The 47,729-nt window shown below is 40.7% G+C and carries 36 protein-coding genes, 7 pseudogenes and 1 other annotated feature; of the genes and pseudogenes, 21 read left to right on the top strand and 22 right to left on the bottom strand.

From position 1 onward, the window contains the following. Positions 1–64: 64 nt before the first annotated feature. From dnaB to dnaA, 13 genes and pseudogenes are all read right to left on the bottom strand, one after another. Entirely contained in the window at positions 65–1,447 is a 1,383-nt protein-coding gene (gene dnaB, locus JCM14108_RS07675; RefSeq protein ID WP_035179890.1) for a replicative DNA helicase, read from the bottom strand. A 161-nt stretch (positions 1,448–1,608) separates the two neighbouring features. Continuing rightward, positions 1,609–2,060: pseudogene (gene rplI, locus JCM14108_RS07670) on the bottom strand (50S ribosomal protein L9). Positions 2,061–2,097: 37 nt separating this feature from the next. Then, positions 2,098–4,110, bottom strand: a complete 2,013-nt coding sequence (locus JCM14108_RS07665; protein ID WP_191978543.1) for a DHH family phosphoesterase — start codon at positions 4,108–4,110, stop codon at positions 2,098–2,100. A gap of 197 nt (positions 4,111–4,307) precedes the next feature. Further along, positions 4,308–4,543, bottom strand: a pseudogene (gene rpsR / locus JCM14108_RS07660) (30S ribosomal protein S18). A gap of 35 nt (positions 4,544–4,578) precedes the next feature. Beyond that, the gene (gene ssb, locus JCM14108_RS07655) at positions 4,579–5,103 is read right to left on the bottom strand and encodes a single-stranded DNA-binding protein (RefSeq protein WP_035179886.1); all 525 of its coding nucleotides are present in this window, start codon (positions 5,101–5,103) and stop codon (positions 4,579–4,581) included. Positions 5,104–5,138: 35 nt separating this feature from the next. Beyond that, positions 5,139–5,435, bottom strand: a complete 297-nt coding sequence (gene rpsF / locus JCM14108_RS07650; protein WP_035179882.1) for a 30S ribosomal protein S6 — start codon at positions 5,433–5,435, stop codon at positions 5,139–5,141. 247 nt (positions 5,436–5,682) lie between these two features. Continuing rightward, complete coding sequence (locus tag JCM14108_RS07645) at positions 5,683–6,792, bottom strand: lactate oxidase (protein WP_035179879.1); 1,110 nt, start codon at positions 6,790–6,792, stop codon at positions 5,683–5,685. A gap of 182 nt (positions 6,793–6,974) precedes the next feature. Beyond that, positions 6,975–9,439, bottom strand: a pseudogene (gene gyrA, locus JCM14108_RS07640) (DNA gyrase subunit A). A gap of 58 nt (positions 9,440–9,497) precedes the next feature. Next, positions 9,498–11,440 (bottom strand): annotated as a pseudogene (gene gyrB, locus JCM14108_RS07635) (DNA topoisomerase (ATP-hydrolyzing) subunit B). A 12-nt stretch (positions 11,441–11,452) separates the two neighbouring features. Further along, positions 11,453–12,574 (bottom strand): DNA replication/repair protein RecF, encoded by a 1,122-nt coding sequence (gene recF, locus JCM14108_RS07630; RefSeq protein ID WP_035179875.1) that lies wholly within the window; start codon positions 12,572–12,574, stop codon positions 11,453–11,455. Beyond that, positions 12,571–12,801, bottom strand: coding sequence for a S4 domain-containing protein YaaA (gene yaaA / locus JCM14108_RS07625; RefSeq protein WP_035179873.1), 231 nt, complete (start codon positions 12,799–12,801; stop codon positions 12,571–12,573). Before yaaA ends, recF begins: the two co-directional genes overlap by 4 nt. Positions 12,802–13,171: 370 nt before the next feature. Further along, on the bottom strand, positions 13,172–14,311 hold the full coding sequence (gene dnaN / locus JCM14108_RS07620; protein WP_035179870.1) for a DNA polymerase III subunit beta: 1,140 nt from the start codon (positions 14,309–14,311) through the stop codon (positions 13,172–13,174). Between the two features lie 195 nt (positions 14,312–14,506). After that, positions 14,507–15,867, bottom strand: a pseudogene (dnaA, locus tag JCM14108_RS07615) (chromosomal replication initiator protein DnaA). Positions 15,868–16,368: 501 nt separating this feature from the next. Here dnaA and rpmH point away from each other — a divergent pair. The 3 genes from rpmH to yidC are packed head-to-tail and all read left to right on the top strand — an operon-like array spanning position 16,369 to position 17,760. After that, entirely contained in the window at positions 16,369–16,503 is a 135-nt protein-coding gene (rpmH, locus tag JCM14108_RS14325) for a 50S ribosomal protein L34 (RefSeq protein WP_003550985.1), read from the top strand. Between the two features lie 55 nt (positions 16,504–16,558). Further along, positions 16,559–16,924 carry a ribonuclease P protein component gene (rnpA, locus tag JCM14108_RS07610; RefSeq protein ID WP_035179868.1) on the top strand — a complete coding sequence of 122 codons (366 nt, stop codon included), beginning with the start codon at positions 16,559–16,561 and terminating at the stop codon, positions 16,922–16,924. Then, on the top strand, positions 16,921–17,760 hold the full coding sequence (yidC, locus tag JCM14108_RS07605; RefSeq protein WP_035179867.1) for a membrane protein insertase YidC: 840 nt from the start codon (positions 16,921–16,923) through the stop codon (positions 17,758–17,760). The genes rnpA and yidC overlap by 4 nt, the downstream gene beginning before the upstream one ends. A gap of 65 nt (positions 17,761–17,825) precedes the next feature. Here the strand turns inward: yidC and JCM14108_RS07600 are convergent, their stop codons facing one another. Both JCM14108_RS07600 and JCM14108_RS07595 read right to left on the bottom strand, forming a co-directional pair. Next, positions 17,826–18,752, bottom strand: coding sequence for an L-lactate dehydrogenase (locus JCM14108_RS07600; protein WP_035179865.1), 927 nt, complete (start codon positions 18,750–18,752; stop codon positions 17,826–17,828). A 302-nt stretch (positions 18,753–19,054) separates the two neighbouring features. Further along, positions 19,055–20,008: a cation diffusion facilitator family transporter gene (locus tag JCM14108_RS07595; RefSeq protein WP_035179863.1), complete on the bottom strand. Its 954-nt coding sequence runs from the start codon at positions 20,006–20,008 to the stop codon at positions 19,055–19,057. Positions 20,009–20,254: 246 nt separating this feature from the next. Between JCM14108_RS07595 and jag the strand changes: the two genes are divergently transcribed. From jag to mnmG, 3 genes are all read left to right on the top strand, one after another. Next, positions 20,255–20,977 (top strand): RNA-binding cell elongation regulator Jag/EloR, encoded by a 723-nt coding sequence (gene jag, locus JCM14108_RS07590; protein ID WP_035179860.1) that lies wholly within the window; start codon positions 20,255–20,257, stop codon positions 20,975–20,977. Between the two features lie 212 nt (positions 20,978–21,189). Then, positions 21,190–22,584: a tRNA uridine-5-carboxymethylaminomethyl(34) synthesis GTPase MnmE gene (gene mnmE, locus JCM14108_RS07585; RefSeq protein WP_035179858.1), complete on the top strand. Its 1,395-nt coding sequence runs from the start codon at positions 21,190–21,192 to the stop codon at positions 22,582–22,584. Positions 22,585–22,618: 34 nt separating this feature from the next. Further along, on the top strand, positions 22,619–24,556 hold the full coding sequence (gene mnmG / locus JCM14108_RS07580; RefSeq protein ID WP_035179855.1) for a tRNA uridine-5-carboxymethylaminomethyl(34) synthesis enzyme MnmG: 1,938 nt from the start codon (positions 22,619–22,621) through the stop codon (positions 24,554–24,556). Positions 24,557–24,625: 69 nt separating this feature from the next. On the opposite strand, the gene JCM14108_RS16270 is transcribed toward mnmG, so the two are convergent. Both JCM14108_RS16270 and JCM14108_RS16265 read right to left on the bottom strand, forming a co-directional pair. Continuing rightward, the gene (locus tag JCM14108_RS16270) at positions 24,626–25,210 is read right to left on the bottom strand and encodes an MFS transporter (protein ID WP_500778294.1); all 585 of its coding nucleotides are present in this window, start codon (positions 25,208–25,210) and stop codon (positions 24,626–24,628) included. Further along, positions 25,195–25,830 carry a Bcr/CflA family efflux MFS transporter gene (locus JCM14108_RS16265; RefSeq protein WP_500778293.1) on the bottom strand — a complete coding sequence of 212 codons (636 nt, stop codon included), beginning with the start codon at positions 25,828–25,830 and terminating at the stop codon, positions 25,195–25,197. Before JCM14108_RS16265 ends, JCM14108_RS16270 begins: the two co-directional genes overlap by 16 nt. Before the next feature lie 224 nt (positions 25,831–26,054). Here JCM14108_RS16265 and lepB point away from each other — a divergent pair, with 224 nt between their 5' ends. Next, a complete protein-coding gene (gene lepB, locus JCM14108_RS07570; protein WP_035179853.1) occupies positions 26,055–26,642 on the top strand; it encodes a signal peptidase I in 588 nt (195 codons plus the stop codon). Between the two features lie 63 nt (positions 26,643–26,705). Here the strand turns inward: lepB and JCM14108_RS07565 are convergent, their stop codons facing one another. Continuing rightward, the gene (locus tag JCM14108_RS07565; protein ID WP_035179851.1) at positions 26,706–27,278 is read right to left on the bottom strand and encodes a histidine phosphatase family protein; all 573 of its coding nucleotides are present in this window, start codon (positions 27,276–27,278) and stop codon (positions 26,706–26,708) included. Positions 27,279–27,785: 507 nt separating this feature from the next. Between JCM14108_RS07565 and JCM14108_RS07560 the strand changes: the two genes are divergently transcribed. Both JCM14108_RS07560 and JCM14108_RS07555 read left to right on the top strand, forming a co-directional pair. After that, on the top strand, positions 27,786–28,268 hold the full coding sequence (locus tag JCM14108_RS07560) for a hypothetical protein (RefSeq protein WP_035179849.1): 483 nt from the start codon (positions 27,786–27,788) through the stop codon (positions 28,266–28,268). A 214-nt stretch (positions 28,269–28,482) separates the two neighbouring features. Beyond that, positions 28,483–29,031: an RNA 2'-phosphotransferase gene (locus tag JCM14108_RS07555; protein WP_035179847.1), complete on the top strand. Its 549-nt coding sequence runs from the start codon at positions 28,483–28,485 to the stop codon at positions 29,029–29,031. 183 nt (positions 29,032–29,214) lie between these two features. On the opposite strand, the gene JCM14108_RS07545 is transcribed toward JCM14108_RS07555, so the two are convergent. Continuing rightward, positions 29,215–29,829 (bottom strand): anthranilate synthase component II, encoded by a 615-nt coding sequence (locus JCM14108_RS07545; RefSeq protein ID WP_035179842.1) that lies wholly within the window; start codon positions 29,827–29,829, stop codon positions 29,215–29,217. Then, entirely contained in the window at positions 29,813–31,291 is a 1,479-nt protein-coding gene (locus JCM14108_RS07540; protein ID WP_035179840.1) for an anthranilate synthase component I family protein, read from the bottom strand. The genes JCM14108_RS07545 and JCM14108_RS07540 overlap by 17 nt, the downstream gene beginning before the upstream one ends. A 1,036-nt stretch (positions 31,292–32,327) precedes the next feature. On the opposite strand from JCM14108_RS07540, the gene aroF reads away from it, so the two are divergent. The 4 genes from aroF (at position 32,328) to JCM14108_RS07520 (ending at position 35,732) form a co-directional block, all read left to right on the top strand. After that, complete coding sequence (gene aroF, locus JCM14108_RS07535; RefSeq protein WP_035179837.1) at positions 32,328–33,344, top strand: 3-deoxy-7-phosphoheptulonate synthase; 1,017 nt, start codon at positions 32,328–32,330, stop codon at positions 33,342–33,344. After that, positions 33,341–34,420, top strand: a complete 1,080-nt coding sequence (aroB, locus tag JCM14108_RS07530; protein WP_035179833.1) for a 3-dehydroquinate synthase — start codon at positions 33,341–33,343, stop codon at positions 34,418–34,420. Before aroF ends, aroB begins: the two co-directional genes overlap by 4 nt. A gap of 126 nt (positions 34,421–34,546) precedes the next feature. After that, positions 34,547–35,341: a hypothetical protein gene (locus JCM14108_RS07525; RefSeq protein WP_035179830.1), complete on the top strand. Its 795-nt coding sequence runs from the start codon at positions 34,547–34,549 to the stop codon at positions 35,339–35,341. Between the two features lie 193 nt (positions 35,342–35,534). After that, the gene (locus JCM14108_RS07520; protein WP_035179827.1) at positions 35,535–35,732 is read left to right on the top strand and encodes a hypothetical protein; all 198 of its coding nucleotides are present in this window, start codon (positions 35,535–35,537) and stop codon (positions 35,730–35,732) included. A gap of 99 nt (positions 35,733–35,831) precedes the next feature. Here the strand turns inward: JCM14108_RS07520 and JCM14108_RS07515 are convergent. Beyond that, positions 35,832–37,282, bottom strand: a pseudogene (locus tag JCM14108_RS07515) (NADP-dependent glyceraldehyde-3-phosphate dehydrogenase). Positions 37,283–37,685: 403 nt separating this feature from the next. Then, complete coding sequence (locus tag JCM14108_RS07510; protein WP_035179823.1) at positions 37,686–38,420, bottom strand: response regulator transcription factor; 735 nt, start codon at positions 38,418–38,420, stop codon at positions 37,686–37,688. Positions 38,421–38,651: 231 nt separating this feature from the next. Between JCM14108_RS07510 and JCM14108_RS07505 the strand changes: the two genes are divergently transcribed. The 8 genes and pseudogenes from JCM14108_RS07505 (at position 38,652) to JCM14108_RS07470 (ending at position 47,342) form a co-directional block, all read left to right on the top strand. Beyond that, the gene (locus JCM14108_RS07505; protein WP_051996079.1) at positions 38,652–39,500 is read left to right on the top strand and encodes a phosphate ABC transporter substrate-binding protein PstS family protein; all 849 of its coding nucleotides are present in this window, start codon (positions 38,652–38,654) and stop codon (positions 39,498–39,500) included. A 174-nt stretch (positions 39,501–39,674) separates the two neighbouring features. Further along, a complete protein-coding gene (gene pstC, locus JCM14108_RS07500) occupies positions 39,675–40,616 on the top strand; it encodes a phosphate ABC transporter permease subunit PstC (RefSeq protein WP_035179894.1) in 942 nt (313 codons plus the stop codon). Then, complete coding sequence (gene pstA, locus JCM14108_RS07495) at positions 40,594–41,481, top strand: phosphate ABC transporter permease PstA (protein WP_035179817.1); 888 nt, start codon at positions 40,594–40,596, stop codon at positions 41,479–41,481. Before pstC ends, pstA begins: the two co-directional genes overlap by 23 nt. A gap of 9 nt (positions 41,482–41,490) precedes the next feature. Next, the gene (gene pstB / locus JCM14108_RS07490; RefSeq protein WP_035179813.1) at positions 41,491–42,285 is read left to right on the top strand and encodes a phosphate ABC transporter ATP-binding protein PstB; all 795 of its coding nucleotides are present in this window, start codon (positions 41,491–41,493) and stop codon (positions 42,283–42,285) included. 16 nt (positions 42,286–42,301) lie between these two features. After that, positions 42,302–43,081 carry a phosphate ABC transporter ATP-binding protein PstB gene (gene pstB, locus JCM14108_RS07485; RefSeq protein ID WP_035179811.1) on the top strand — a complete coding sequence of 260 codons (780 nt, stop codon included), beginning with the start codon at positions 42,302–42,304 and terminating at the stop codon, positions 43,079–43,081. Positions 43,082–43,094: 13 nt separating this feature from the next. Then, on the top strand, positions 43,095–43,820 hold the full coding sequence (phoU, locus tag JCM14108_RS07480) for a phosphate signaling complex protein PhoU (RefSeq protein WP_035179810.1): 726 nt from the start codon (positions 43,095–43,097) through the stop codon (positions 43,818–43,820). A 310-nt stretch (positions 43,821–44,130) separates the two neighbouring features. Continuing rightward, on the top strand, positions 44,131–45,900 hold the full coding sequence (locus tag JCM14108_RS07475; protein WP_035179808.1) for a phosphatase PAP2 family protein: 1,770 nt from the start codon (positions 44,131–44,133) through the stop codon (positions 45,898–45,900). Between the two features lie 255 nt (positions 45,901–46,155). Further along, positions 46,156–47,342: pseudogene (locus JCM14108_RS07470) on the top strand (cation:proton antiporter). 109 nt (positions 47,343–47,451) lie between these two features. Continuing rightward, positions 47,452–47,714, top strand: a binding site (T-box leader). The last annotated feature ends 15 nt before the right edge of the window (positions 47,715–47,729 follow it).

Below are 47,729 nucleotides of genomic sequence, written 5' to 3'. Positions count from 1 at the left end.
GTTGTTATTTTTTACACTTTTATACAAAGAAAGACTGAGATATCAAGTCCCAGTCTTTTTCTTTTTAACCACCATCCTGCGCATAGGAAATCGACGAAAACTTATTGTAAGATTTCACAAAAAGCAGTTTAACTGTCCCACGAGGACCTGATCGATTTTTTTCAATTATGACTTCTACTTCACCAACATCATTCTCATCATCGGCACCTTGGGAATCATCATTGTTGTCATCATCATCACGTTCGTAATAATCATCACGATACAGAAATGCGACAATATCGGCATCCTGCTCAATAGAACCGGATTCACGAATATCCGACAGAACGGGTCGCTTATCCTGTCGCTGTTCAACGCCCCGTGATAATTGTGATAACGAAATAACCGGCACGTGTAATTCTTTCGCCAATTTCTTTAATTGTCGTGAAATATAGGAAACTTCCTGCTGGCGATTCTCCTGTTGGCCACCTTCAATTAATTGAAGGTAATCAATCACAATTAAGCCCAGGTTACCATTTTCCTTTGCCAGCCGACGACATTTTGCCCGAATCTCGGACATTTTAATACCAGCCGTGTCATCAATGAAAATATTGGCTCGGGATAAACTTCCCATCGCAACAACCAAGTTTTGCCATTCGTCTTCAGTCAATTGCCCAGTTCTTAAATGATTGGCATTAATACTGCCTTCGGAACACAGCATTCGATCTACCAGTGATTCCGCGCTCATTTCCAAACTAAAAATTGCAACCGTTTTATCGGTTTTTGTTCCAACATTCTGAGCAACATTCAAGGCAAAGGCGGTTTTTCCAACTGCCGGCCGGGCTGCCAAAATAACCAGTTCATCATTGTGAAGACCGGTTGTGATTTTGTCCAGTTCCGGATAACCGGTTGAAAGGCCGGTTACAGTCTCACCCTCTTGAGATAATTCATCAATCTTGTTAAAGGCTGAATTCAAAACATCCTTAATCGGCTTAAATCCCGACTGATTACGATCTTCCGCAACGTTCATAATGTCGCGTTCGGCATTGTCTAAAACTGTTGTTACGTCCTCATCAGTATTATAACCGTCCGTAACAATGTTAGTCGCGGTTTGAATTAATCGCCTTAAAATCGCTTTATCTTTAACAATTTTGGCATAATAAGTCACATTGGCAGCAGTTGGTACTGCATTGGCCAATTCCGTAATATATTGATATCCGCCAACATCATCCAAATTATCCTGATCTTTAAGCGTATCCGTTACCGTAATTCCGTCGACGGCCTGATCATCATCATTTAACTTAACCATTGCCTTAAAAATAATCTGATGGGAATGCTTATAAAAATCAGATGGATCTAAATATTCCATCGCGTCTATTAAAGCATCCGTACTAAGAAAAATTGACCCCAGCACGGCTTTTTCAGCTTCAATATTTTGAGGTGGGATTTGATTCATCACATCGTTATTCATTAATAGTCACCAATTTTAATCTAAAATCCAAATCCTTATATCATTACTTCAATAATATCAGTGTTACCGTTTTATCATAAAAATAACCACTATCCAAACAAAAGAGACTGGAGACAAATGCTCTTAATCGCTTCGTTTCCAGTCCGTCGTTGTACTACCGACTATTTTTCTGATACGTGTACTCGGATTCGCGCTGTTACTTCAGCGTGTAACTTTACCGGTACGTTTGTGTAACCGGCAACCTTAATGGGTTCAGCCAGCTCGATTTTTCGCTTATCAAGCTTAATCCCGTATTGTTTATCCAAAGCCGAAGCAATCTGCTTACTTGGAATCGAACCAAATAAGCGGCCATCAGTCCCTGACTTGGCTTTCAACTCAACAACTGTCTTATCGTCTTCCAATTTTGTTTTAACAGCCTTGGCTTCCTCAAGTTCTTCTTCTTCACGCTTCTTTTCAGCCGTTGTTGGCCTTTTAACTGACTCATTGCTTGGCGGGAAGCTGCTTTTGCTTTGCCGTTTTTAATTAGAAAGTTTTGAGCATAGCCGTCTGGAACTTCTTTAACCTCACCGCGTTTACCTTTACCACGGACGTCTTCTAGAAAAATAACTTTCACAACAGATCACTCCTACTATCCTCAAAATTTATTTTCTTTATTCATTATCATCGATATAGTCAATCGTTTCAAGCAGTAATTGTTTAACCTCTGCAATCGACTTATCTTCCAGTTGCGTGGCCCCACTTGATAAATGACCGCCACCGCCCATTCGTTCCATAATAATCTGAACGTTTATTGCGCCCGTACTACGAGCTGAAACACCGATTTTATTATCTGAGCGTTTTGTAATAATGAACGAGGCATCAACACCAGACATTGTTAAAAGTGAATCACAAGCCTGGGCGGCCGTAACCGGATCATAAACCCGGTCTTCTTCACCAACAATCATTGCCATGTCTTTATGGAAAAATTCAACCATTGAAATCAAATGGTTTCGCTGCAGATAATTATCAATATTTTCTTTCATCAGCTGCTGCATTTCCGCAGAATCGGCACCGGCCGACCGAAGATAACTGGCAGCATCAAACGTTCTGGTTCCGGTTCGCATCGAAAATGATTGGGTATCAATAAAGATTCCTGTCAGCATTGCCGTTGCCTCAATCCGATTAATCGGTTCCTCTTCATGCGGTTGATATTCAAACATTTCAGTAATCAGCTCACAAGTTGATGAAGCATAAGGTTCAATATAAACCAGCATTGGATTTTCCGGAAATTCTTCGCCACGTCGGTGATGGTCAATAATCACCACTTTCTGTGTCATCCTTTGATACAGCTCAGGGGAAATGCTGATTGACGGCTTGGAGTGATCAACCATAATTAGCAAACTACTGTCAGTTACCTTTGAAAGAGCTTCTGACGGTGTAATAATTGCATCGTTAATTTCCGGGTACTTTTTAGTTGCCTCTAAAAGCCGCTGGATATCGGAATGGACCTTTTCTTTATCCAATACGATCCAGCATTTTTTATTGTTCATCTGAGCAATTCGCCGAATTCCCATACATGCACCCAGAGAGTCCATATCCGGGCGTGTATGGCCTTGAACGAAGATTTGATCCGCGTCACCCATCAATTCATTTAAAGCTTGAGAAATCATTCTGGCACGAACTCGAGTCCGCTTCTCCATCGGGTTGGTTTTACCACCGTAAAATCGAGCTGTACCATCCAAAGACTTAACCACAACCTGATCACCGCCACGACCCAACGCCAGGTCTAAATTGCTCTGGGCTTGATCTGCCAAGCTATTAAGATCATCTTCACCATAGGAAATCCCAATACTCAAGGTTAACGGGAAATTCTGCTTAGAAGTACTTTCACGAACAATATCAAGAATATTGAATTTATCATTTTCAATTTCAGTCAGCGATTTTGCGTAAGCAAGCAGGAAGAAATGATCGTCATCAATTTGTTTCAAGTACATGCCGTACTTTTTAGACCAGGTCGCAAGCTCATTGGTGACATAATTACTCAGATTAGAAATTTCCTGATCCGTCATTGACTGAGTAATTTCATCGTAATTATCCAAAAAAATCTGACCAACTGAAATCTGTTCTTCTTCGTAACGTTCTTCCAAGTTTGCATAGCGAGTAATATCAAACATGTAAACTGAATGATACTCATTTTGAATCAACATGGTAAATTTATGATCCCGCCAAGTAACGGTATGAAATTCATCCGATTCTTCGTATTTCATGATCAGCTGCTGCAGATCGTGGTCAATATCTTCAATTCGCTTTCCAAGAACGTTTTCATTATTAAAATAACGCATCAGGTAAGGATTGACCCACTCAATTGAACCCGCATCATTTAAAATCATGACACCAATCGGCATTTCTAACAGACTTTCCTGTTCACCACGATGAATCCGGTAAGAGAGGTCCGAGATGTATCGATTGGTATCAGTGCTCATTTCGTTCATCATAACAATTGTGTAGATGAGCCCCATCACACTAATGACAATCAAAATGATCGAAGCAGCAATATTATATAAAAATGAAATTACAACACCGTAGATCACAATTAATGCGATAAACAGCATTATTCGTCGCAATCGACGATTATGAACAAATGGTGGTAATTCACCACTATTACGAGAAAACCAATTTTTCATTTCTTATCCTCTTGAATTACTATGCTTAATGTTTTTATTTTACCATAAAATAAAAATTAAATTTTCCTGAAGAATTTAAAGATACATTATCAGTATAAATCTTTTATCCTCAAAATAGTTGCATAGTATTTCTTTTCGAATATAAAATAGAGGCCCGGATAAAATCGAAGTTTCATCCAGACCTCCTATAAACACTATTAGTCTTCAGCAACGAAAGGCATTAAGCCATAATCCGTGCTCGTTTAATAGCAATTGTAAGTTTACGTTGATTTTTAGCACTTGTTCCAGTTACTCGACGAGGAAGAATTTTTCCCCGTTCTGAAACAAAACGCTTCAACAAATCAACATCTTTGTAGTCGATATATTCAATGTGGTTAGCAGCGATAAAATCGACTTTACGGCGACGACGGCCGCCACGTCTTTGTTGAGCCATGTTAGTTCCTCCTCATGAAAGTTTCTCTACCATCTCTAGAATGGTAAATCATCATCGGAAATATCAATCGAGTCCCCAGAATTGGCAAATGGGTCATTCGGATTACTCTTATTGCCCCCATTATTGTTGTTGGCATTACCATTGTTGGGTTTCGAACTATTATCGAATGGATTGCTATTTCCGTTATTTTGTTGAGGAGCATTACCGTTTTGCTGATTGTTTGCATTGTTGTTCCGCGCAGAACGAGGTTCAAGTAATGCAAAGTTCTCGACAACAACTTCAGTCACATAGACCCGTTGTCCCTGTTGATTTTCGTAATTCCGAGTTTGGATACGACCATCAATTCCAACAAGGGATCCCTTATGAACAAAGTTGGCAAAATTCTCAGCGGATTTACGCCAGATTACACAGTTGATAAAATCAGCTTCCCGTTCACCTTGTTGGTTAGTAAAGCGCCGATCTACTGCTAACGAGAAAGTACCAACAGCCGTTCCGCTCTGTGTGTATCGTAAATCAACGTCACGGGTTAGGCGTCCCGTTAAAACTGCACGATTAAGCATGCTGAATCTGCTCCCCTCATAGTTAGAATGATTTATTAGTCATCGCGAACAACGATCATATGACGTAAAATATCATCATTGATCTTTGAAAGCCGGTCAAATTCATTCAAGGCAGTATCAGTATCACTTGTCAACGTAATAACATGATAAGTTCCTTCGTTATAGCCACCAATTTCATATGCGAAACGGCGCTTTGACCAGTCTTTTGAATCAAGAATCTTAGCACCATTGTCGGTAACGATTTTGTCAAATCGTTCGATAAGTGAAGACTTAGCTGCTTCTTCAATATCAGGACGGATGATGTATGTGATTTCGTATTTCTTTTCTTCCATGATTGCACCTCCTTATGGACTTATGGCTCCCTTCCCGAGAGCAAGGAGAGTTTCTGTTTTTACTCAGATACTCACAAATAAGAATAGTAACATGTTTCCAATAAAATATCAATACGCCTAAGTTAATTGATTTACGGTACATTAATTATATACGATACTGAGCCGGTAGTTTCTCTTGACATTAAAATAAATAAAAAGTTCAGGAAACAGATTCAAGCCTGAACTTTCTGAAAATAACTTTATTTTTTTAATAATGAATATTAAGCAGCTTTGCTTTTTTTACATCCGCAATTGTTTTTGTTCCTGCCAGCTGCATAATGATTTCCAATTCATGGTCAAGGTGTTCAAATACTGATTGAACACCTTGGGCACCACCAAGTGCCAAGCCATAAATAACAGGTCGGCCAATGCCAACCAAATCAGCGCCGGAAGCCAAAGCTTTAAAAACATCCGATCCACGCCGAACACCGGAATCGAAAATTATCGGTACTTTCCCGTTAACCGCTCTGGCAACGTCTGCCAAAACATCAAAGGAAGCCGGACCGCCGTTTAATTGCCGTCCACCGTGATTAGATACATAAATTCCCGCGGCGCCGGCCCCAATTGCGTAAAGTGCATCTTCAGGCGATTCAATTCCTTTAACAATAACCGGTAAATCAGTATAATCTGCAATTCGGGCAACATCGTCAGGACCAATCTTTTGAGCAGCTGAAGCGTATATCTCAGCAATTCCTTTACCCTGACCATCGCCTTCGCTATATTTGGTCAAGTTGGCCATTGGAATTGGAAATTGAAAATTATTAACAATGTCTGCTTCACGATAACCGTCAACAGTGGCATCAACAGTTAAAATAATCCCTTTAACCCCTGCTTTTTTAGCTTCATCAAGCAAAGATTTATTAAATTCCCAATCTTTACTCATATATAACTGAAAGAACTGTGGTGCGCCGGCCCCTGCCGAGGCTGTATCAGCAATCGATGTAGAAGAATAAGTGCTTTGTGCCATTAGCCCACCAACAGCTGCCAATCCTTTGGCTGTATCCACTTCTCCTTTTGCATGAGCGAGCCCTTGAGCTGCTGCCGGTACCATAAAAATCGGCGTTTTAAGTGGTAAACCGAAAACGTTTGTATCCAGTTCCGGTTTTTCAATATTGGTCAAAGCTCGGGGAACAATTTGCTTATGAGTAAATGCCCGCCTATTCGCCTGTAAAGTCCATTCATCCTCAGAACCACCGGCTATGTAACCAAAACCACCGGTAGGGATTATTTCTTTTGCCTGGGCCTCAAGTTGATCCAGATTTAAAATATCTAACGCCTTTTCATTCTCATTTTGCTTATAGCCATTTACAATTGCCATTTTAAGTCCCTCCATACTGACTTCGATTTATTTTAAAATCAGCATATCACTTACAAAAAGTAAGTCAAACATTTACATCTTTAAATAAAGAAAAAGGCCAGCCGGCATTTAATACCGTTGACCTTTTAAACTATGTTTTGGCTGTCTATTCGTTATTTGAATTATCAGAATCCGATTCAGTACTATTCTTCATCCGACTGTTTTTCAACTTTGGCCATTGTTGATACCTTGGAGTCTTCATCAATTCTGATCAAATGAACCCCTAAAGTAGCACGGCGGGTTTGTGAAACGTCTTCGACCCCAAATCGAATCATAACACCTTTATCGGTAATCAGCATAATATCCTCATTACCACTAACAGTTGTTAAGCCTGCAAGCGGCCCATTCTTTTCAGTGATATTTGCTGTTAGAACACCTTTTCCGCCACGTCCCTTAATCGGGTATTCTGCAGCCGGTGTTCGTTTTCCAAACCCTTTTTCTGAAATCACAAAAACTTCACTATCAGGGTTCAAAATATCAGCACCAACTACATAATCGTTATCCCGCAGTCGGATACCACGAACGCCCGTCGCAGAACGTCCCATTGAGCGAACCTTGGCAGCATTAAAGCTTACCGCATAACCCAAGTGTGTCCCAATAATCACATTTTGATCCGGATCAATAATCAAGGCATTGATTAATTGATCACCATCTTTTAAATGAATTGCAATCAGACCATTACTTCGAATATTGGCGAATTCAGAGACTGGTGTTCGTTTTACCGTCCCGTATAAAGTTACGAACAGTAAATCTTTTTGAACATCATTTTTCCGATCGGAAACATTAATAACTGCTTCGATTTTTTCACCAGAGTTGATATTTAATAAATTAACAATCGGAATGCCTTTGGCCGATCGTCCATACTCAGGAATTTCATAGCCTTTCATCCGGTAAACTTTACCGGCATCTGTAAAGAATAATAAAACATCATGAGTGGAAGTCGAAACCAATTGTTCTACGAAGTCATCATCATGAACGCCCATGCCCTGAACACCGCGGCCACCGCGATTTTGAGCTTTAAACTCAGTTACCGGCAAGCGTTTGATGTAGCCATTATGGGTTAGTGAAACAATGACGTCTTCTTCTTCAATTAAGTCTTCATCTTCTAAGCTGAGAACTTCGCCAACCAAAAGTTCAGTTCGCCGCTTATCACCAAATTTTTTCTGAATTTCCAATAATTCTTCGTAAATAATTTGGTTGATTCGATCACGACTACCCAAGATTGCCTTGTAATCTTCGATATCCTTCATTAATTGATTATATTCTTTATCAATCTTCTCACGTTCCAAGCCGGTTAATCGAACCAATCGCATATCCAGGATTGCCTGAGCCTGCTTATCACTTAATCCAAACCCCTCAATCAGCTGGTTTTTAGCCAGTTCACCGGTTTGTGAGCCACGAATAATCTTAATAATTTCATCGATATGGTCAAGTGCAATCCGCAACCCTTCAAGAATATGAGCCCTGGCTTGGGCCTTCTTTAATTCATACTTTGTTCGCCGAGTAATTACTTCTACTTGATGTTCCAAGTAATACTGAAGAATTTCCTTTAGGCTTAAAATTCTCGGAGTTCCCTTAACGATGGCCAGCATGTTAAAACTAAACGACGTTTGCATTAAAGTAAGCTTGTATAAATTATTTAGGATAACTTCGGCACTGGCATCCCTTCGGACATCGATTACTACCCGTAAGCCTTCCCGATCGGACTCATCATTAATATCGGTGATTCCTTCAATTCGCTTATCTCTTGCCAATTCAGCAATGCGTTCAATTAGCTTGGCTTTATTAACCATGTAGGGAAGTTCAGTCGCGATGATCCGCTGCTTGCCGGTTGCTTCGCCTTCAATCTCAACTTTGGCACGTAAAATAATGGAACCACGGCCAGTTTCATATGCTTTTCGAATACCTGATTTTCCCATTACAACGCCACCGGTTGGGAAATCGGGTCCTGGTAGCACCTCCATCAAATCAGCCGTTGTCGCGTCAGGATTATCCATTAATACGTGAATGGCACTAATGACTTCAGAAAGGTTATGTGGCGGAATATTGGTTGCCATTCCAACCGCAATTCCAGAAGCCCCATTAACTAAAAGGTTGGGGAATCGTGAGGGCAGTACGCTGGGCTCTCTTTCAGTACCGTCATAGTTGGGTTCAAAATCAATAGTATCTTTATTGATGTCACGCAGCATTTCCATCGCAATTTTACTTAACCGAGCCTCAGTGTAACGCATGGCAGCCGCTCCGTCACCATCGACAGACCCAAAGTTTCCGTGTCCGTCAACCAGCATATATCTGTAACTAAATGGTTGCGCCATTCGAACCATCGATTCGTAAACAGCTGTATCGCCGTGGGGATGATACTTTCCTAAAACATCCCCAACGATTCTGGCTGATTTCTTATATGGTTTATCAGGTGTAACGCCTAATTCATTCATATCATAGAGAATCCGACGATGAACCGGTTTTAAACCGTCACGAACATCCGGAAGTGCCCGGGCTACAATAACGCTCATCGCGTAATCCAGGAAAGATGTTCTCATTTTTTGGATAAATCAACATTGGTGATTCGTCCTGGGAAATCGCCGTCCTGGTTAGTTTTGTTAGCCAATCTTTTTTACCTCCATTCAAAATAGGAAAAGCAATGTTTCATATGAAACATTGGATTACTAAACGTCCAAGTTTTCAACAAATGTAGCATTCTTCTCAATAAATTCTCGTCGTGGCTCAACTTTATCGCCCATTAACATCGAAAATACATGATTAGCTTCAGCTGCATCCGAAGATTCAACTCTCAAAAGATGACGATTTTCTGGATTCATAGTTGTATCCCAGAGTTGTTCCGCATCCATTTCACCCAGTCCTTTGTACCGTTGAATAGTCGGTTTTGGAGATGGTTGCAATGTTCCCAGAAATTGGTTTAAATCTTCATCCGAATCAATGTATCGTTGCATTTTTCCTTGACGGACCTGATATAACGGCGGCTGGGCCACATATACGTAACCAGCATCAATTAGTGGTCGCATATAACGATAAATTAAGGTAAGCAATAATGTCTGGATATGCGCGCCATCAACATCGGCATCCGTCATAATAATTAACTTGTGATAGTTTACCTTTGATAAATCAAAATCTTCACCAAATCCGGTGCCCATTGCTGTAAATAAGGAGCGAATTTCTTCATTGGCCAGGATACGATCCATACTTGCTTTTTCAACGTTTAAAATTTTCCCCCGAATTGGCAAAATTGCCTGGGTTAAACGCGAACGGCCCTGCTTGGCTGAACCGCCGGCCGAATCCCCCTCGACAATAAACAACTCAGAAATTTTAGGATCTTTGCTGGTATTATCAGCCAATTTTCCGGGAAGGTTACTAATTTCAAGGCCACTTTTTTTTCGAGTAACTTCACGAGCCCGTTTAGCAGCAGACCTTGCTTTAGAGCTAAAAGGCCACGATCAATAATTTTACGAGCAAGCTTTGGATTTTCCATCAGAAATTTGGAAAAATGATCACTGAAGATTCGATCAGTTGCGGTCCGAGCATCCGAATTCCCTAATTTGGTTTTTGTTTGCCCTTCGAATTGAGGATCGGGGTGTTTAATGCTGACAACAGCTGTTGTTCCTTCACGGACATCTTCTCCGGAAAGGTTTGGCTCATTGTCTTTAAGTAGGTTGTTTTTTCGGGCATAGTCGTTAACAACCCTGGTTAATGCCCGTTTGAAACCTTCCTCGTGGGTACCGCCTTCATAAGTGTGAATATTGTTGGTGAAGGTCATCAAGGTACTATGATAATCTTCAGAATAATCAATCGCTACCTCAACAGTAATCCCGTTTTCTACTCCTTCAACGTAGATCGGTTCCGTTAATAACGTTTCTTTATCTTTATCAAGATATTCGACGTAGTGTCGAATACCTCCTTCGTACAGGAAATCTTTTTCAGTTGGCTTTTCCGGTCGATTATCGCGAATAACAATTCGCAGTCCCTTGTTTAAAAAAGCCAGTTCCCGTAATCGGGCTGTTAAAACTTTAATATCAAAAGTGGTTGTTTCTTTAAAAATATCCGGATCCGGCAGAAAATGAACCTTGGTTCCGTGAAGATCCTCCGAAACGTGATCAATCACTTTCATTTTGGTTGTAACGTGTCCACGTGAAAAGTCCATGTAGTATACTTTTCCGTTTCGAGTGACGGCAACATCCAGTTCTTTGGAAAGCGCGTTTACAACTGAAGCGCCGACACCATGCAGGCCTCCAGAAACTTTATAACCACCACCGCCAAATTTCCCACCAGCATGCAAAATTGTATAAACAGTTTCCAGTGCCGGCTTACCGGTTTTTTTCTGAATATCTACCGGAATACCACGGCCGTCATCTGTTACGGTAACACTGTTGTCCTTTTCGACGGTAACCGTAATTTTGGTAGCAAACCCTGCTAAAGCTTCATCAATTCCGTTATCAACAATTTCCCAAACAAGGTGATGAAGACCTTGGGAAGAAGTTGTACCAATATACATTCCCGGTCGTTTTCGAACAGCCTCTAGTCCTTCCAAGACTTGTATTTGACTGGCATCGTATTCACGGGCAAGCTCTTTTTTTGTTTCTTTTTGATCAGCCATGGGTTATCTCCTTTACGATTCTTCTAAACTGATTTTACCGTTTGTAATTCTGAATATCTTAGGATTACTGAGTAGTTCCTGCTGCACACCGCTTAAGCTGGTTGTGGTCAGGAATGTTTGAACCTTGTTTTGAATTGCTGTGAGTAAATGGGTTTGGCGATAATTATCAAGTTCCGATAAAACATCATCCAACAGTAAAACCGGATATTCATCAGTTTGTTCTTTCATTAAATCAATTTCTGCTAATTTAACCGAGAGCGCGGTTGTGCGTTGTTGTCCTTGTGAACCAAAGGATTGAACTTCTTTTTTGTTAATAGCAAATTTTAAGTCATCTCGGTGGGGGCCTATTAAAGTTGTTCCTCGTTGAATTTCTTTATTTTTAATATCCGCAAACTTTTTTAATAAGTCTTGGTAAATTGTTTCGACGGAATTTAATTGCTCGTCTGCTATCGTGGTTTGGTAAAGAAATGTTAAGTCTTCTTTTCCCTGCGAAATTTCCGTGTGAATTATTTTAGCGAAATGCTCAAGTTTATCCAAAAGCTGAATTCGTTGATAAATAATTTCCGCACCATACGCGGAAAGCTGATCTGACAAGACATCCAGATAAACGGTATCTGATTGAATTCGGTGCTGCAGATCCTTTAAATAGCGATTTCGTTGCTTTAAGACCTTTTTATACTGGGTGGAATTGTATAAATAACGATTATTCATTTGACCAAATTCCATGTCCATAAATTTACGTCGAACTTGTGGCGCGCCCTTCACGATTGAAAGGTCTTCCGGTGCAAACAAAATAACGTTCAGCTGACCAACATAACTTGATAACTTGGCCTGTTCCAAGTGGTTAATCTTGGCTCGTTTGCCTTTTGTTCCCAAATCCAATTCAATTGGCATGCTTCCCAAGCGTTTTTGAATAGTTCCTTTCAACTGAGCAGTTTGGCTTTGCCAATTAATTAGTTCTTTTTCATTCGCTGTTCGATGACTTCTGGTGAGTGCCAGTACGTAGATGGCTTCAAGCAGGTTTGTTTTTCCCTGTGCGTTTTCACCAAGAAAAACATTAATGCCATCCGAGAATTCAATGGATTGTTTAACATAATTTCGAAAATTATGAAGTGAAATGGTCTTTAACTTCATTCAGAACCCTGCTTTGAGCGAATAAAAAATAAGCCAACATTTGGAATATCCACGTTATCACCGTCATAAAGCTTGCGGCCACGGCGGTTGTCAGGCTCATCGTTGATATTTACGGTATGTTCCCTTAAATACCATTTTGCTTGACCGCCACTGCTGATAACTGATTCCTCTTTAAGTAATTGGCCTAAAGTAATATAAGGTCTATCAATGAAAACTTCTTTTTTCACAATTTCACCCACCTTTTACATATATCTATTATACGCTATTTTTGGGTAAAAGTATACGTCTAAGGCGTTTCATACGCATTCTGAGCTACTTTTTGATTTTTAGGGACTTTTATCGAAAAAGGATGAAATCATCTGAGAAACACGTATATGGACAAATATGTCCAAGATATCAAAAAATCTATTTTAAACTGGCAATTTAACGGGCTATTTTTGAAATGGTTTTTTATAGATGAATTGGTTATTTTCAGTATGAGAGCGAATTTATTGAGAATTTTTTTATTTTGATGTTTAAAAACACCGTATCGCCAAACTAAGTTCATTGGCAGTACGGTGTTTTTATGTGTATTGTGATAATTTTTGAGCTGTTTTTTTAGAATGTACGAATAGGCGTAATGAGTTGAACAAAACTTTCACTGTCTTCAGTTGGCGTTAATGTAAAGGGCCGCAGTGAAGAGGTAAAGTCAAGATTAATAGTTGCTTGGCTAAAAGAACGCAAGGCATCCTTCATGTAATCCGGATTAAAAGAAATTTCTAGTTCGTTTCCTTCAACTGTCTTGGGCTCCAAATCTTCTTCAACATTGCCGACATCAGGCGAATTGCCGTAAATTGTAACAGTTTTTGTTTCAGGTTTAACAGTAATTTTAACGACGTTGTTTCGGGATTCGTGAGACAGTAGCGAAGCTCTTTCAATTGATGCTAATAATTCTGGTGCATCAAAAGCAATTCGAGTGTCGTGAGAATTGGGAATCAACCGTGAAGTGTCAGGGTAATTTCCTTCAAGCAAGCGTGAATAGAAAAGTGTTTCGCCAATTGTAAACAGCGCTTGATTTTCAGTCACTGATAAGACAATATCTTCTTTATTATCATCGATCATTCTGGACAACTCGGTTAAGCTTTTTCCGGGAATAACAAAGTCGAAAGTTCCGTCGATTGGCTTTTCAAGCGTCACTTTTCGTTGGCTTAATCGATGGCTGTCTGTGGCAACGGCCAGAAAGTTGTTTTCAGAAAGAATAAAATGGACACCGGTTAAAATTGGTCTGCTTTCCTGGTTCGAAACAGCAATAACTGTTTGGCTGATAATTTGTTTTAGAAGGTCACCAGCCAATGGAATTGAATTGGTCGTTTCAATTTCAGGTAGGTGAGGATAATTATTGGCATCTAATCCGTTAATCGTGAATGATGATTGTCCGGAAGTAATCATGGTTTGGAAATTTTCACCGACTTCAATGGTTAAAGTTTCTTCAGGCAGCTTTTTAACAATGTCGGTAAAAAATCTTGCGGGTAACACAATGGCGCCTTCAGATTGAACTGCCAATAAGTTGTCGGGATCATCACTTTTCAAAGTTGTTTCGATAGAAATGTCAGCATCACTACCTGTAAGGATTAATCCTGATTGAGCAGCTTGTAATTTTAGTCCAGTTAAAATTGGAATTGTCGTTTTTGTGGAAATAGCACGACTAACAATGTTTAAAGCTTTTGTAAATGCGGTCCGACTAATTGTAAATTTCATACTGAGAATTGACCTCCCGGAAAGTTATTATATAAATTAAATTAAAAAGAAAAAAAGAGAAAAGCAGTAATAGTAGTTCCTGTGGATTTGTGGATAAGTGGAAAAAGGCAAGGTAAAACTAACCGATTTCCTGTGGATAACTTTGTGGATAACTCCTGGAACTTGTTTATAATTATCCACAACCCATTATACCATTCAGCTTAAAGCTGTCTTTATATCGGAAATTTCTTTTCGAATGTCTGCATCGATTTTGATGACTTCAGCGATTTTATCGCAGGCATGAATAACGGTTGTATGATCCTTGCCGCCAAATTCCTTCCCAATTTTTGGCAGAGAGTTGTTTGTCATTTCCCTGGAAAGGTACATGGCAATTTGTCTGGGGATGACAATGGATTTCATACGTTTCTTTCCCTTTAAGTCACTGATTGTAACGTGAAAATAGCTGGCAACCTTATTTTGAATATCCATGATAGATAGTTCATTATTTGCCTTTGCCAACTTTAATCCTTTAAGTGCCTCGTAAACCAAGTCAGTGGTAATCGGTTCGTTTTTTAGTTTGGAATAAGCCTGAACTCGTGAAAGGGCTCCTTCCAGCTCCCGAACATTGGAGTTAATTTGGCCTGCGATATAAGAGAGGGTTTCATTTGGGATTGCCAGATCGTCGAGCTTGGCTTTGCTTTTTAAAATAGCAATTCTGGTTTCTAAATCCGGTGGTGTAATATCAACTGGCAGCCCCCATGCAAACCGGGATACCAACCGTTCCTGAAGTTTTGGTATTTCCTGGGGGACCCGATCTGATGTTAGGACAATTTGTTTGTCGTTATTATACAGGTCGTTAAATGTGTGAAAGAATTCTTCTTGAGTTCCTTCCTTTTGGGCAAAAAATTGAATATCATCTACCATCAGCAAATCAACATTGCGGTACTCGCGCCGAAATTCTTCTGTTCGATTGGTTTGAATGGCATTGATAAAATCATTCGTGAAAGCTTCGCTGGTAACGTATTTAACGTTGGTTTCAGGATGGTCTTCCAGTCGTTTATTACCAATAGCCTGCATTAAATGTGTTTTTCCAAGACCGACGCACCATAGAAGAAAAGCGGATTATACAATTTTCCAGGTTCTTCCGAAACAATTAGTGCCGCCGCGTGGGCCATCTGATTTCCCTTGCCAATGATAAAATTATCGAAAGTATAATTAGGATTAAGATGGTTTTCTTTGCTGAATGAGAAAGTTTCATCTTGGTCATCATTATTTGAATCTGGAGAGTCGGATTTATCCGACTCTTTTTTTAGTGCTTCCTTTTCGATGTCCGAATCCAAGATGAATTTTGGTTCAATGTTTCCTTTGGTAATAACAAATGCGTATTCAATTAGATTTGGCGCTAATTGTTCTTTCCAGTAATCTCGGTGCAGTTCGGAAGGAAGGGATAAAGTCAAGGTTGATCCATCAAAATCAACTGGTGTGACAGGTTTAATCCACGTATCGTATGTTAAATCAGTGGTGTTTTTTCGAAATTCAGCGCTTAATTTTTGCCACAATGAATCTTTGGTTAACACTTTGAAGTCCCCCCTAATTAAATAGTCGTTTTAAGAAATGCAAATTAATTCTAGCATTCTGATAAAAAGTTTTCCACAGGCAAAAGCATCCTGTGTATAATTGTTTCACAGTTGTGAACGGCAGGGACAACTCTCCTGTGGATAAGTGGATAATGTAGGTGAAAAGAAGGCTAATCAACAAACACCTGTGGATAACTAAAGCTGATATTATCGCCTTTTTAAGGTCTACTGATAATCTTATCCCCAACCTGTGGATAAGATTAGGAACAAGCTGTGATCCTGTGGATAAGTCTGTGATTTATCTTTCCGTTCATTATATTAAACGGTGGACTTATCCACAGTTTTTGTGTATGAAACAAATTTTTATTTTTTCTTCTTTTTGACAAAAACGAAAAAGCTTATTTCATTTATGGAGAAACTATGTTAATATGTTAGGGAAATGCATTTGAACATCCGATATTAAATGCTTAAACGCTAATTTAAAAAAGGGAGGGTTTCTTTATGAAAAGAACATATCAACCAAAGAAGCGTCATCGCGCTCGCGTTCATGGCTTCCGTAAACGAATGAGCACCAGCAATGGTCGTAAAGTGTTAGCACGCCGACGTCAAAAAGGTAGAAAAGTATTGTCTGCATAGACCACTGACCATTCAGTGGTCTTTTTCATTATTTTTTATTGTGTGGAGATGGATCATGCGAAAATCGTATCGTGTAAAAAAAGAGGCGGAGTTTCAGAAGGTTTTTGAGACTCATAACTCGGTTGCCAATCGTCAATTCGTTGTTTATACATTGGATAAGCCGAATCAATTACATTTTCGCGTCGGAATTTCTGTTGGCAAAAAGATTGGAAATGCGGTACATAGAAATTGGGTCAAAAGGCGAGTTAGACAGGCAATTTATGAGTTAAAACCTGATTTACGTCAAGATGTCGACTTCATTGTAATAGCACGTCCATCAACTGATCAGATGTCGATGCAGGATGTTAAATCCAGCTTGATTCATGTTTTTAAGTTGGCCAAGTTACTAGATTCCAACTATGATGGTGGGGAAAAACATTGAAAAAAAGAATTAAGAAACTATCGGTATTATTATCGTTACTGAGTTTAACAGTTGTTTTATCTGCTTGTAGTAACAGTCCGATTACTGAGCACAGTACCGGTATTTGGGATGGTTGGGTTGTTTTAAATTTCTCAAGGGCAATTATCTGGTTATCCAAATTCTTTAGTGATAACTATGGGATGGGAATTATTATTTTTACAATTCTTGTCCGGATTGTTATTTTGCCGCTGATGATTTATCAAACCAGAAGTATGCGTAAGACACAAGAAGTTCAGCCACAGCTTAAAGCACTGCAGAAAAAATACTCATCAAGAGATGCGGAAACAATGCAGAAGCTGCAGGCTGAACAGAAAAAGCTGTATGCTGAAGCTGGGATTAATCCGATTGCGGGCTGTTTACCGCTCATTGTTCAGATGCCGATTCTATTTGCGCTTTACCAGGCAATCTGGCGAACGGATGTTTTAAGAAGCGGGACGTTCCTTTGGCTACAATTGGGACATTCGGACCCGATTTTTGTACTGCCGATCCTAGCAGCGCTGTTTACATTTATTTCTTCATGGTTGGCGATGAAGGGGCAACCGGAGTCAAACTCCATGACAACCATGATGACAATTGGAATGCCGTTCTTTATTCTGATCATGGCGGTTAGTTTACCATCAGCGCTGTCGCTTTACTGGGTGGTTACCAACGCTTTTCAGGTTGGACAGACACTGGTTATTCAGAACCCTTGGAAGATTCGTCGTGAGCGCGAGCAGAAGCAAAGAGAAGAACGTGAACGTAAACGTGCTATCCAAAAAGCAGTTAGAAAAGCAAAGCAAAGTAAACGTAAAAAATAGTAAAAAATCCCCTTGGGATGCCGAATGCATTTTTCGGCATCCCAAGGGGATTTTTTTGGAACTGATTATTTTTGACGGCTTTCAGCATATTTGGTTTTAATGTAATTTGCGGACGTTTGAAGCTTTTCTAATTCCTCATCCGTTAAATTCAATTGGAGCTGTTCTAAGATGCCGTCTCGGCCAACAATTGCCGGATACGATAAGTATGTGTCATATTCTTTTCGGTAATTTGAAACAGGCAGTTCAGTGCGCGCGTCACTGATGATTGTATAAGCTAATCGGACGGCAGCAGTTGAAACACCGTAATTAGTGTATTTCTTTCCATGAAAGACTCTAAAACCACCTGTTCGAGCTTCTTTGTCCAATTCATTAAGATCCAGATTCTTTTCTTTGGCAACTTCGGTAATTGGTTTTCCAAGAACCCGAACGGTTGACCAGGCAGTAAACTGCGAATTACCGTGTTCACCCAAGTTGTAACCAACAACGGAACGAGAATCGATTCCTAATTTATCAGCAACGGAAGCCCGCATACGAGCTGAATCCAATAACGTTCCGGTACCAATGACGTGATTTTTTGGCAGGCCGGTAACCTCCTGATAGATGGATGTGATGACATCGACGGGATTAGTAATAACAACAATTTTACCGTGAAAGCCGGATTCCTTAATTTGCTGGGCAACTAAGGGAACCTGTTTGCTGGTGAAAGGTAGTTCGGCAAACCGATCGTCATTAGCGTTGTCCTGTAATTTAATGTTGCCGATTGCTGAGATGATAACATCGGCGTCTTTTAAATCCGCGTAATTATTTGTCGTAATATTAATATGCCACGGTAAATTAACCAATGCGTCGCGGAAATCCAGTGCGTCCGCTCTAACTTTTTCTTCGCGTAAATCAATCAGTACCAAATCATCAGCAATCCCTGTTGAAACAACGTAGTGAGCTGCTGCAGCACCCACGTTTCCCATTCCAATAATGCCGATTTTTCTAGACATAAAAAGACCTCCTCGTATTATTTAACCATTATCAACCTGCTTAGATAAAGCGCAGAATATGCGAAAAAGCATTTCAGGTAATGTAAGACTGTAATTTATAACAAATTTTCACATGATTCTAATGATAATCTATAAGGCTGTTAATAAAATTAACTAATTATTGTTTATTTTAGTATACGCATTTGACTTAAAATAAACAATACGCAGTTGCGCAGCAGTTTTCGAAAAACGAAAACTAAAAGCGTTGTTGAAAATCTCCAGTCTTATAGCACAAGGTTGGTAACTGCCAAAGAAGAGGAGATCTAATCAACATGATTAGGATCACCCTTTAAGCTAACAGGATAGGCCATCACGTCTGCATCTAAAATATCGTATTTTTTCATTAGCGCGTGTTCAACTTGTTCGCCGATGGCATACGCTTTTGTTAGAGGGGTGTTGTTATCTAAATAGACACCGACCTTCATAACGATTTGGTCCCCCAGCCAGCGGGGCTCAATTCCTTGGACCCCCAAGACATCTGGGATTTCATTTATTGTTTTTGAATAATCAGCAATTACTTCCGGACTGAATCCTTCAGTTAACCGCATAATAGTTGTTCTAAAAATTAACATGGAAGCGTGAAGAATTAAGAAACCGACTAGAATAGTGGCAACGCCATCCAGCCACTGAACGCCTAAATAGGCACCTCCAATTGACAAAAAGGTTCCAAAACTTGTCCAAGCATCACTTTTTAAGTCTTGACCAGATGCGATCAGTGCTTGATTATTCAATTGATTTCCTCTAATGGTATTAAACCTTGCCAGGATCAAAATAGTGGTGGCAGAAATTAAGCTGATTCCCATTGACCAGGAGTTAGGTTGAACAGAACCCCCTTCAAAATAACGGCGAACAGCAAAAGCGCCGTCAACTAAAATTTGGATACTAATCGCAAACATAATAGTTGCCGACAAAAAGGCCGCAATATTTTCGTACTGCCAGTGGCCCATGACGTGATTAGAGTCAGGCGGCCGTCTTGAAATTTTCAAACCCGTAATTAAAATTGCGGCACCACAAACACCAGTTAAATTGTTTAACCCATCGGCAATCAAAACTGTAATATGATTCCAATAGCCGATAATCAATTCAGCCGTCATAATCATAGCGTAGGCGGTTAAATTTGCGTACGTAATTTTTTGAGCTTCTTGTAATTTATTCAATCGATGCTGGCGGTCGACGAAGATGTTTCTACCTGCATCGTATTGATTAATATTTGCCATTGCATCACTTCCCATAAAACGAAAACCTTAAGGTAACGTTTGAATTATCAAAAATGAAATCGGATTAAAAATAGTGCCTTCAAGGTTAATTATATCGGCTTTATCAAAATAATGTTAAATGCTGATTTCAAATATCACAAAATAATTAAGGTTTGCGTTTAGTTTGCGTTTTTTTTGCGAAACCATTTATAAATGCCATGATTTATGCTATTATAAATCAGTTAAATCCATTAAAGGGAGTTTATTATGACAATTTACTCTGGCAAAACTATCCAAGATGCAGTAGCTAAAGGCCTGACAGAACTATCACTCGAAGAGGACCAGGTTGAAGTAAAAGTACTTCAACAACCAAGAAATGGTTTCTTTGGTATTGGTCGAAAACCAGCTCAGGTTGAACTAACAAAAAAAGAAAACACAAACCAATCGCAAAAACAAATCAATAAACAATCTCAAACAAAGAAAATAGCAGGTCAACTGGCTACAGTACCTTCAAACGAAAGCGACAGTGCTTTTGATTTAGAAACGATTGCCCAGAACTTGGCTGATTATCTAAATGACGTTCTTGAGGCGATGGGTTTTTCGTTTACACTCAAACTTGATATTAAAAATAAGCATGCGATTTATATTGATATTGATACTGAGCAGGAAAGTCGATTAATCGGACGCCACGGCCGAACGATCAATGCGCTTCAAAACCTTGCCCAGATTTTCATTAACCGTTCTGGAGCAAATAACGTAAATGTTGAACTGGATACTGCCGATTATCGTCATCGGAGAAGTGAAGCATTGGTTCAATTGGCGGACAAGACTGCCCGGAATGCAATCGCAAACGGAAAACCGGTTTATTTAAATCCGATGCCTTCATTCGAGCGTAAGCAAATTCATAATGCGTTAGCAGACAATGAACATGTTATTACTTACTCAACAGGAAAAGAGCCCCATCGTGTTATCGTGGTGGCCCCTAAATAATCGAACAGCTGCGTTTAAAATTACATTGACAAATGACACACTTTAAAATATGATGAAAGTAATCATTCTTATCTTAACTAGGTAAAGTAGTCAAAGTGCTTTGTCCATGCTTTTTACGCATGGAGTGGGCACTTTTTTTGTGCGTTGAATGATATTTTATGGTTTAATAGTGTGACGTGATCGTCGTTTTTTACGTAGGAGGAAGCTGAAGCATGGTTTTAACAACAACAGAATTTGATACAATTGCGGCTATTTCAACACCGCCTGGTGAGGGTGGTATTTCAATTGTTCGAATCAGTGGCGAAGAGGCACTTGATGTCGCCAAAAAGATTTATCGTGGTAAAAGCCTTGATAAAGTGGCCAGCAATACTATTAACTATGGTCATATTATTGATCCTTCTACAGGACAGGAAATTGATGAGGTCATGTTATCGGTTATGCGGGCACCGCACACCTATACCAAAGAGGATATCATCGAAATCAACTGTCATGGTGGGATTGTGGCCACCAATCGAATCTTGCAATTAGTCATCAGTAATGGTGCCAGAATGGCGGAGCCTGGTGAATTTACAAAGCGGGCATTTTTAAATGGGCGAATTGATCTATCACAGTCTGAAGCGGTAATGGATCTAATCGAGGCTAAAACAGATCGTTCAATGAAGGCAGCCATTAATCAATTGGACGGTAATCTTTCGCATTTAATTAAGCACCTACGAAAGGATATTTTGGATGTATTGGCCCAAGTTGAAGTTAATATTGATTATCCAGAATATGATGATGTTGAAACGATGACCAGCAAGCTGCTTCGAGAAAAGGCAACTGATGTTCATAAACGGATTGTGCAACTATTACAAACCGCCAAGCAGGGTAAGATTCTTCGAGACGGGCTGGCAACGTCCATTATTGGTCGCCCAAACGTTGGCAAGTCAAGTCTTCTAAATCATTTGCTGCATGAAGATAAGGCCATTGTGACCGATGTTCCTGGGACAACGAGAGATGTATTGGAAGAATACGCCAATGTCCAAGGGGTGCCTTTGAAATTGGTCGATACCGCCGGAATTCGGGATACAACCGATAAAGTTGAAAAAATCGGGGTAGATCGATCCAGAAAGGCGATTGCCAGTGCTGATTTGATACTATTGGTTTTAAACGCCAGTGAAGAACTAACAGACGAAGATCGCCAGCTGATTAAAGCAACCAATGGTAAACAACGAATCGTTGTTCTGAATAAAACTGATTTGCCAATAAAATTGAAATTGAATGAAATTAAGCAGTTAACACATGCGGATCACATTATTTCAACTTCGGCTATTAAGTCAGACGGTTTGAAAGAATTGGAGAAGCTAATTTCAAAGATGTTCTTTGACGAAGGTATTTCCAGCAGTCAAAACGATGTTATGGTGACAAACGCTCGGCATATCGGCTTGCTTAACCAGGCAAAACAGGCGCTTGAAGATGTCATTAAAGGTTTGGACACAGGAATGCCGGTTGATTTGGTCCAAATTGATATGACCCGCTGTTGGGATCTTCTTGGTGAAATTACTGGTGATAGTTATCAAGATGAATTGATTGATCAATTATTCAGTCAATTTTGTCTGGGAAAATAGTCTGTTTCATGTGAAACACTGGAGGAAATGGCATTTGAAAAGTTTAAGAGTTAGCGATGTGAAGCAGAAATATCGTGGTAAAAATTATGATGTGATTGTTGTTGGGGCTGGTCATGCCGGCTGTGAGGCAGCTTTGGCGGCTGCCAGAATGGGCAATAAAACGCTTATCTTAACAATTAATTTGGACATGGTTGCCTTTATGCCATGTAACCCATCGGTCGGTGGACCGGCAAAGGGAACCGTCGTCCGGGAAGTTGATGCGCTTGGTGGCGAAATGGGGCGAAACATCGATAAAACGTATATCCAAATGCGAATGTTAAATACCGGTAAGGGTCCGGCAGTTCAGGCACTAAGAGCGCAGGCTGATAAACATGCTTATCACGCTGAAATGAAGCATACTTTGGAAAACGAGCCTAATTTAACGCTTCGGCAGGCAATCGTTGATTCTCTAATTGTTGAAGACGGCTTATGTAAAGGTGTTGTCACTAATACAGGTGCCAAGTATTTTGCTAAGGCGGTGGTAATAGCCGCCGGAACTGCTGCCAGAGGTAAAATAATCATTGGTGAACTAATGTATGCCTCTGGGCCCAATAATTCCCAACCGGCTGAAAAATTATCAGGTAATCTTGAAGAGTTGGGATTTGATCTGGAAAGATTTAAAACCGGTACGCCTCCTCGAGTTGACGGTACGACAATTGATTATTCAAAAGCAGAAGAGCAGCCGGGGGATGCGACCCCCCATCATTTTAGTTTTGAATCTTCAGATAAAAATTATCTGTCTGTCAAGGATCAGCTTTCCTGTTGGTTAACATATACCAACGAAACAACCCATAAAATTATTCGTGAAAATTTGGATCGGGCGCCAATGTTTACTGGTGTTATCGAAGGGGTGGGTCCCCGTTACTGTCCATCAATTGAAGATAAAATTGTTCGGTTTGCTGATAAAAGCCGGCATCAGTTGTTCTTGGAACCCGAAGGACGAAAGACTGAAGAATGGTATGTTGACGGACTGTCTACGTCAATGCCGGAAGAAGTTCAGCAAAAAATGCTTCACACTGTTGCAGGGTTGGAAAATGCTGAGATGATGCGACCGGGATACGCGATTGAATATGATGTCGTAGCTCCTTACCAGTTAAAACCGACATTGGAAACTAAAATAGTTAGAAATTTATTTACCGCTGGTCAAACTAACGGGACTTCCGGTTATGAAGAAGCCGCCGGTCAAGGGATTATTGCCGGCATTAACGCCGGTCGTCGGGCACTTGGCAAAGGACCATTTGTCTTGAAACGAAACGAAGCCTATATTGGCGTTATGATTGACGATTTGGTTACCAAGGGAACTAAAGAGCCTTATCGCCTATTAACCAGTCGGGCCGAATATCGCTTATTACTACGGACCGATAATGCGGATATGCGCCTAACAGAAAAAGGGCATGAACTTGGTTTAATTTCCGATGATCGGTATGCCAAGTTTTTGGATAAGAAGCGGGCAATTGATTCAGAGATTCAGCGATTGAATCAAATTAGAATCAAACCTTCTGATGCTGTTAATCAATTTGTTGAGGCACATGGTGACAAACCGCTTAAAGATGGGGTTTTGGCTTCGGTTTTCCTTAGAAGACCGTACGTTAACTATCAAACGCTGCTACAGTTTATTGCGGCGCCGGATGCCCCTTTGGATCGACATGTAGTCGAACAGGTTGAAATTCAAACGAAATATGCGGGTTACATTGCGAAAGCCGAAGCCAGTGTTGAAAAAATGAAACGAATGGAAGCTAAAAGGATTCCTGATCGGATTGATTATCAAGCGATTGATGGTATCGCAACTGAAGCGCGGCAGAAGCTTCAAAAAATTCATCCGGAAACACTCGCGCAGGCGTCTAGAATAAGTGGTGTTAATCCAGCTGATATTGCTATTTTAAGTGTCTACATTCAGCAGGGAAAAATTGCCAAGTTAAAAAAGAGTGTTTAGGTAAACATGTTTTTTAGCCTGTAAAAAAGATAGGTCTTGATCGGAGAAATTTATACCGATCCAAACGACCTATCTTTCAGATTGGGAACGATGGTGATTGACTGTCATGAAAAGTAGGAAACTGATGCCAATGCAAATTGTGATTGAAAGGGCCATTGGTAAATAAGTTTGACTACCCATGACGCCAACGATCGGGGACATGATCCCGCCAATTGCATTTTGAGCTAAGCCCAGAAGTGCGGAAATTCCGCCGCTGTTTTTAAGAGAAAGATTCATAATGACGGCAGTTGTCAGTGTAAACAGCATGCCAAATTGAAAGACCGTCAAAAAAATTAGAAAAATGACGATTGGCAGGTTATTAACGAAGAACCAACTCATGATTAAGCCTATGGCGGTTATCAGTGTTGATCCTAAAACGAACCGAATCTGACTGATTTCTGAAATGCGATTTGCAAGTAACCCGGGAACAGCTGACCCAATGGCGATGCCAATGCCGTTCATTGCATAAAGAAAGCCAAAGTTTGCAACATTCATATGAAAATAGTTTTGAAAAACAAATGAAGATGCGGAAATGTAGCTAAAAAGACCGCCGTAAATAAAACCACTAACCAAAACCAGCTTAACGAATTTTGAGTCCTTTAGAAGCTTAAGCATTTCAATAATTGAATTAACAGGCTGCCGGTGATCCTGTTAGCTAATGGTAATGTTTCACCAACTCCCATCCAAATAGCAATCGTAACTAAGAAACCAATAATTGCCAGTAGGATAAATACACCCTGCCATTCAACGTACTTAATGATATAGCCACCGATGATTGGAGAAATGACGGGAAAAATGCCGTTAACAGCTGAAAGCATGGCGTAGAATTTGGTTAAAAGCGGCCCGGAAAACAGGTCGGAAGCAATTGCCCTTGAAAGGACCTGGCCACTGGCACCAGCCAATCCCTGGATGAACCGCAGTGCAATCAAGAAGTACACTGAATGACTGGCAGCGATCAGTAACGAAACCATGCCAAAGATTAAAAAGCCAAGCATTAGTGGTTTCTTACGCCCGTATTTATCGCTAAGCGGTCCGGAAATCAGCTGGCCGACTGCCAACCCCAGCAAACAGGCACTTAAGCTTAATTGCACCAGTGAGGCTTGAGTTTGTAGATTTTTGGTCATTTCAGGCAGGGCAGGTAAATACAGATCGATGGAAAGCGGGCCGGTAGCGCTAATTGTACCTAAGATGAAAACCAGCCAGATACGTTTTATCAAATTGGGTTTTGAAGCCATTTAATCACCTATTTCTAAAGCGTCAGTTACGTCAAATAATGATAGTGGTTTCGGGAATAAATCGCAACTAATTATGGATATGTTAATTATGTTTTTAAAATGTTGTGTTAGAAGTAAAATATGCTAAAATATAACTCGATTGTGTCTATTAAAACTCTACTAAGATAACGAGTTGATAAAAATCAGGGCTTTTGCGTGTTAAGGGTCCATGAAGGAGTAAAAAGATGAAATTTTTAAAGGGATTGCTGGGGATTATCATTCCAATCGCAATCGGGCTGGCACTTGCGCTTGTGATTAAAGCGACAGTTGTTACGGTTGCCAGAGTTGATGGCCCATCAATGGAACCCAACTTGGTTAATAATGAACGGCTGCTAGTTTGGCGACACGCTAAAATCAAGCATTTAAGTGTGATTGTTTTTGACGCCCATGGAGAAGATCCCAGTGCAACAAAAGCAAATACAGATTATGTTAAGCGGGTGATTGGTCTTCCGGGAGATACAGTTTCCAGTAGTAATGGGAACCTTTACGTAAACGGTAAAAAAGTTAACCAAAGCTTCATCAGCAGTTACCAACGGACAACCGGAACTGGCAATTGGGACTTGCAGACACTTTCAAAGAGTTGGGCCAAGCATTCTAATTCCGTAAAAGTACCAAAGGGGAATTACTTTGTTTTGGGTGATCATCGAAGTGTTTCAAATGACGGCCGTTATTGGGGCTTTGTTCCTAAAAACAAAATTACCGGTGTTGCTAAAACGTTCTTTTGGGGAACGGATAAGACCAAACGTAATAATGTTAATAATTTAGGATATTAAATCAGGATTTTAAAAAAGATCGAATTGGTGGCTGTTTATTAAACCAAATTCGGTCTTTTTTAATTATTGATTGTATGAAATTACAGTTGGTGTCTCCGTGACGTCTAAGATCATAATGCTACCATTTTTTGGCTGTTCCCGAATTATTTGATTTTCAGAAAATAGGGTTGCCAAGTTTCTTAAATATGTTCCATGTGAAACTACCAAAGCAGTTTGATTATTGTTTAGTTGAGTTTGAATAGTTGTGACCGCCTTTTGAATTCGTTGCTTGAGTTGATCGGCGGTTTCGGCATAGTGAAAGGGATCAGCTTCGTGCATAAAGTCCCGGACTTTTAACAAGCCGTATTTCTTAATTAAATCTGCCTGTTTAAAATAACCGAATGGGCCACCAATCATATTCCATGTTGTGACACTGTCAATAGCTTCAAAAGAGCCGAAGTAAATTTCGCGAACATCTTTATTTATTTCACGCTTGGTCTGATCAGCATATTGGTTATTTTCCAAGATGATGTCAAGCGTGTGAATAGCTCGCATCATGTCTGAACTGATTGCAAGATCAAACTTGATATTTTTTAGCTTTTCACCAGCGGCAGCAGCCTGCTGTTCGCCCTTTTTGGTTAGCGGCGAATCAACCATCCCTGCATTCTACGAAATTGGTTTAAAAGGGTTTGACCATGACGCACAAAATATATTTTTTTCAAAATTCCGACTCCTTATATCGTTATCTTCATACTAAAACTTTACTATTTTTGGGGATATTTAGAAAGAAAAAAGTGATTTTAAGTCTCGTTTAAGTTAAGGTGCGTACTCTAGAAAACAATCAGTTAAGCATAAAATTGATTTAACTGGTAGATTGCTGAAAGGCTCAGCTTTCTTCTTAAATTTCTCCCTCAATATACCCTCCAAATATAAATTGATTAATGCTGCCCGTCAGAAATGATGGGTTTTTGTATGTAATGGCTACAAACCAATAATTTTGAAGAGCTGAAATAATGATCGATATTTTATTTTAAGCTTTAAGCTTCGTTTAAGTCACTAAGGGTATTCTAATGTTATTCAAATCGAAAGGGGGCTTATCAACCTGAGCAACTTAATATTCTAGGGAATTATTTTTCAATAATTGAATCGAAAGGAAGATTATAGATGAATATCAAAAAAACACTTTATGTAGCTACCGCTTCAACTGCATTAGTGGCATCGACACTTTTAACGGGGGCAGTTGCAAGCGCTAATTCAAACCCGGGGCAGTCTCCGGCCAATCAGCCAAATACGCAAAAGGCTAAAACTGCTAACGATAACTCGCGGAGCATGGATCTGGTTTCACGTGGAACCGGCAGCCAATATAATTCACAAAACAGTGGTTACAATACGACGGTTACGTCGACCAGTCTATTGAGTCAGTTAAGCTATAAGGTTCAGACGACCGACAACGATGGTTCGATCAGTGATAATCCATTTTCGATTCGAATTTATAAAAATGGCTCACTGTACAAAACGATCAGTTCAAGTTCAGGAACCTTAAGCGGCTCGTTATGGGTTGGTTCAGGAACTTACACAGTTAAAGTTTACACCACTAACGGTGCCAGTCATTGGACAGGTGGTTTGACACTGGGCGGCTTGATTTAAAGCTGTCCAGGTGCCGGCGCGTTTTAGGATCAAGCATAATGCAAAGGCATATAAAAAAACTCATTTAGGTCATGAGAAAAAGGATTGGAACAGGGCGATTGTTCCAATCCTTTTTAAGTGGATGAGGGGTGATTAATTAGCTGGGCAATTATTAAGATCCGCTCTATAATAAACACGAAAAGAATTTTAATTAGTGAAGAAGGGGGGGACAAGATTGGATCGCCAATTAACACGGCTCAGTAAACGATTATCGTTTGTATTGCGGCATCATCCGGAGAAAATTGGTATCCAGCTTGATCAATATGGCCGGGTGAATCTGGATACGCTAATTAAAAAGTTTAATCAGCATTATGGTACACCGCTCAGTAAAGCCGTCATTAAGACAATTATGCAGCAAAGTGATAAGCAACGATATGCAATTGAAGGACCGACTATTCGCGCCCTATATGGTCACAGTATTCCGGTAAAACCGCTAACACCACCAGCAATGCCGCCTGAATATCTTTACCACGGGACGACCCATGCCGCTGCCGAGTTGATTAAAACAGACGGCTTAAAGAAAATGGATCGGGATTTCGTCCATTTGTCAGCCAACCGTCAAATGGCAATTCAGGTCGGTCGACGTCGGGACCCACAACCAGTTATTTTTCAAGTAGCTGCTCAGCAAGCTGCCAAGAATCACCTTTTATTCTATCCGACAAAGAGTGGTATCTGGTTGGTAGATGCCATGCCGGCTGCGTTTTTAACTCAAATTCAGGGATAGCTTTTGATTGGAGGAATTAGTGATGGCAGCTGATAAAGAAACTGAGAAGAAACCGAATCCGCTTAAAATTCGAAAACCGATTCATGGACGCTGTCCACGGTGTAATCGACCAATGATGATTAACTATGGGTTAAACCGGTGTCCCAATTGTGGCTTTATTTTTAAGTCGAATTTAAAATTGAATTAATGGGTCGTTGGCTGAAGCAACTGCTTTTTAGTAGCGACAATCGTCAAAAAATTTTTAATAATTTGTGCACCGACTTTTGGATCTGTCATAATTGATTCCGGATGAAATTGAACGCCATAGACGTTTTTAGTTTCATCGGCAACCGCCATAATTTCACCATCGGCAGTTTCAGCTGTTACGACCAGATTGGTTGGCACCGTTTGCGGGTCAACAATCAGGGAATGGTATCGAGCAGCTTTAAAGGAATGGGGACAGTTTTTAAAAAGGGCTGTTTCTGAAACGACATTGACTTGTGAAGGTTTTCCGTGCATTAATTTTGGTGCGTGGACAACTTTGGCACCATAGGCTTCCGCGATAGCCTGATGTCCCAAGCAGACACCTAAAATTGGCACTTTTCCTAAAAACGCGTCCAAAATTTCAGGCATATTGCCGGCGTTTTCCGGACGGCCCGGGCCGGGTGAAAAGATAATGCTTTCCGGATTTAATTCGGCTAATTCATTAGCTGTGACAGCATCATTTTTAAGAACGGTAATCGGGTCTGCAGATAGATTTCCAATTAATTGATATAGGTTATATGTGAAACTATCGTAATTATCAATCAGATAATGCATGTTGAAGGCCTCCTTTGTCAGCTGTTTCTTTTAATGCATTTACAACGGCACTGGCTTTGTTGTTGAATTCTTGATATTCATATTTGGCGATACTGTCTGCTACAATACCGGCACCGGAATGAACGACCAGGTTTGATCCCTTGCGATAGGCGAGGCGAATGCCGATACATAAGTCCAAGTCACCGTCAAAACCTAAGTAACCCAGGCAACCACCGTAGACACCCCGTTTTCGGTTTTCCAAGCTACCGATAATCTGCATAGCTGAAATTTTGGGAGCGCCGGATAAGGTTCCCGCCGGCAAAACGGCGTTGATGATGTCAACAGCCGAGGCGTCCTTTTTAACGTTGCTTTCAACCACTGACCCCAAATGCATCACATTGGCGAATTTTAAAAGGTGGCGATAAGCAGTCACTTTCACCGAGCCAAATTCACTGACACTGCCAAGGTCATTTCTGCCGAGATCGATGAGCATATTATGTTCCGATAATTCTTTGGAACTGTGTTGTAATTCATAGGCAAACTGTTCATCTTCCTGTTGATCTTTACCTCGGCGGCGGGTTCCTGCCAGTGGGTAGGTGAAGAGTGTTTTACCACGTTTGGTAATTAATGTTTCCGGAGAAGCGCCAATTGTTTCGAAGTCGCCGTGGCGGAAATAGAACTGATAAGGGGATGGGCTTTCCCTAAAAAGCGTTGGGGTGACGGCGAATAAAGACCCCGTCATAGATGCATGTTGGGGATTGGATAGAATCAGTTGGAAAATATCACCGTCAAGAATGTGTTGCTTGGTTTCACGAACTTTTTCGGTAAACTCTGTCAAAGAAAATTGTAACTTTAGCGGAGACATTGAAAACGTTGGGAGTGGTTGCTTTTCTGTTACTGAAAGAACCCGTTGTTTTAATTGACTTAATTCGGTCATTACCTGATCGTATTGCTCATTTAACCGGTCTGATGGGATAATTTGACTGAGAGTTACAGTTTTGGTTGCATGGTTATAAGCGATTACCTGATTGACCAAGACTAGATCCGCGTCGTTGAGATTCATTGGATCTGACACTTCAGGTAAGGGGGCGGTAGTTGCGTATTTGGCGTAATCATAGCTGAAATAGCCGGCCAAACCACCTAAAAATGGCGGTAGACTTTTGATTTTAGGTGTCCGATTATCACGAAGCAGGCTTTCGAGAACGGGCTTTAGAGCGATTGTTTCATATGAAACAGTGCCGTCTTTGGTAGTTGTTTCCAAGACACCGTTGCGATAGGTAAAAGATTCAACAGGATTAAAGCCGATAAAAGAGTAACCGTCTTCAGCTTTCTTGGGTTTACCGGTTAACAGAAAACAGGGATGATTCGGATCGTCGAATGCTTGTGTAACAGCGATGGGATCAAATGCGGCTGCTTGAAACTGCAAGGTAATGGGAATTGCCGGGTAATCATTCGTATATTGATTTAATTGTTCGATTGTCATAAGTTGTCAGCCTCCAAATTTATTTTTAATTAACTTAAATCTGAAAACCGCCATCGTTTACTCAGAACTGACATGAGTTGTTGCCTCCTACATAATAAAGTTTAAGTAACTAAAAAACCGTCCTTAACAAGGTTTAACTTGTTAAGGACGGTTTTTCCGCGGTGCCACCTTAATTCGACGATTCAAGTCAGGTAAATAGGATGATTACCTGGTTTGGTCGTCACGCTTAGCGAGATGCTAACACATCTCCGACAACTGACGTATGTCTGAACGTTTCTCCGTACTGGTTGAACTTTCAGGAGAACCCTCTGTGGTCCATTTAATTGCCTGCGTTCGGCCGCATTCTCAGCAGTAACGACTCTCTTTACGGGCACGACAATCTTGATCTCCACATCAATGGTTTATTTATGACGAATATTTAGTTGATAAAAGAATAGGGCAATTTTCATAAAATGTCAAGGTTTTTAAAATCTTATATGATTTTCATTTTTAAGATAGTGACGATTACCAGAAAAAACCGAATTTTAGGTGCTGGAATTTTATTTTTAAAAATATTTCGAATCAACAACGGCATTATATTTTAGCCTGTAAATGTTGGTAATACGGTGATTTTTGGCGGCTATTATTAGGTGAACGTTTCAAGTATGTTAGCAGGTGTTTTTAGGCTTTTTGCTTTTTGCGGTTGACAAGTCAAAAAAATAATTATATGCTTACAGCAATTAAAATTTAACTTTTTAAGGAGATTCTAATCATGAAGAAAGTCAATCGTAAAATCAATCGATTTTATTACTATTGGTTCGGGTAGTGTCCACATCGTACAGGATGCGGGCACTTGTCAGCAATCCTGTGCGGCCAATAGTTTTTCAGCATGATTAAACCGGTCACACAGTAAACTTTCAAAATACTGCGGGACCGATTCGAAAAGAATCCGACTAATACACAAAAAAACTCCCGTGGTGTTTTGAACACTGTGGGAGTTTTATTTTATACAATTTTCAGTTCTGTAATTTGAAAAAAATGAAAAGAGGATGTTAACATGATTATTATTATTAAAGCAGGCCAGGAACACGTGATTAATGAGCTTCAACAACGGTTTAGTGGGACAAATGATGTTTTTGTTCATGAAAACCGGGTCGCACTGGAAGGCGTTACGGTATCTGATTTGACTTCAGATGAGCGGGCAGCAGCCGAGCAGATTATTGATAATCCACCCAAAGCCGTTCAAAGCAGTCGGTTGTTTCACCCAGAAGATACCATTGTGGAAACTGCCCATAGTAAAATTGGCGGTTCGAATTTTACAATGATGGCCGGTCCCTGCTCAGTTGAATCGGCTGAACATGTCATGAAGATGGCCGCCGTTGCCAAGCAAGGTGGCGCGACAGTCCTTCGCGGCGGCGCCTTTAAACCACGGACTTCACCTTACTCTTTCCAAGGTTTGGGTGAAGATGGCTTGAAATACTTACGGGCAGCCGCTGATGCTTACGATTTGGATGTATTAAACGAAGTTATGGATCAGGATCATGTTGACATGATTGCGAAATACACCGATATTTTTCAGATTGGTGCTCGGAATATGCAAAACTTTTCTTTACTCAAAGCAGTTGGCAGAACCAATATTCCAGTAATGCTGAAACGGGGGATGTCAGCTACTATCGATGATATCTTAAACGCGGCAGAATACATTGCTGCCGGCGGGAATCATAATATTATCATTACAGAACGGGGAATTCGGACCTTTGATAATAAATACACTCGCAACACATTGGATGTTGGTGCGGTCCCAGTTCTTCAAAAATTGACGCATTACCCGGTAATTGTTGACCCAAGTCACGCTGCCGGCCATACTGAATTTGTTATTCCGGAAGCCCTTGCCGGCGTCGCGGTTGGTGCCAGTGGTTTGGTTGTTGAAATTCATGATGATCCTGCGCATGCATTTTCGGATGGTGCTCAGGCACTTAAGCCGAATGAATACCTTGAAATGACACAGAAAGCAGCCGCTGTTCGAGAAGCAATTCAAACACCGGTTCAAGAGAAAAGCGAGGTCGAACTATGAAAATTATTGAAGTTAAGTTACCCGATCATTCATACAATGTCGAAATTGAAACCGGCATTTTAAACTGCACGGGCCAATTGGTTTCCAGCGTTTGGTCTGAGAGAAAAATTGCGTTGGTAAGTGACAGCAATGTGGCACCGCTATATCAGGATCAGGTTGCGGATGCATTGACAAGCGTTGGCTTTACTGTCCATAATTATCAATTTCCTGCCGGTGAAGCATCTAAATCGCTGAGTGTTCTGGCTGATTTAACCCGGGATATGGCTGCGGACGGCTTTACCCGTGATGATGGTGTAATTGCATTGGGGGGTGGCGTAACCGGTGATTTGGCAGGATTCCTTGCCGCGACTTACATGCGAGGAATCAGCCTCATTCAGATGCCGACTTCTTTATTAGCCCAAGTTGACAGCTCTGTTGGCGGTAAAACAGCTGTTGATTTGGATACAACAAAAAATATTATTGGTTCATTTTACCAACCAGACCTGGTGATTATTGATCCGGAAACGTTAAATACTTTGGATCGCCGTGATTTGGTTGAGGGTTATGGTGAAATTGTAAAAGTGGCGGCTTTAACTGATGGCAAGCTTTGGGATTTGGTTCAGGAAATTAATTCACCGGCAGATATTTTGGCGAATGCGGAGGAATTAAGTCAACTTTCCATTAAATATAAGGCAGACGTTGTTATGGGAGATGAGAAGGAAGGCGGCCTTAGACAAGTCCTCAACTTTGGTCATACGATTGGTCATGCCATCGAAGCACTAGCAGGTGGTAAACTTCGTCATGGTGAAGCTGTTAGCATCGGCATGGTTGCGATAACCCGGATTTTTGAAGAGAAGGGTTTAACACAATCAGGCGTAACCCAAAAATTAACGGATCGCTTAGAAGCGGTTGGCTTGCCAATTACGTCGTCGCTGCTGGATTCTGAAGCTGTATTTGATAAAATTAAGAACGATAAAAAGAACCATGCTGGTCATTTGAACTTAATTTACTTACACCAGATTGGTGGGCCAGCAATTAAGTCAATTCCTTCTGAAGAAATTCGGGATTTCTTAGATATCAAGACGCTTCAATCGTAGACCCATATGTTAAAAATCTAAAAAAGCCAGGCTGCCTGCCTGACTTTTTTATTGCCGGCCGATAGATATTGATATGCTAAAATAGTCATTAAAATGCGTTGCGCATAAATTGGAAGAAGGATAAGTATGGCCAAATTGCGTTCTTCAATTCCTGATTTTACCTTTACGACTACCCCCAAATATCGAACCTGTTTAGAAAGAACCGTATCAGCTGCTTTACCACCAGACGTTAGTTTGAAAGCCCGTAATTTCGCGCGGTCTACTGCCAGTTCTTATTGGCTGTTACAAAAAACAACCAGCCAGGGTCCTGAATGGTTGACACTTCGAGTTGCAACTCATCCACTTTGGCTTGAAAATGCCCAACAACTTGAAATTATTTGGGAAAATCCGCGGGACTTTAAGTTGCTGAAGGATCAGTTACAACGCCATTTAATGATTTCGGAAATGGCGCCGGCCTTTTTTCGTCTCAATCAAATTGATTTAAGTACATTAAAATTGTTAACTGAATTAGAACGTCATCAGTTAATCTGGTTTATTCAGATGGCGCCGCAAATTGCAGAAGCCCACAAGCACCGCCGTTTTGATCTGGCGACTGATTTTTCGCGTACGTTTTTAATGTTGGGGGATCGAAACAATGCCAGCCATTTATTAGCTAAGGTAATATCACCGGATTTTCATCAAAAGTTAGCCCAATACTTTGGTCGAAATTTGTTGTTTTCTCAATTTACCAGGCATCAGTTACTTAAACTTTTGCCAACCAATCAGTGGGTACAGCCAATTATGGCGGCCTCGGCTATTCCTACGGATTGGCGCCAAACTTTAGAGTTGGCTTATGGATCGGGATTTACCCGGTTTTGCCTGAATCAAATTAAAAACCAGCAAAAGCGTTTAAAGCAGACAGGCAAGGCGCCATTTAGATGAATCATAAGTGATTTGGAAGCTTTTTCAAAAAAATTAAGCAATTCATAAAACTGACTTATTATCGCGTAGATTAGTGATACAATATAACTGTTATAAAGCGCTTACATATTTTGCTATCAGTCTTTATAGCAGTTATTCTAGTGGTTTGGACAAATAACGTCAGGGCTAATTTTTATGTTGGAAAGGGTTTGTAATGATGAAGGGTTCATTTAAAAAAACGGTGTTGCTTTTTTGCGGTAAAATGACTGAAATGATGTTGATTACGATTGGTTTTATTATGTTGGGAACGAAGGCCGTCGGTATTAAATCATTAATATTTTTGTTAATTGTTTTAGGAATTCTGGTATATCAGTTTATTCGTTCACAACGAAAGCATGAACTAAACAAATAAAGACCTTTGGAATTAGCAGGCCGGCGTGGTCTGTGAATATTCCAAAGGTCTTTTTGATCTTTATAACGGTTGTTTCCCGGTGATTTGTGCCAATTGTGGTTATTTCAGGTTTATAACGGTCAATTTTTCCCGAGACATTGACAAAATACTATTATGAACACCTTGAGTTCCCATTCCCGAGGCTTTTACTCCTAGAAACGGGAAGTTATCAGGGCCTCTTTGTGGTCGACCATTGACCTGAACGGTCCCAACTTCAACGGCCCCGGCAATTTCAAGGGCCTTATCAATATCTTGCGTGAAAACACTGGCTTGAAGCCCAAAATTGGACTTATTGGCAATTTTGACGGCCTCATCAACAGAATGAACCCGAATAATTGGCAGAACTGGCCCGAATGGTTCAACCCACGCGATATCCATATTCTGAGTAACGTTGTCTAACAGGTTGGTGCCATTAAGTTCTCCTTGCGGCGATTACCAGTTACTAAGGTAGCACCCTTATCAAGCGCATCGTCAATGAGCCCTTGCACAAAGTCGGCCGATTTATCATCAATTAGCGGGACAACAGTACTATTGTCAGCGGGTGAACCGACAGACAGCGTTTCGATAGCTTGTTTAAGTTTTGCCACTAATTGATCAGCGACTCTGTCGTCAACCAGTACCCGTTTAACGGCAGTACACCGTTGACCGGAGTAGGCAAAAGCACCACCAATAATGTTTTTGGCAGTTAAATCGAGATCGGCATCTTGACAAACAATAGCGGGATCCTTACCGCCCAATTCCAAAACCAGTGGAATCATAATGGATTTTTGTGAAAGGTGTTTTCCAGTTTGCGTGCTGCCTGTAAAGCTGATCATGTTAATACCGGGGTGTTCGGTTAGATAATCACCGATTTGGGAACCATGGCCTGTGATTAAGCTAAGGATTCCCTTTGGTAGGCCGGTACGATCCAATGCCTGAATCATTTTAATACCGCTAATAGCACCTTGGGTAGCTGGTTTGAAAATAACGCCGTTTCCAGCCATTAATGCCGGTGCAATTTTTGAAGCCGACAAGTTAACCGGATAATTAAAAGGCGAAATGGCAAGGACCACACCAAGCGGCACTCTTTCGATGATACCCAGCTTTTCCTTAGAACCACCCGGAAACCCATCACCACGAACACTTTCGCCGTGCATGTGCAACGCTTCTTGAACGGTATATCGAATTAAGTCAATTGTTCGGGTAACTTCTTTTTCAGCATCCGCGTAGTTTTTTCCGACTTCGTCCATAATTGTTGTTGCGATTTCTGCTTTATCCTTTTCCAACTCCCGGGCCCATTGGTTAAGATACTGACCACGTTCGCCTAAAGATAAAGCAGCCCACTTATGTTGGGCTTTTTTAGCGGCTTGAATACTTTGATCAACTTCTGGCTGAGTAACGGCTTGCACATTTCCCAATACTTTGTGTTGCCATGGCGATTGAATTGCAATGGTTTCATGAGAGCTGCTCATTTGCCATTGACCCGCCAGGTAAGCCGGATAAGATACAACATCATTTTTAACACTATCCATACGCAAACCCCTTTTCAAAAATTATTTTTATGAAAAATATGAAAATGATAATAATTTATTGTTAAACATTTTACAACTTTTTAACAATAAAAGCTACACTTATTTTCAGAAAAAATTGAAATAATTGTTGTTTTTAAATTATAAAAAGGCGGTTAAAAGCCAACTTGATTTAGGGGGATTAGCTAATTTAAAAGCTTTCACGGCGGCTTTCATAATTATAAAGTAGTGCTTGATGCTTTCAGACGGTAACAGTAATTTACGATTAAAAAACGTTTTTTATGTAAATGTATTGTCTAATGATTAGGATCTATTTACAAAAATATAGAATTAAAGCTGGTCTAATCAGAAAAAATAAGCCAAGCTAAGTTTGGCATAAACTTGTTTCAAACTTGGCTTGGTTTATTTATGATTTTGACTGACTCGTACTGGCTGTTTTATTTTCAACCTTGAAAAGATAACCAAATCCCCGAATGGTTTTTAGCATTTGAGGATTTTTTGGTTGATCTTCAATCTTCTTTCGTAAGTTACTAATATGAGTATCGATAATTCGCAATGTGGCACCGCTGGTATTTCCCCAAACAGCTGAAGCGATTTGAGCCCGACTCAAAACTGTATTGGCATGACTAATAAAAAATAATAATAGTTTGTACTCAATCGGACTGAGACTAAGACGATTATGACCATTGTTTACTTGAAATCGGTCAAGGTCGACTATGAGGCGACCGGCAGTCAGGTTACTGGTTTCCTGCCCCTGCTTGGTAATCTGCAGTCGGTCTTTATTTTGGTAAACCCAGACTTTTTGGACAATTCTGGCAGCAACTTCCCTAATTGAGGATTTTTGAATGTAATCGTCCAGATGGTAATTTAAAAAATAACGGCAAATAGTTTCAACCGGTTCACCGGATTTATCCAATAATAAAATCGGCCCGGCTACCTGGCTTCTCATGATTTGAATTTCCGATGCATTATTTGGGAGGGCAATACTGCTTAGATCCCAGACGACACCGGAAATTTGCTGCAGGAGATGTTCGAGGGGTTCAAAAGATACTCGCATTTTGATATGAAAAGCGTTCAACATTTTTTCGAGCTGATTGGCCAGCTGTAGATCTTGGCTGATGAGTAGGATTTCCAATGGCATCTATTCTTCCTCCAATTTTAAATAAATTGATTACATCTTAAGTTATGCCATACTTTTATCCAAAATCGGTGATATTTACGATACTTTTACATAAACGAAACTCGATATTTACATGACGTTGATATATTAAGGCTGTACTTAAATGAGTACCAATAAAAACGGGTTTCAATTAGGAGGAAATCATATCATGAAAAAAGATCCTTTTTTTCAGCAATCGTTGCATTATCTGCTATGGGGGTTTTACTTGCCGGGTGTGGTTCGAACAGTGCCAGTTCATCGAAAAAATCATCTTCCAGCTCAAATGTTAAAATTACGGCCGTTGGTTCAACTGCCCTTCAACCTTTAGTTGAACAAGCTGCCAGTGATTACCAAAAAGATAACAGCAAGGTTAACATTTCTGTTCAAGGTGGTGGTTCCGGTACGGGACTCAGCCAAGTTCAAGAAGGTGCTGTTACAATTGGTAATTCAGATATTTTTGCTGAACAACAGTCCGGCATTAAGGCCAACAAATTAGTTGATCATAAGGTTGCGGTTGTTGGTATGACACCGGTTGTTAATAAAGGTGTGGGCGTTAAGAACTTAACAATGGCCCAATTAAAAGGTATTTTCACTGGAAAGTACAAGAATTGGAAACAAGTTGGTGGTAAAGATTTGAAAATCAACGTTGTCAACCGGGTTTCCGGAAGTGGTACCCGAGCAACCTTTGAAGGGGCTGTTCTTGAAGGTGCCAAAGCCATTAAGACACAGGAACAGGATTCGAACGGAACGGTTCAAAAGATTGTTTCAACTACTCCGGGAACGATCAGTTATCTGGCCTTCTCCTATGTTAACAGTAAAATTGAAGCACCATCCGTTAATAATGTTAAACCAACTGACCAAAACGTTGAAAATAATAAGTGGAAGATTTGGTCATACGAGCACATGTACACTAAAGGTCAACCAAATGCTGCAACCAAGAAGTTCTTAAACTACATGAATTCAAGTAAGGTTCAAGATAGTCTGGTTCAAAAACTTGGGTACATCAGCATTCATGACATGAAAGTTCAAAAAAATGCCAGCGGTGCGGTAACAACTAAATAAGGATTAAACAAAGCTGATTTAAATAGTGGTTCATCACGTGGAGGCTGGAGGCAAACCTGTGTTGTTGTCTCCGGCCTCTGTCCGCTTTAAAAAGATTATGACAAAATTGTTTTTAAACCAGGAGGTATTGATATTATGGAAGGGATTAAGTCTGAAACTGAAGACAAACTTAAAATGGATGGGATCAAGAAGGAGTTGCGGAATCCATCTAAAGCCACTCATCAAGATTACTTCGGTAAAGCAATCAGCTATATCTGTATTACGTTGGTGGGATGTTTAGTACTCTCGATTTTATATTTTATAACGACTCGTGGTGTGGCGACATTCACAGAGAACCATGTTAATTTATGGGCATTTTTGTCCGGAACTAATTGGAATCCGGGGATGCTTGATTCTCATGGTCAGCCTGAAGTCGGCGCACTGCCAATGATCGTAACGTCCTTCTGTGTTACAGTACTTGCCGCATTGGTAGCAACACCGTTTGCACTTGGAGTTGCGTTGTTTATGACTGAAATTTCACCGCAAAAGGGAACCCGGTTTCTGCAGCCGGTTATTGAATTACTAGTCGGGATTCCTTCAGTTGTTTATGGCTTTATCGGCCTATCGGTTATTGTACCGTTAATTCGCCATGCGTTTGGCGGAACCGGTTTTGGAATTCTGGCCGGGACAATCGTGCTCTTTGTTATGGTATTGCCAACTATCACATCGCTTTCAATCGACAGTATCCGGTCGGTACCAATGTACTATCGGTCCGCTTCACTGGCGCTGGGAGCTACCAGATGGCAAACGATTCATAAGGTTGTTCTCCGAGCCGCAACGCCGGGAATTTTAACTGCAATTATTTTCGGGATGGCCAGAGCCTTTGGTGAAGCATTGGCCGTTCAAATGGTTATTGGTAATGCTACGCTAATGCCACATGGCCTTTTGACACCTTCGTCAACTTTAACCAGTCAGTTAACAACCGGAATTGGAAACACGACAATGGGAACGCTACCCAACAATGCACTGTGGTCATTAGCTTTGATTTTGTTGCTCATGTCACTTGTCTTTAATGTATTGGTTCGATTTATTGGAAAGCGAGGTAGTATGAAAAATGAATTCAAAAGCTGCAAATAATGTTGCGACCGGTGTTATTTATTTACTTGTGACAGCCGTTGTCGGGATTTTAATTTTTCTGTTAGGTTATATTTTGATTACCGGAGTACCCCATGTTTCAATACACTTTATTACTTCGGCAGCTGAGTCGTTTCGAGCAGGCGGTGGGATTCGTGATCAGCTTTTTAACTCTTTGTATCTATTGGTTTTAACGTTGATTATCTCATTTCCAATTGCGCTTGGTTCCGGCATTTATCTGTCTGAATACGCGCCACACAATTGGTTTACCGGCCTTATTCGAACAGCTATTGAGGTTTTAAGCTCCTTACCATCTGTGGTTGTTGGTCTGTTTGGTTACCTGCTGTTTGTTATTAAATTTAACCTTGGCTTTTCAATTCTGGCCGGAGCGATTGCCTTAACCTTCTTTAACTTACCGTTGCTGACCAGAAGTATTGAAGAATCTTTGGAAGATGTGCCCAATTTACAACGGGAAGCTGGCTTGTCGCTTGGATTATCAAGATGGAAAACAATCACCGGGATTGTCTTTCCGGCTGCTCTTCCCGGCATTCTAACTGGAATTATTCTAAGTGCTGGTCGAGTATTTGGTGAAGCTGCCGCTTTGATCTATACTGCCGGTCAGAGTGCCCCGACTGTTAGTTATACAAACTGGAATCCCTTTAGTGCGGCAAGCTTTCTGAATCCGATGCGACCGGCCGAAACGTTGGCGGTTCATATTTGGAAAGTCAATACAGAAGGTGTGACCCCGGATGCACTGCAAATTTCAAGTGGGGCTTCGGCCGTTTTGATCGTTGTTATTCTATTGTTCAATTTAGCTGCCCGATTCCTGGGGAACTGGGCATTTAAAAAGATGACAGCGGCCAAGTAGGAGGATACTATGCAAACTTATTCATTTGATCAAAAACACATTATTCATATTCCAACTGAAAAAGCGTTGACGACCGAAAATCTACAGGTGTTTTATGGCGATAATCATGCGATGCACGATGCCAGTCTTGAATTTCCCCGTTACCGGATTACAGCGTTAATTGGTGCATCGGGCTCAGGCAAGTCTACTTATTTACGCTGCTTGAATCGTATGAATGACGCAATTGCCACTGTTAAGGGAAAAATTATTTATCGGGATACAAATATTAATAGTAAAAAAATCAATGTTTATGAAGTTCGCAAACACATCAGTATGGTTTTTCAGCGCCCCAACCCTTTTGCTAAGTCCATTCGGGAAAATATCACGTTTGCGTTGAGACGAAATGGCATTAAAGATAAGCAGGAACTGGCTTACCGGGTAGAAAACAGTTTGAAATCCGCCGCACTCTGGGATGAAGTTAAGGATGACCTGGATAAAAGTGCGCTTGCCTTATCAGGTGGTCAGCAGCAGCGACTTTGTATTGCCCGTTGTGTTGCAATGAAGCCGGATATTTTGTTATTGGATGAACCCGCCAGTGCCTTGGATCCGATTTCAACAGCTAAAATTGAGGAAACATTAAAAGAATTGCGGAAAAGTTATACGATTATTATCGTAACCCACAATATGCAACAGGCTTCCCGGATCGCAGATTACACCGCGTTTTTTCACATGGGTCACGTCTTGGAATACGATAAAACTGAAAAGATTTTTACAAATCCGCAAATAAAAGCAACTGAAGATTATATTTCCGGTAATTTTGGTTAAAGGAGCATGCCGACATATGGAAAAGACAGCTAATACAAAAACAAAACAAATTATTACTTCCGAAGATGTTCATCTTTACTATGGCTCGTTTGAAGCACTTCACGGAATTGATCTAAATTTTGGTGAACATGAAATTGCGGCTTTAATTGGCCCTTCCGGGTGTGGCAAGTCAACTTATTTACGTTGCTTGAATCGAATGAATGATTTGATTCCGGGGGTTAAAATTACCGGGTCAATTGAACTGGAAGGTAATGATATTTACGCGCCTAAAGTTGATGTGGTTGAATTAAGAAAACGGGTTGGGATGGTTTTTCAGCAGCCGAATCCGTTTCCCTTCAGCGTCTATGAAAATGTCGCTTATGGTTTACGGTTGGCAGGCGTTCGGGATAAAAGCCTGCTGGATGAACGAGTGGAAACCAGCTTAAAACAAGCGGCAATTTGGGATGAAGTTAAAGACAATCTGTATGATAGTGCGCTTTCTTTTTCCGGTGGTCAGCAACAGCGGATTTGTGTTGCCCGGGTGTTGGCAGTTCAACCGGAAGTGGTTTTGTTGGATGAGCCGACCAGCGCCTTGGATCCAATCTCCAGTGCTAAAATTGAGGATACGCTGTTAAATATTCGTGATAAGTACACCATTATCATCGTGACGCATAATATGCAACAAGCTTCTCGAATTTCTGATCGAACGGCGTTTTTGCTTAATGGTAATTTGGTTGAGTATGACAAGACCGAAAAACTATTTATGAATCCGGAAAAAGAAGAAACCAGTGATTATCTTAATGGTAAGTTTGGATAGGGGATGGCTAAAGATGAGAGCATTATTTGGGGATGAATTAAAGAAACTGCACGGTCGATTTGTTGAGATGGGATTAAATATAAGTGAACAGATTTATAATTCTACGAAGGCGTTCATTGAACATGATAAGAAGTTAGCGCAGGAAGTGATTGACGCGGATACGAACACAAATGGCGAAGAAATGAGTCTTGAAAAGCAGGCTTTGAAATTAATTGCACTGCAGCAGCCGGTGGCAACGGATTTCCGAGTGATCATCAGTATTTTAAAAGCAAGCTCCGACTTGGAGCGGGTCGGGGACCATGCCGTCAGCATTTCAAGGGAAACTATCCGCATGAAAGGGCAGGCCAGAATTCCCGGGGTTGAAAAGGAAATCGCCAAGATGACGGATCAGGTTCGTGACATGTTGGAAAAAGCTTTGGACGCTTATTCTAAGAATGATGAGCTGGCAGCTAGAAATTTATCCAAAGAAGATGTCGATGTCGATAAACAATATCTATTGATTCGTGACGAGATTACCAAGTCGGTTCACAATGATACTGAAACGATTCAAGCCAGTTCCAGTTATTTCCTGGTAATTCGGTTATTGGAACGAATCGGGGATCACATTGTTAATTTGGCAGAATGGATTGTGTACAGTGCCAGTGGCAAGATTGTTGAGCTAAACCCTGGCAAGGCCAATCCTGAATTGGTTAGAAGATTGTATTCAGACATCGTAAATACCGAAGGAAGCAAGAGATGAACGCAAACTAAACGCAAACACATTCGCAAACTAAGTCGGAAACTTTCCGATTTAGTTTGCGAATGTTGTTTTTTTACGAATTTTTTACAAATTTTTGCCTTGTGATTTACATGACACCGTTATCCTAAAAAGTGAAAGGTGAATGATTATCAGGAACTTTTTTGAGGGACGGTGAAAATCATGTCAACGGTGTTTAACGAGATGAGACAAACGCCCAAAACGGGCTGGGTTATCTCACTTGTTGTTTTGACCATTATTGTGATTCTGATAAGCATTTCATGATTATTATTTCTATTGGAGGGTATTGTTAATGGGAAGTCGGACAAAGTCAAAGTCGTTAATAAAAAGTGTTTTGAAGTGTGTATTTGTGCTTACAATTACCGGAACCGCGTTGGCAGGTCACCAAACAACCGGACATGCGGCTAAAAGTGCGGCACATCAATCGATAGATAAAGCGTTAACGCCCACTAAAGGACCGTATGGCTACTTTATTGATCATTACAAAGAAAACGTCAAAACAAATGCAACGCCGGATAATAATCCAGCGATTTCTATTTTTAATAATACATTTTTAAGCTATTGGTCCCCGGATGGAACCAAGAAAAACGCGGATTTACTACAGGAAAATCTCGATAAATCTATTCAAATTACCAACCATGAAACTCAGGCTGAAATTGATCGATCTTATCTGACGGACCGTCGTGATCTACGCTATAATCTGATTAGTGGCTTCGGTCCATATGCATCTGCTTTTATTAAGGATACAAATGCGCAGACTGATTTTAATAGTGTGCCGAGTTCCCCATTACCTGCTAATTCACCTTATAGCTCAATGAAATGGGCTGATGAAGATTCTAAATTGGGGTCGGTTGTTAAGCTTGTTAATTTAAACGAAGATTCTGACTGGTCAAGTACCGGAACACCAAAGGCTTACATTAAATATGTTCGGCCATATCGACTGAGTAGTCAGGTAAAGGTCAATCCGTATTTGGTTAATGTGATGGCTGCTGCCAAGCAGAATGATTATGATTTTCCAAGCGGTCATACAACGGCGGCCTTTGAAACCGGTGAAAGTTTGGCTTATGTATTTCCACAAAGGTTTCAGCAATTAATCACCCGCTCTTCGGAAGTCGGATATGACAGGGTTCTGGCTGGCCGTCATTCGCCGTTTGCGGTGATTGGTGGTCGGATACTTGGAACCGCGATGACAGCAGCTACTTTGAATGATCCTGCAAATAAGCAGTTAATTAATCAAGCTTATCAAGACGCACAAAAGGATCTGAGTAAAGCTGATGATCCGACTCAAAAAGATGATTTTGCTAATTATGAACAAAATTTAAAGGATTATACTTATCGGTTAACCTATGGGTTTAAGCCAATCAGCAGTACGACTAAGCCAATGGTTGTCCCTAAAGGTGCTGAAGTCCTTCTGAAAACTCGTTTCCCATACCTGTCTGACACGCAACGACGGGAAATCCTGTATACTACCGGCTTGCCATCCGGTTACCCAATGTTGGATGATCCCGAAGGCTGGGGTCGATTAAACTTGTTTAAGGCTGCTAACGGATTTGGCGAGTTCTTAGCGAATACAACCGTTAACATGGATGCTTCAAAGGGTGGTTTTGAGGCTTCGGATACTTGGAAGAATGCCATTTCCGGAAAGGGCGGCCTGATTAAAGCAGGCTCCGGTAGTCTGACCCTGCTTGGTAATAACACGTATAGCGGTGGGACCACTGTAAAGGCCGGCTCACTGACAGCTGACAATAACCATGCTCTGGGAAAGGGTGACTTGAGACTTAATGGCGGGACCGTTACACTTAACTCGAAACATGTAACGGTTGACGGTAACTATACACAAGGTAATCAAGGAACGCTTGCATTAAAAGCCGGCGATAAAGCCAGTGTTTCCGGAACCGCTCACTTAAATGGGAAACTGGTTCTCAACGGAAAATCCGGATCCAGTCAAACGGTTCTTACTTTTGGCAAGCGAATTGGCAAGTTCGATCACGTAACACTGCATGGCTTTGGCAAAGGTGCCCATGTTATGTATACTGATAAATCAGTTAAAGTTGTGGAGTAAGGTGGTTTTCGATTTAGTTTTCGTTTAAAGAAAAGGTTTGACTTTAAAAATTGGCCGGCTTATATTGAGTTTAATTAACTTTTGAATTGAACGGCGTTAAAGTCGTTGTTTTCCGGGGAATGTAAGCTGTTGTCAATTTAAGATCGAAATGGTATTAAATGAAATCCCCTGTGACCTAATGGTTTCAGGGGATTTTTACATATGCTGATGGCGGCGTTGCCTTTCTCTGGTATTACTGTAAAGGAAGCGGTTGAGATGACTTTTATAGGAACACTGTGCCTGCTTTTGGTACTGACGACCTTAGCAGGACACTTGGCCAATCGAATGGGGGTACCGGCCGTTATTGGCCAAATCTTGGTTGGAATTATTGTTGGACCGGCTGTTCTAAACTGGGTCCAGCTTAATTCGATACTCCAGATTTTTTCTCAGATTGGGGTTGTGATCCTCATGTTTATCGGCGGCCTGGAAAGTAATTTGGGCTTGTTAAAAAAGTATCTGCGACCCGCTGTCGTTGTTGCAATTATCGGAGTAATTTTTCCGATTGTAATGATTGGTGCCGCTGGGTTGGCGTTTTCGTTGAAACCTTTTGAAGCCATATTTGTTGGTGTGGTTTTCAGTGCAACGTCAGTTTCGATTTCGGTTGAAGTTCTCCGTGACTACCAATCACTGGACACCAAAGAAGGGGCAACCATTTTGGGGGCTGCTGTTGCTGATGACATTATCGGTGTTATTTTGCTATCGGTTATGATTGGCATGATGGGCACGCAGGGGGCTAAAGCAGGACAATCGCCTGTTAATTTGGGGTTGGTTTTTTTGGAACAGCTTCTTTTCTTTGGGGTGACCTACCTAATGGTAAAGTGGATTGTGCCTTACCTAATGCGCGCGGGAGAAAAGCTGTTAATGGCTTCAAGTGTCACGATTACGTCAATGGTGATCTGCCTTGGCATGGCATGGTTAGCGAATTTAGCCGGCCTAAGTGGTGCGGTTGGCGCTTTTTTTGCTGGTATTGCGGTTGCGCACACGCCATACCGGGAAGTGATTGAAAATCATATGGAACCCATTGGATATGCGCTGTTTGTGCCGATGTTTTTTGCCGGCATTGGGTTAAATATGTCATTTGCCAATTTGAATCACTCAATTGGTCTTGTTATTGTTTTGACAGCTTTGGCATGTCTCAGTAAATTAACCGGGTGTGGCCTGGGAGCTTTAATAAATGGTTTTGATATTCATAGCAGTTATATGATTGGCAGTGGCATGATCAGCCGGGGCGAGATGGGCTGATAACTGCGCAAATCGGTTTTTCTGTCCACCTGCTTTCGGCTTCTTATTACTCGGATTTAATTTTAGTCATTATTCTTTCCACGATTGTGGCACCCCTTTTATTGAAAAATGCGATTCATCATTTGCCACAGTCAAAAAACGTTGATGTACCAGCTGTTTGACCTGCTAAAGAGGTGGCCATTTGATAAACTTTTTTCACATTTTTTTAGAAAAAAGCTTGACATTCTTATGTTAAGTAAATAGAATCTTAGACAATGACAACAAGATATTTAAAAAACAATGCGTAGAAGAGTAGTTTCCAGAATGATTTAAAGAGAGTCCCTAGTTGGTGTGATGGGATAATCAGACTGGAAGTGAAAGTAGTCTACAAGTCGTAACTATGATTTCAATGGTAGTAGTTACTGGGAATGCGCCCATTACCGCAATGGAGTATCGTTCAGATCAGACCGGTCTTTTCTGAACCGTACTTTTTGAGCTGATTATTGTGAGATAATCAGGAATAAAGGTGGTAACACGTGAAAAACGTCCTTAGCTGTTGTAATTAAAAA

Origin of the sequence: Lentilactobacillus farraginis DSM 18382 = JCM 14108, from assembly GCF_000583655.1 — a bacterium.
GTDB lineage: Bacteria > Bacillota > Bacilli > Lactobacillales > Lactobacillaceae > Lentilactobacillus > Lentilactobacillus farraginis.
This window is presented reverse-complemented; position numbering and strand designations above follow the sequence as displayed.

Bases quoted from the DNA above. Each gene is read 5' to 3' on its own strand.
- phoU (WP_035179810.1), top strand. From the start codon at position 43,095: ATGAGAGCATTATTTGGGGATGAATTAAAGAAACTGCACGGTCGATTT.
- JCM14108_RS07520 (WP_035179827.1), top strand. From the start codon at position 35,535: ATGATGAAGGGTTCATTTAAAAAAACGGTGTTGCTTTTTTGCGGTAAA.
- JCM14108_RS07505 (WP_051996079.1), top strand. From the start codon at position 38,652: ATGGGGGTTTTACTTGCCGGGTGTGGTTCGAACAGTGCCAGTTCATCG.
- JCM14108_RS07525 (WP_035179830.1), top strand. From the start codon at position 34,547: ATGGCCAAATTGCGTTCTTCAATTCCTGATTTTACCTTTACGACTACC.
- JCM14108_RS16270 (WP_500778294.1), bottom strand. From the start codon at position 25,210: ATGCTTAAGCTTCTAAAGGACTCAAAATTCGTTAAGCTGGTTTTGGTT.
- dnaB (WP_035179890.1), bottom strand. From the start codon at position 1,447: ATGAATAACGATGTGATGAATCAAATCCCACCTCAAAATATTGAAGCT.
- jag (WP_035179860.1), top strand. From the start codon at position 20,255: ATGACAATTTACTCTGGCAAAACTATCCAAGATGCAGTAGCTAAAGGC.
- JCM14108_RS07595 (WP_035179863.1), bottom strand. From the start codon at position 20,008: ATGGCAAATATTAATCAATACGATGCAGGTAGAAACATCTTCGTCGAC.
- aroB (WP_035179833.1), top strand. From the start codon at position 33,341: ATGAAAATTATTGAAGTTAAGTTACCCGATCATTCATACAATGTCGAA.
- JCM14108_RS16265 (WP_500778293.1), bottom strand. From the start codon at position 25,830: ATGGCTTCAAAACCCAATTTGATAAAACGTATCTGGCTGGTTTTCATC.
- JCM14108_RS07565 (WP_035179851.1), bottom strand. From the start codon at position 27,278: ATGGTTGATTCGCCGCTAACCAAAAAGGGCGAACAGCAGGCTGCTGCC.
- JCM14108_RS07545 (WP_035179842.1), bottom strand. From the start codon at position 29,829: ATGCATTATCTGATTGATAATTACGATAGTTTCACATATAACCTATAT.
- rpsF (WP_035179882.1), bottom strand. From the start codon at position 5,435: ATGGAAGAAAAGAAATACGAAATCACATACATCATCCGTCCTGATATT.
- JCM14108_RS07560 (WP_035179849.1), top strand. From the start codon at position 27,786: ATGAATATCAAAAAAACACTTTATGTAGCTACCGCTTCAACTGCATTA.
- pstA (WP_035179817.1), top strand. From the start codon at position 40,594: ATGAATTCAAAAGCTGCAAATAATGTTGCGACCGGTGTTATTTATTTA.
- recF (WP_035179875.1), bottom strand. From the start codon at position 12,574: ATGAAGTTAAAGACCATTTCACTTCATAATTTTCGAAATTATGTTAAA.
- rpmH (WP_003550985.1), top strand. From the start codon at position 16,369: ATGAAAAGAACATATCAACCAAAGAAGCGTCATCGCGCTCGCGTTCAT.
- pstC (WP_035179894.1), top strand. From the start codon at position 39,675: ATGGATGGGATCAAGAAGGAGTTGCGGAATCCATCTAAAGCCACTCAT.
- JCM14108_RS07475 (WP_035179808.1), top strand. From the start codon at position 44,131: ATGGGAAGTCGGACAAAGTCAAAGTCGTTAATAAAAAGTGTTTTGAAG.
- JCM14108_RS07645 (WP_035179879.1), bottom strand. From the start codon at position 6,792: ATGGCAATTGTAAATGGCTATAAGCAAAATGAGAATGAAAAGGCGTTA.
- rnpA (WP_035179868.1), top strand. From the start codon at position 16,559: ATGCGAAAATCGTATCGTGTAAAAAAAGAGGCGGAGTTTCAGAAGGTT.
- ssb (WP_035179886.1), bottom strand. From the start codon at position 5,103: ATGCTTAATCGTGCAGTTTTAACGGGACGCCTAACCCGTGACGTTGAT.
- lepB (WP_035179853.1), top strand. From the start codon at position 26,055: ATGAAATTTTTAAAGGGATTGCTGGGGATTATCATTCCAATCGCAATC.
- mnmE (WP_035179858.1), top strand. From the start codon at position 21,190: ATGGTTTTAACAACAACAGAATTTGATACAATTGCGGCTATTTCAACA.
- JCM14108_RS07540 (WP_035179840.1), bottom strand. From the start codon at position 31,291: ATGACAATCGAACAATTAAATCAATATACGAATGATTACCCGGCAATT.
- aroF (WP_035179837.1), top strand. From the start codon at position 32,328: ATGATTATTATTATTAAAGCAGGCCAGGAACACGTGATTAATGAGCTT.
- JCM14108_RS07510 (WP_035179823.1), bottom strand. From the start codon at position 38,420: ATGCCATTGGAAATCCTACTCATCAGCCAAGATCTACAGCTGGCCAAT.
- JCM14108_RS07600 (WP_035179865.1), bottom strand. From the start codon at position 18,752: ATGTCTAGAAAAATCGGCATTATTGGAATGGGAAACGTGGGTGCTGCA.
- pstB (WP_035179811.1), top strand. From the start codon at position 42,302: ATGGAAAAGACAGCTAATACAAAAACAAAACAAATTATTACTTCCGAA.
- dnaN (WP_035179870.1), bottom strand. From the start codon at position 14,311: ATGAAATTTACAATTAGTCGGACCGCATTTACAAAAGCTTTAAACATT.
- pstB (WP_035179813.1), top strand. From the start codon at position 41,491: ATGCAAACTTATTCATTTGATCAAAAACACATTATTCATATTCCAACT.
- JCM14108_RS07665 (WP_191978543.1), bottom strand. From the start codon at position 4,110: ATGAAAAATTGGTTTTCTCGTAATAGTGGTGAATTACCACCATTTGTT.